This window comes from Streptomyces sp. NPDC051219 (assembly GCF_040682335.1).
In the GTDB taxonomy this organism is placed as follows: Bacteria; Actinomycetota; Actinomycetes; order Streptomycetales; family Streptomycetaceae; genus Streptomyces.
On sequence record NZ_JBFBAS010000002.1, the window covers coordinates 225,118 to 280,976 of the forward strand.

General features: G+C 71.5%; 50 protein-coding genes and 3 pseudogenes (2 of these 53 only partly in view). 20 read left to right on the plus strand and 33 right to left on the minus strand.

Translation table 11 applies throughout. The annotated features are described in order from the left end of the window. A protein-coding gene (gene pyk / locus AB0M62_RS03770; RefSeq protein WP_366072468.1) for a pyruvate kinase crosses the window boundary here: on the minus strand, positions 1-276 show its start. The gene continues 1,158 nt to the left of window position 1, outside the view; the window shows 276 of its 1,434 coding nt (coding positions 1-276); its start codon is at positions 274-276; its stop codon lies beyond the left edge, outside the window. Positions 277-422: 146 nt separating this feature from the next. Further along, positions 423-1,139: an SIMPL domain-containing protein gene (locus tag AB0M62_RS03775; protein WP_366072469.1), complete on the minus strand. Its 717-nt coding sequence runs from the start codon at positions 1,137-1,139 to the stop codon at positions 423-425. Between the two features lie 181 nt (positions 1,140-1,320). Here AB0M62_RS03775 and AB0M62_RS03780 point away from each other — a divergent pair, with 181 nt between their 5' ends. Continuing rightward, positions 1,321-3,120 carry a 5'-nucleotidase C-terminal domain-containing protein gene (locus tag AB0M62_RS03780; RefSeq protein ID WP_366072470.1) on the plus strand — a complete coding sequence of 600 codons (1,800 nt, stop codon included), beginning with the start codon at positions 1,321-1,323 and terminating at the stop codon, positions 3,118-3,120. 78 nt (positions 3,121-3,198) lie between these two features. On the opposite strand, the gene AB0M62_RS03785 is transcribed toward AB0M62_RS03780, so the two are convergent. The 5 genes and pseudogenes from AB0M62_RS03785 to AB0M62_RS03805 form a co-directional block, all read right to left on the minus strand. Then, positions 3,199-4,710, minus strand: coding sequence for a SidA/IucD/PvdA family monooxygenase (locus AB0M62_RS03785; protein WP_366072471.1), 1,512 nt, complete (start codon positions 4,708-4,710; stop codon positions 3,199-3,201). After that, complete coding sequence (locus AB0M62_RS03790; protein ID WP_366072472.1) at positions 4,707-6,152, minus strand: aminotransferase class I/II-fold pyridoxal phosphate-dependent enzyme; 1,446 nt, start codon at positions 6,150-6,152, stop codon at positions 4,707-4,709. The genes AB0M62_RS03785 and AB0M62_RS03790 overlap by 4 nt, the downstream gene beginning before the upstream one ends. A 465-nt stretch (positions 6,153-6,617) precedes the next feature. Next, the gene (gene pepN / locus AB0M62_RS03795; protein WP_366072473.1) at positions 6,618-9,131 is read right to left on the minus strand and encodes an aminopeptidase N; all 2,514 of its coding nucleotides are present in this window, start codon (positions 9,129-9,131) and stop codon (positions 6,618-6,620) included. A 49-nt stretch (positions 9,132-9,180) separates the two neighbouring features. Then, a complete protein-coding gene (locus AB0M62_RS03800) occupies positions 9,181-9,504 on the minus strand; it encodes a chorismate mutase (RefSeq protein ID WP_366072474.1) in 324 nt (107 codons plus the stop codon). Positions 9,505-9,515: 11 nt separating this feature from the next. Further along, positions 9,516-9,977, minus strand: a pseudogene (locus tag AB0M62_RS03805) (AraC family transcriptional regulator); the annotation flags it as partial. Between AB0M62_RS03805 and AB0M62_RS03810 the strand changes: the two are divergent. Further along, positions 9,975-10,301, plus strand: a pseudogene (locus AB0M62_RS03810) (beta-galactosidase); the annotation flags it as partial. The pseudogenes AB0M62_RS03805 and AB0M62_RS03810 sit on opposite strands and share 3 nt — an antisense overlap. Positions 10,302-10,473: 172 nt before the next feature. Here the strand turns inward: AB0M62_RS03810 and AB0M62_RS03815 are convergent. After that, entirely contained in the window at positions 10,474-11,250 is a 777-nt protein-coding gene (locus tag AB0M62_RS03815) for a serine protease (protein WP_366072475.1), read from the minus strand. Positions 11,251-11,446: 196 nt separating this feature from the next. On the opposite strand from AB0M62_RS03815, the gene AB0M62_RS03820 reads away from it, so the two are divergent. Further along, positions 11,447-12,337, plus strand: coding sequence for a hypothetical protein (locus tag AB0M62_RS03820; protein ID WP_366072476.1), 891 nt, complete (start codon positions 11,447-11,449; stop codon positions 12,335-12,337). Here the strand turns inward: AB0M62_RS03820 and AB0M62_RS03825 are convergent. Next, positions 12,334-12,489, minus strand: coding sequence for a hypothetical protein (locus tag AB0M62_RS03825; protein WP_366072477.1), 156 nt, complete (start codon positions 12,487-12,489; stop codon positions 12,334-12,336). The genes AB0M62_RS03820 and AB0M62_RS03825 overlap by 4 nt on opposite strands. Before the next feature lie 237 nt (positions 12,490-12,726). Between AB0M62_RS03825 and AB0M62_RS03830 the strand changes: the two genes are divergently transcribed. Next, positions 12,727-14,226, plus strand: coding sequence for an ankyrin repeat domain-containing protein (locus tag AB0M62_RS03830; protein ID WP_366072478.1), 1,500 nt, complete (start codon positions 12,727-12,729; stop codon positions 14,224-14,226). A gap of 193 nt (positions 14,227-14,419) precedes the next feature. On the opposite strand, the gene AB0M62_RS03835 is transcribed toward AB0M62_RS03830, so the two are convergent. Beyond that, entirely contained in the window at positions 14,420-15,337 is a 918-nt protein-coding gene (locus AB0M62_RS03835; protein WP_366072682.1) for an SDR family oxidoreductase, read from the minus strand. Between the two features lie 65 nt (positions 15,338-15,402). Then, complete coding sequence (locus tag AB0M62_RS03840) at positions 15,403-16,197, minus strand: SDR family oxidoreductase (protein ID WP_366072479.1); 795 nt, start codon at positions 16,195-16,197, stop codon at positions 15,403-15,405. Positions 16,198-16,286: 89 nt separating this feature from the next. Here AB0M62_RS03840 and AB0M62_RS03845 point away from each other — a divergent pair, with 89 nt between their 5' ends. Genes AB0M62_RS03845 through AB0M62_RS03860 form a run of 4 tightly spaced genes read left to right on the plus strand, consistent with a single transcriptional unit; the run spans position 16,287 to position 19,856 of the window. Then, complete coding sequence (locus AB0M62_RS03845) at positions 16,287-17,204, plus strand: enoyl-CoA hydratase family protein (protein ID WP_366072480.1); 918 nt, start codon at positions 16,287-16,289, stop codon at positions 17,202-17,204. Then, the gene (locus tag AB0M62_RS03850) at positions 17,201-18,052 is read left to right on the plus strand and encodes a CoA-transferase (protein WP_366072481.1); all 852 of its coding nucleotides are present in this window, start codon (positions 17,201-17,203) and stop codon (positions 18,050-18,052) included. Before AB0M62_RS03845 ends, AB0M62_RS03850 begins: the two co-directional genes overlap by 4 nt. Continuing rightward, positions 18,049-18,789 carry a CoA-transferase gene (locus AB0M62_RS03855; protein ID WP_366072482.1) on the plus strand — a complete coding sequence of 247 codons (741 nt, stop codon included), beginning with the start codon at positions 18,049-18,051 and terminating at the stop codon, positions 18,787-18,789. The genes AB0M62_RS03850 and AB0M62_RS03855 overlap by 4 nt, the downstream gene beginning before the upstream one ends. After that, the gene (locus AB0M62_RS03860; protein WP_366072483.1) at positions 18,789-19,856 is read left to right on the plus strand and encodes a nitronate monooxygenase; all 1,068 of its coding nucleotides are present in this window, start codon (positions 18,789-18,791) and stop codon (positions 19,854-19,856) included. Before AB0M62_RS03855 ends, AB0M62_RS03860 begins: the two co-directional genes overlap by 1 nt. A 143-nt stretch (positions 19,857-19,999) precedes the next feature. On the opposite strand, the gene AB0M62_RS03865 is transcribed toward AB0M62_RS03860, so the two are convergent. The 5 genes from AB0M62_RS03865 to AB0M62_RS03885 form a co-directional block, all read right to left on the minus strand. Then, positions 20,000-21,559: a DEAD/DEAH box helicase gene (locus tag AB0M62_RS03865; RefSeq protein WP_366072484.1), complete on the minus strand. Its 1,560-nt coding sequence runs from the start codon at positions 21,557-21,559 to the stop codon at positions 20,000-20,002. Positions 21,560-21,646: 87 nt separating this feature from the next. Further along, positions 21,647-21,850: a cold-shock protein gene (locus tag AB0M62_RS03870; RefSeq protein ID WP_037915390.1), complete on the minus strand. Its 204-nt coding sequence runs from the start codon at positions 21,848-21,850 to the stop codon at positions 21,647-21,649. A gap of 210 nt (positions 21,851-22,060) precedes the next feature. Then, entirely contained in the window at positions 22,061-23,218 is a 1,158-nt protein-coding gene (locus tag AB0M62_RS03875; RefSeq protein ID WP_366072485.1) for an acetyl-CoA C-acetyltransferase, read from the minus strand. 26 nt (positions 23,219-23,244) lie between these two features. Next, positions 23,245-23,859, minus strand: coding sequence for a TetR/AcrR family transcriptional regulator (locus tag AB0M62_RS03880; RefSeq protein ID WP_366072683.1), 615 nt, complete (start codon positions 23,857-23,859; stop codon positions 23,245-23,247). A 22-nt stretch (positions 23,860-23,881) separates the two neighbouring features. Further along, positions 23,882-24,667, minus strand: coding sequence for an SDR family oxidoreductase (locus AB0M62_RS03885; RefSeq protein ID WP_366072486.1), 786 nt, complete (start codon positions 24,665-24,667; stop codon positions 23,882-23,884). A 115-nt stretch (positions 24,668-24,782) separates the two neighbouring features. Here AB0M62_RS03885 and AB0M62_RS03890 point away from each other — a divergent pair, with 115 nt between their 5' ends. From AB0M62_RS03890 to AB0M62_RS03900, 3 genes are all read left to right on the plus strand, one after another. Further along, positions 24,783-25,928 carry an acyl-CoA dehydrogenase family protein gene (locus AB0M62_RS03890; protein ID WP_366072487.1) on the plus strand — a complete coding sequence of 382 codons (1,146 nt, stop codon included), beginning with the start codon at positions 24,783-24,785 and terminating at the stop codon, positions 25,926-25,928. Next, positions 25,928-26,899 carry an acyl-CoA dehydrogenase family protein gene (locus AB0M62_RS03895; protein WP_366072488.1) on the plus strand — a complete coding sequence of 324 codons (972 nt, stop codon included), beginning with the start codon at positions 25,928-25,930 and terminating at the stop codon, positions 26,897-26,899. The genes AB0M62_RS03890 and AB0M62_RS03895 overlap by 1 nt, the downstream gene beginning before the upstream one ends. A gap of 112 nt (positions 26,900-27,011) precedes the next feature. Beyond that, complete coding sequence (locus AB0M62_RS03900; RefSeq protein WP_366072489.1) at positions 27,012-27,299, plus strand: hypothetical protein; 288 nt, start codon at positions 27,012-27,014, stop codon at positions 27,297-27,299. 3 nt (positions 27,300-27,302) lie between these two features. On the opposite strand, the gene AB0M62_RS03905 is transcribed toward AB0M62_RS03900, so the two are convergent. Both AB0M62_RS03905 and AB0M62_RS03910 read right to left on the minus strand, forming a co-directional pair. After that, a complete protein-coding gene (locus tag AB0M62_RS03905) occupies positions 27,303-27,869 on the minus strand; it encodes a HutD family protein (protein ID WP_366072490.1) in 567 nt (188 codons plus the stop codon). Continuing rightward, a complete protein-coding gene (locus AB0M62_RS03910; protein WP_366072491.1) occupies positions 27,866-28,609 on the minus strand; it encodes a VWA domain-containing protein in 744 nt (247 codons plus the stop codon). The genes AB0M62_RS03905 and AB0M62_RS03910 overlap by 4 nt, the downstream gene beginning before the upstream one ends. 211 nt (positions 28,610-28,820) lie before the next feature. Between AB0M62_RS03910 and AB0M62_RS03915 the strand changes: the two genes are divergently transcribed. Next, complete coding sequence (locus AB0M62_RS03915) at positions 28,821-29,753, plus strand: rhomboid family intramembrane serine protease (protein WP_366072492.1); 933 nt, start codon at positions 28,821-28,823, stop codon at positions 29,751-29,753. A gap of 98 nt (positions 29,754-29,851) precedes the next feature. Here the strand turns inward: AB0M62_RS03915 and AB0M62_RS03920 are convergent, their stop codons facing one another. From AB0M62_RS03920 to AB0M62_RS03930, 3 genes are all read right to left on the minus strand, one after another. After that, positions 29,852-31,312, minus strand: coding sequence for a glutamate synthase subunit beta (locus AB0M62_RS03920; RefSeq protein ID WP_366072493.1), 1,461 nt, complete (start codon positions 31,310-31,312; stop codon positions 29,852-29,854). After that, complete coding sequence (gene gltB, locus AB0M62_RS03925) at positions 31,305-35,861, minus strand: glutamate synthase large subunit (protein ID WP_366072494.1); 4,557 nt, start codon at positions 35,859-35,861, stop codon at positions 31,305-31,307. Before gltB ends, AB0M62_RS03920 begins: the two co-directional genes overlap by 8 nt. 298 nt (positions 35,862-36,159) lie before the next feature. After that, a complete protein-coding gene (locus AB0M62_RS03930; RefSeq protein ID WP_366072495.1) occupies positions 36,160-36,891 on the minus strand; it encodes a VIT1/CCC1 transporter family protein in 732 nt (243 codons plus the stop codon). 259 nt (positions 36,892-37,150) lie between these two features. Between AB0M62_RS03930 and AB0M62_RS03935 the strand changes: the two genes are divergently transcribed. Genes AB0M62_RS03935 through AB0M62_RS03965 form a run of 7 tightly spaced genes read left to right on the plus strand, consistent with a single transcriptional unit; the run spans position 37,151 to position 45,432 of the window. Next, positions 37,151-38,176, plus strand: a complete 1,026-nt coding sequence (locus AB0M62_RS03935) for an ADP-ribosylglycohydrolase family protein (RefSeq protein ID WP_366072496.1) — start codon at positions 37,151-37,153, stop codon at positions 38,174-38,176. Beyond that, complete coding sequence (locus AB0M62_RS03940; RefSeq protein WP_366072498.1) at positions 38,173-39,675, plus strand: ADP-ribosylglycohydrolase family protein; 1,503 nt, start codon at positions 38,173-38,175, stop codon at positions 39,673-39,675. The genes AB0M62_RS03935 and AB0M62_RS03940 overlap by 4 nt, the downstream gene beginning before the upstream one ends. Positions 39,676-39,682: 7 nt before the next feature. Beyond that, on the plus strand, positions 39,683-40,825 hold the full coding sequence (locus AB0M62_RS03945) for an ADP-ribosylglycohydrolase family protein (RefSeq protein ID WP_366072499.1): 1,143 nt from the start codon (positions 39,683-39,685) through the stop codon (positions 40,823-40,825). Continuing rightward, positions 40,825-42,516, plus strand: coding sequence for an ADP-ribosylglycohydrolase family protein (locus tag AB0M62_RS03950; protein WP_366072684.1), 1,692 nt, complete (start codon positions 40,825-40,827; stop codon positions 42,514-42,516). Before AB0M62_RS03945 ends, AB0M62_RS03950 begins: the two co-directional genes overlap by 1 nt. Further along, positions 42,513-43,415: a ribokinase gene (gene rbsK / locus AB0M62_RS03955; protein ID WP_366072500.1), complete on the plus strand. Its 903-nt coding sequence runs from the start codon at positions 42,513-42,515 to the stop codon at positions 43,413-43,415. The genes AB0M62_RS03950 and rbsK overlap by 4 nt, the downstream gene beginning before the upstream one ends. After that, positions 43,412-44,605 carry a CoA transferase gene (locus tag AB0M62_RS03960; protein WP_366072501.1) on the plus strand — a complete coding sequence of 398 codons (1,194 nt, stop codon included), beginning with the start codon at positions 43,412-43,414 and terminating at the stop codon, positions 44,603-44,605. Before rbsK ends, AB0M62_RS03960 begins: the two co-directional genes overlap by 4 nt. Further along, positions 44,602-45,432: a CoA ester lyase gene (locus AB0M62_RS03965; RefSeq protein ID WP_366072502.1), complete on the plus strand. Its 831-nt coding sequence runs from the start codon at positions 44,602-44,604 to the stop codon at positions 45,430-45,432. The genes AB0M62_RS03960 and AB0M62_RS03965 overlap by 4 nt, the downstream gene beginning before the upstream one ends. 91 nt (positions 45,433-45,523) lie before the next feature. On the opposite strand, the gene lgt is transcribed toward AB0M62_RS03965, so the two are convergent. The 11 genes from lgt to hisI all read right to left on the minus strand — a co-directional run bounded on the left by lgt (position 45,524) and on the right by hisI (position 54,445). Then, on the minus strand, positions 45,524-46,513 hold the full coding sequence (gene lgt, locus AB0M62_RS03970) for a prolipoprotein diacylglyceryl transferase (RefSeq protein ID WP_366072503.1): 990 nt from the start codon (positions 46,511-46,513) through the stop codon (positions 45,524-45,526). A gap of 101 nt (positions 46,514-46,614) precedes the next feature. Continuing rightward, complete coding sequence (locus tag AB0M62_RS03975; RefSeq protein ID WP_366072504.1) at positions 46,615-47,394, minus strand: thioredoxin domain-containing protein; 780 nt, start codon at positions 47,392-47,394, stop codon at positions 46,615-46,617. Positions 47,395-47,468: 74 nt separating this feature from the next. After that, the gene (gene trpA / locus AB0M62_RS03980; protein ID WP_366072505.1) at positions 47,469-48,281 is read right to left on the minus strand and encodes a tryptophan synthase subunit alpha; all 813 of its coding nucleotides are present in this window, start codon (positions 48,279-48,281) and stop codon (positions 47,469-47,471) included. After that, positions 48,278-49,516 carry a tryptophan synthase subunit beta gene (trpB, locus tag AB0M62_RS03985; protein ID WP_366072506.1) on the minus strand — a complete coding sequence of 413 codons (1,239 nt, stop codon included), beginning with the start codon at positions 49,514-49,516 and terminating at the stop codon, positions 48,278-48,280. Before trpB ends, trpA begins: the two co-directional genes overlap by 4 nt. Before the next feature lie 264 nt (positions 49,517-49,780). Next, the gene (locus AB0M62_RS03990; protein ID WP_366072507.1) at positions 49,781-49,999 is read right to left on the minus strand and encodes a tryptophan synthase subunit(beta); all 219 of its coding nucleotides are present in this window, start codon (positions 49,997-49,999) and stop codon (positions 49,781-49,783) included. Positions 50,000-50,007: 8 nt separating this feature from the next. Further along, the gene (trpC, locus tag AB0M62_RS03995) at positions 50,008-50,817 is read right to left on the minus strand and encodes an indole-3-glycerol phosphate synthase TrpC (RefSeq protein ID WP_366072508.1); all 810 of its coding nucleotides are present in this window, start codon (positions 50,815-50,817) and stop codon (positions 50,008-50,010) included. A gap of 160 nt (positions 50,818-50,977) precedes the next feature. Continuing rightward, positions 50,978-51,358 (minus strand): DUF2752 domain-containing protein, encoded by a 381-nt coding sequence (locus AB0M62_RS04000; protein ID WP_366072685.1) that lies wholly within the window; start codon positions 51,356-51,358, stop codon positions 50,978-50,980. A 157-nt stretch (positions 51,359-51,515) separates the two neighbouring features. Then, positions 51,516-51,764: an HGxxPAAW family protein gene (locus tag AB0M62_RS04005; RefSeq protein ID WP_366072509.1), complete on the minus strand. Its 249-nt coding sequence runs from the start codon at positions 51,762-51,764 to the stop codon at positions 51,516-51,518. Positions 51,765-51,842: 78 nt separating this feature from the next. Continuing rightward, the gene (locus AB0M62_RS04010; RefSeq protein WP_366072511.1) at positions 51,843-52,547 is read right to left on the minus strand and encodes a TIGR02234 family membrane protein; all 705 of its coding nucleotides are present in this window, start codon (positions 52,545-52,547) and stop codon (positions 51,843-51,845) included. Positions 52,548-52,561: 14 nt separating this feature from the next. After that, positions 52,562-54,049 (minus strand): anthranilate synthase component I, encoded by a 1,488-nt coding sequence (locus AB0M62_RS04015; protein WP_366072513.1) that lies wholly within the window; start codon positions 54,047-54,049, stop codon positions 52,562-52,564. 15 nt (positions 54,050-54,064) lie between these two features. Then, entirely contained in the window at positions 54,065-54,445 is a 381-nt protein-coding gene (hisI, locus tag AB0M62_RS04020) for a phosphoribosyl-AMP cyclohydrolase (protein ID WP_366072514.1), read from the minus strand. 125 nt (positions 54,446-54,570) lie between these two features. Between hisI and AB0M62_RS04025 the strand changes: the two genes are divergently transcribed. Beyond that, positions 54,571-55,209, plus strand: coding sequence for a TIGR03085 family metal-binding protein (locus AB0M62_RS04025; RefSeq protein ID WP_366072515.1), 639 nt, complete (start codon positions 54,571-54,573; stop codon positions 55,207-55,209). Between the two features lie 51 nt (positions 55,210-55,260). On the opposite strand, the pseudogene AB0M62_RS04030 reads toward AB0M62_RS04025, so the two are convergent. Continuing rightward, positions 55,261-55,859 (minus strand): annotated as a pseudogene (locus AB0M62_RS04030) (hypothetical protein) (it continues 326 nt past the right edge of the window).

Below are 55,859 nucleotides of genomic sequence, written 5' to 3' on the forward strand. Positions count from 1 at the left end.
GATGGTGAAGTCGTCGCCGCGTTCAAGGAGTACGGGGCCTTCGCTGAAGCGTCCGAGGCGGATCTTCGGGCCTTGAAGGTCGGCGAGGACGCCGACGCTGTGGCCGGTTTCGTCGGAGGCTTTGCGTACGTGCTGGTAGCGCTCCTCGTGCTCGGCGTAGGTGCCGTGGCTGAGGTTGAAGCGGGCGACGTCCATTCCGGCTTCGACCAGTGTCTTGATCTGGTCGTATGTGTCGGTGGCGGGGCCCAGGGTACAAACGATCTTTGCTCGGCGCATGATTCGAGCGTAGGCCTTACCGGTCGGTAGTGAATCGGTCGCACATGACTACTCAACAACCTTTACGTGAAAGGTTATTGACAAGTGTTGAATTGTGCGCGGGGGCGCTCGGATGAGCAATTCAAGCGTCCGGGCGGATGTAAGGACTAAAGCTGGGGCGGGGTCATGGTGAAGCGTGCGTTCACCTGGGCGTAGACCGTCTGACGCTGCGGTTCCAGGTCGAGGGCCGGGGCTGCGGCGTCTTCCGTCGCGCCGCCGTACGCGGCCGAGCGCATCATTCCGGCGGGCGCCGCCATCGCCATGGGGACGGCGTTCTCCGCGCCCAGGTCGGCGAGCTCGACCAGGGCCGTGAGCCGTGAGCCGAGGGCTTCGGCGTATTCGCGGGCGCGCTGCACGGCTTCGCGTACGGCTTGGCGGCGGGCTTCTCCGTGTGCGGGTGAGTCGGGGCGCAGTGCCCACCAGGGGCCGTCGATGCGGGTGAGTTCGAGGTCGGCGATGCGGGTGGTGAGTTCGCCGAGGGCGGTGAAGTCGTTCAGTTCGGCGCTGATGTGGACTCTGCCGTGGTAGGCGCGGATGCGCTCGCCGCGGCCGTGCCTGGTGAGTTCTGGGCTGATGGAGAATGCGCCGGTTTCGAGTTTTTCGACGGCGTCTCCGTAGGACTTGATGAGGTCGAGGACGGCTGCGTTGCGGCGGGTGAGGTCGTCGAGTGCGGTGCGCCTGTCGGTGCCGCGTGCGCTGACGCTGATTCCGATGCGGGCGATTTCGGGGTCGACTTCGATGCGGGCCTCGCCGCGGACGGCGACTCGCGGGACTTCTGGGGTGCCGTAGGGGGCGGCGGGCCGGGGCGTGGCGTCGTCGGTCATGGTGGGCTCCTCGGGGGGCTCGGGGTGGGGGCCCGGGGTGGGGGCTCTGGGTGGTACGAACCACTGTGGCATCTGGGTCGGACAACGGGTGGTCATCAGATCGAAACCCGCCAGGGGTGTTGCGCGTGTGGCTGCTGGGCCAGAATCTACGCGCGTTGTGCAACCTCAACAGGGAGATCAAATGCCGCTCGACAGAAGGACGTTCCTGGGCACATCGGCCGCGACCGGGGCCGGAGTCGCGCTGGCGGGGGCCGCCTCCGTTCCCGCCCAGGCCGAGGGCCGGGGGGCCGGACGTCCGCCGAAGCGGTACTCGTTCACCGTCATGGGCACCACCGACCTGCACGGCAACGTCTTCAACTGGGACTACTTCACGGACAAGGAGTTCGACGACAAGGCCCACAACGACGTCGGTCTCGCGAAGATTTCCACACTGGTCGAGCAGGTCCGCAAGGAGAAGGGCCGCGGCAACACGCTGCTTATCGACGCGGGTGACACGATCCAGGGCACGCAGCTGTCGTACTACTACGCCAAGATCGACCCGATCACCGCCCGGCGCGGGCCGGTGCACCCGATGGCTCAGGCCATGAACGCCATCGGATACGACGCGGCGGCGCTCGGCAACCACGAGTTCAACTACGGCATACCGGTGCTGCGCAAGTTCGAGGAGCAGTGCGACTTCCCGCTGCTGGGTGCCAACGCGCTGGATGCGAAGACGCTGCGGCCGGCGTTCCCGCCGTACAGCATCCACCGGCTTCGTACGCCTTGCGGCCGTGATGTGAAGGTCGCGGTCCTGGGTCTCACCAATCCGGGTATCGCGATCTGGGACAAGGCCAACGTCCAGGGGAAGATGACGTTCCCGGGTCTGGAGGAGCAGGCGGCGAAGTACGTACCGCGGCTGCGGTCCATGGGCGCGGATGTCGTCATCGTGTCCGCGCATTCGGGTTCCAGCGGTACGTCCTCTTACGGCGACCAGCTGCCGCACATCGAGAACGCGGCCGGTCTGGTGGCGGAACAGGTGCCCGGGATCGACGCGATCCTGGTCGGGCACGCGCACACGGAGATTCCGGAGTACCGGGTCGCGAACAGGGAGACGGGCCAGGAGGTCGTCCTGTCCGAGCCGCTCAAGTGGGGGCAGCGGCTGACCCTGTTCGACTTCGATCTGGTCTGGTCGAAGGGGCGCTGGACGGTCGAGAAGGTGGCGGCGCAGGTCCTGAACTCCAATCTGGTGGAGGAGGACCCGAAGATCGCGGGGCTGCTCGGGGACGAGCACAGGAAGGTGGTGGCGTACGTCAACCAGGTCATCGGCACGTCGACGGCCGCGATGGCCACGGCTGAGGGGCCGTACAAGGACGTCCCCATCATCGACCTCATCAACCACGTCCAGGCGGAGACGGTGAAGGCGGCGCTGGCGGGTAGTGCGTACGCGGCGCTGCCCGTTCTCTCGCAGGCGTCCTGTTTCTCCCGTACGGCCGCGATTCCGGCCGGTCAGGTGACGATCAGGGATGCGGCGGGGCTGTATCCGTTCGAGAACACGCTGGAGGCGCGGGTGCTGACCGGTGCCCAGCTGAAGGATTATCTGGAGTACTCCGCGAAGTACTACGTGCAGAGCGCGGCGGGGGCGCCGGTGGATCCGGCGAAGCTGACGAACGCCGACAACACTCCTGACTACAACTATGACGCGGTGTCCGGCCTGAGGTACGACATCGACATCGCGAAGCCGGCCGGTTCCCGCATCACCGGGCTGTCCTTCGCGGGCAGCCCGATCGACCCGGCGGCGCAGTTCGTGCTGGCGGTGAACAACTACCGGGCGAGCGGCGGCGGGAATTTCCCGCACGTTCCGCAGGCGAAGCAGGTGTGGGCGGACTCGGACGAGATCCGCAACACGATCATCACGTGGGTGCAGGCCAAGGGCACGGTGGATCCGGCGCGGTTCGCGTCGGTGGACTGGAGGCTGACGCGGGAGGGTACGCCGGTCTTCTAGGCCCGGTGTTCTGGGCCCGGACTTCTGGTCGGGCTTGCGGGCTGGGGTCTGCGAGCTGGGGTCCGGTCAGGAGATCGGTCAGGTGTGTTCGACCAAGGGGAGCAGGCCCTCCGGCGCAGGCGCCGGGCGGGTCTGTTCCCGTTCCAGGCCGAAGCTGGTGAAGGCGGTACGCTGCGGGAGCGGGTAGGGGTTCTTGCCCGTCAGGGAGTTGAGGATGGCGGCGCTGCGCCAGGCGGCGAGGCCGAGGTCGGGTGCGCCGATGCCGTGGGTGTGGCGTTCGGCGTTCTGTACGTACACCGAGCCGGTGACGGACGGGTCGAGCACCATGCGGTACTCGTCGTCGATGCGGGGGCGTCCGGCGGAGTCCTGGCGGATGTACGGGTCGAGGCCGGCGAGGAGTGGGCCGAGGGGGCGTTCGCGGTATCCGGTGGCGAGGACGACGGCGTCGGTGGTGAGGCGGGAGCGGGTGCCCTGCTGGAGGTGTTCCAGGTGGAGTTCGACCTTGGTGGTGGCGACCCGGCCGGCTGTACGGACGCTGACTCCGGGGGTGAGGACGGCGTCGGGCCAGCCGCCGTGCATGGTGCGCCGGTAGAGCTCGTCGTGGATGGCGGCGATGGTGTCGGCGTCGATGCCTTTGTGGAGCTGCCACTGCTGCGGGACGAGCCGGTCGCGTACGGGCTCGGGCAGGGAGTGGAAGTAGCGCGTGTAGTCGGGCGTGAAGTGCTCCAGGCCGAGCTTTGAGTACTCCATGGGTGCGAAGGCCTCGGTACGGGCCAGCCAGGTGAGCTTCTCGGCTCCGGCGGGGCGGGCGCGCAGCAGGTCGAGGAAGACCTCGGCTCCGGACTGGCCGGAGCCGATGACGGTGATGTGGTCGGCGCTCAGGATCCGCTGCCGGTGGTGGAGGTAGTCGGCGGAGTGGATGACGGGCACGGCGGGTGCTTCGGCGAGGAGCCGGAGGGGTTCGGGGATGTACGGGGCGGTGCCGACGCCCAGGACGACGTTGCGGGTGTAGGAGCGGCCGAGTGCCTCGGCGTCGCCGCCGGGGTCGATCTGGGTGAAGTCGACTTCGAACAGGTCACGTTCGGGGTTCCACCGGACGGCGTCGACCTGGTGGCCGAAGTGCAGGTCCGGCAGGTTCTCGCTGACCCAGCGGCAGTACGCGTCGTACTCGCTGCGCTGGATGTGGAAGCGCTCCGCGAAGTAGAAGGGGAAGAGCCGGTCGCGGCTGCGCAGGTAGTTGAGGAACGACCAGGGGCTGGCCGGGTCGGCGAGGGTCACCAGGTCGGCGAGGAAGGGGACTTGGAGGGTGGCTCCCTCGAGGAGCAGGCCGGGGTGCCAGTGGAAGGCGGGGCGCTGGTCGTAGAAGGCGGTGGCGAGGGGGTTGCCGGGTACGCCGTGGGCCAGGGCGGCGAGCGAGAGGTTGAACGGGCCGATACCGACGCCGACGAGGTCGTGGGGCTCGTCGAGTCCTTGGTGCCGGTCGTGCTGGTGGTATGGGAGGTGCTGGTGGTGCGCGGGGTTCTCGTGGTGGTGCGGTGGGTGCTCGTCGTGCGGCGGGTTGGCGGGTGTGTGGGGTGTCGGGGCGGTCATCGGCGGGTGCTGCCTTCCAGGAGTTCGAGCAGTGTTTCGAGGTCGCTGCGGGTGGTGTGCGGGTTGAGGAGGGTGGCTTTGAGCCACAGCCGGCCGTCGGCGCGGGCCCGGCCGAGGACGGCGCGTCCCTCGGTGAGGAGGGTGCGGCGCAGTTCGGCGAGGCAGTCGTCGGTCGCGTCCGTGGGGCGGAACAGCACGGTGCTGATGGTGGGCCGGTCGTAGAGCTCGAAGCCGGGGTGGGCGTCGACGAGGTCGGCGAGGTGGCCTGCGGCGGCGCAGGTGCGGTCGAGGAGTTCGCCGAGTCCGCTGCGGCCGAGGGCTTTGAGGGTGGCGGCGGCCTTGAGGATGTCGGGGCGCCGCGTGGTGCGCAGGGACCGGCCGAGGAGGTCGGGAAGGCCCGCTTCGGTGTCGTCGTCGGGGTTGAGGTACTCGGCCCGGTGCGCGAGCGGGGCGAGGGCTGTGGTGTCCGGTACGGCGAGGAGACCGGCGGCGACCGGCTGCCAGCCGAGTTTGTGCAGGTCGAGGGTGACGGACTGGGCGCGGTCGAGTCCGCGGAGCTTGTCGCGGTGCGTGTTGCTGAAGAGGAGCGGTCCGCCGTAGGCGGCGTCGATGTGCAGTTCTGCGCCGTGGGCGGCGCAGAGGTCTGCGATCTCCGGCAGTGGGTCGATCAGACCGGTGTCGGTGGTGCCGGCGGTGGCGGTGACGAGGAGGGGACCGTGGCCATGGAGGTCGTTGAGTGCCTCGTCGAGGGCGGCGAGGTCGATGACTCCGGCAGGTGCGGGGACGGTGACCGGGTCGGGGAGGCCGAGGAGCCACGCGGCGCGCGGGATCGAGTGGTGGGCGTTGGCGCCGTACAGGACCCGGACGGATCCGTGGCGTTCGCGGGCCAGGAGGAGGGCGAGCTGATTGGACTCGGTGCCGCCGGTGGTGACGAGGGCGTCGGGTGCGGGCCCGTGGGGGTGGACTTCCGCTGCGAGGGCGCGGGTGAGGAGGGCTTCCAGTTCGGATGCGGCGGGGGCCTGGTCCCAGGAGTCCATGGAGGGGTTGAGGGCGGAGGCGGCGAGGTCGGCGGCTGTGGCGAGGGCGAGGGGTGGGCAGTGCAGGTGGGCCACGCACAGCGGCTCGGCGGGGTCGGCGGCGCCTTCGGTGAAGGTGCGGACGAGAGTGCGCAGGGCCGTTTCCGCGCCCACGCCGGTGTCGGGCAGTACGGGCTCGACGGCGTTGCGGACGCGTGCGGCGACGGCTTCGGGCCCGCCGGTGGGCATGGGGCCGCCACGGGCGGCGGCGCCCTCGCTCAGGGCGTCGAGCACGACGGCGAGCAGCGGCCGCAGCGCGGCGGATCCGTCCGCGCCTCCGGCGAGCGGAGGGAGGGGGGTGGTGCCGGTGCGGGCGTCTGTGGCTGGGCCGGTGGCTGTGCCGGGGCCGGTGGGCGGCGTACGCATGTGGCGGTCCTCCGGGTGCGCGGGGGCGGACACACCAGCGTGTACAGGGATCAGCGGGCGCATCCGCAGAGCTCAACGATCTCAACCCGAAAGTGGTACTGCGGTGCGCGGAGGGGTGGCTGGGGGTGGGTGGCTGGTACGGACATGGCGGCCGGGGCCGGGCCGCGCCGGGGCCGGGCCGGGCCCACCCCGAACCTGCCGCGCCCCGCAACCATCCACCGGCCCGGCGGCCACTACGCCGACCCCGGCCGCCCGAGACCGTACGTGCCCGGCTCCGCTCCCCGGGGCCGCCCGACGTACATCCGCGCCAGCGGGACGCGGCTTCCTGTGAAGGGTGTCCGAAGGCCATCGGGCAGCGACGCGACCGCAGAGAGCGCCCATTACAGGAAGACACGGCCCGCCAAACTCTCAAACCGGGCGGCCCCGGGTTACCCGAACTACCAACCCCCGGTGGAGGCGCCCCCCTCAGCGCCTCCGCTCAGTCCCCCGTACCTCCAGCGCCCGCCGCAGGTCGTCCAGTTGGTCCGCCAGCTTGCGGCGCAGCGCCGGGATCATCTCCGTGGTCCGCAGGCACTCCTCGCCCAGGCGCAGGGACTCCGTGTCCGCCGCGTGCAGCGGGAACGCGTAGCGGCCCGCCGCTTCCGCGATCGCCGGGCCTCTGCGGGCGGCCAGGGCGACGGCGGCCGGGTAGTACTGCGGTACGTACTCCCGTACGAGGTCGGCCTGTTCGGGTTGCCAGAAGCCCTGGGCCGTGGCCGAGAACAGGTAGTTGGACAGGCTGTCCGAGGCGAACATCCGCTCCCAGGCCTCACGTTTGGCCGTCGCGTCCGGCAGTGCCGCACGGCAGCGTGCCGCGCCTTCCTGGCCGGTCGCGGTGGGGTCCTGGTCCAGCTCCGCGGCGATCGCCGTCTCGTCCGCCGCGCCGAGTACCGCGAGCCGGTGCAGGATCCGCCAGCGCAGTTCGGGGTCGAGTTCCGGCCCGCCGGGGACGCTGCCCGATGTCAGCCAGTCCTGGATGCCGTCGGGCTGGGTCGCGCTGCCGATGAAGTGGCGTACGGCTGTGAGCCTGAGTCCGGCTCCGTCCCCGCCCTCCGTGCGCCGGATCAGGTCGCGGCAGATGGCGGTGAGGGTGGCGAGGGCGGCGGGCCGCGACACGTGCGGCAGGTAGCGGTCGGCGATCTGGGTGCTCGCGAAGGCGAGCACGCCCTGGACGATCGCCAGGTCGGATTCGTGGGGCAGATGGGCGCGGGCTGCCTCCAGGTAAGCGGTGGGTGGCAGTTCGCCGTCGCGGACCATGTCCCGGGCCGCGTTCCAGATGACGGCGCGGGCCAGCGGGTCGGGCAGGCCCGACAGGGAACGTACTGCCGTGTCCCAGGAGGCGGGGTCGAGGCGCACCTTGGCGTAGGTGAGGTCGCCGTCGTTGAGGAGCACCAGGTCCGGCCGGCGGCCGGGCCGTGTGGTGGCGACGTCCGCGTCGGACTGCGGGACGTCGAGTTCGAAGCGTTCGCGCAGTACGAGGCGTCCGGGTTCGGCGGGTGCCTTGTCGTATGTGCCGACGGCGATGCGGTGGGGGCGGCCGCCGTCGTGGTCGACGGCGAGGGTCCAGGTTCCGTCAGCCGTGGAGATCGTCGGGGTGAGGGTGTCGACGCCGCTGGTGCGCAGCCATCGCTGTGCCCACGCGTGCACGTCGCGGTCGGTCGTGTGTGCGAGGGATTCGATGAAGTCCGCCAGGGTGGCGTTTGCGAACTTGTGCCGGGCGAAGTGGGTGTTGATTCCGGCGAGGAAGTCCTTTTCGCCAAGCCAGGCCACGATTTGGCGCAGTGCGGAGGCGCCTTTGGCGTAGGAGATGCCGTCGAAGTTCAGCATGGCTGACGCGGTGTCGGGGACGGCGGCCGGGTCGGGGGCCACGGGGTGGGTGGTGGGCCGTTGGTCGGCGTCGTACCCCCAGGACTTGCGGACGATCCCGAAATCCACCCAGGTGCCGGTGAAGCGGGTGGCTTCGGTGAGGGTCTGGTAGCCCATGTACTCGGCGAAGGACTCGTTGAGCCAGATGTCGTCCCACCAGCGGAGGGTGACGAGGTCTCCGAACCACATGTGGGCCATCTCGTGGGCGATGACCATGGCGCGGGTCTGGCGCTCGGTGTCGGTGACGGCGGAGCGGTAGATGAACTCGTCCCGGAAGGTGACGAGTCCGGGGTTCTCCATGGCGCCCGCGTTGAATTCGGGGACGAAGGCCTGGTCGTAGGAGTCGAAGGGGTAGGGCTCCTCGAACTTCTCGTGGTAGCGGTCGAAGCACTGCCGTGTGATGTCCAGGATTTCGTCGGCGTCGGCGTCGAGGTACGGCGCGAGGGAGCGGCGGCAGTGGATGCCGAAGGGGAGTCCGGCGTGTTGGGTGCGTACGGAGTGCCAGGGGCCGGCGGCGACGGCGACGAGGTAGGTGGAGATGCGCGGGGTCGGGGCGACGGTCCAGCGGCCGTGTCCCTGGTGCTCGGTGATGCCGTTGCCGAGGACGGTCCAGCCGTCGGGGGCGGTGACGTTCAGTTCGAAGACGGCTTTGAGGTCGGGCTGGTCGAAGGCGGCGAAGACGCGTTGTACGTCGTCCATGAAGAGCTGGGTGTAGAGGTAGGTCTCGCCGTCGGTGGGGTCGGTGAAGCGGTGCATGCCCTCGCCGGTGCGCGAGTACCGCATGGACGCGTCTGTGCGCAGCTCGTGCCGGCCGGCGGCGAGGCCGGTGAGGGGGAGCCTGTTCCCGTCGAGCGTCTCGGGGTCGAGGGGCTGTCCGTCGAGGGTGGCAGAGCGCAGTACGGCCGGCTTGAGCTCGACGAAGGTGTCCCCGGCCGTCCGCGAGGTGAACTGGATGACGGTCAGGGAGTCGAAGGTGTCCTCGCCGCCGGTCGTCAGATCGAGGCTGATCGTGTACCGGTGGATGTCGAGGAGCTGGGCTCGGGTCTGCGCTTCGCCGCGCGTCAGTACGGACATGGGGGACATGCTGCCCGATGCGGTGGGGGTGGCACAGGGGGTGGTGTGCTCAGCTGCCGTTCGCCGTCGGTTTGGAGGCGATCGTCTCGTGGTGGCGGATCACCTCGGCGATGATGAAGTTCAGGAGCTTTTCGGCGAAGGCGGGGTCGAGCTTGGCGTTCTCGGCGAGCTGGCGCAGGCGGGCGATCTGGCTGGCCTCGCGGTCGGGGTCCGCGGGCGGCAGGTGGTGTTCGGCCTTGAGGTGGCCGACCTGCTGGGTGCATTTGAAGCGCTCGGCGAGCATGTGGACCACGGCGGCGTCGATGTTGTCGATGCTGTCGCGCAGCCGGGACAGTTCCGCGCGTACGGTCTCGTCGATGTTGCTGGAGGTCATGGTCCTTGAGCTTACGGGGCGGGTGGGGGGCCGGAGGATGCGATGGCCGGTGGGTGGCGGGGGTCGGGGATCTGCTGGCTCCAGCCGCCTGGTAATGCCCGGCCCTGCTGTTCGCGGAAGCGGACCGGTGCGGTGCCGACACGGCGGGTGAACAGGCGGGAGAAGTAGGCGGGGTCGTCGTAGCCGACGCGGCGGGCGACGGCCGCGACGGGCAGTTCGGTGGCGGCGAGGAGTTCCTTCGCGCGGCCGAGGCGGATGCCGAGGAGGTAGTCCTTGGGGCTGCAGCCCGCGCTGCGGCGGACGGCGGTGCGCAGTTCGGCGGGGGTCATGCCGTGACGGGTGGCGTGTTCGGCGACGGACAGGGGCTGGAACGCGTCGCGGGCGAGGGCTTGGAGGACGGGGTCGCCGTCGGCGTTGGTGTCGGCGCGGGCGCGGCGCAGGGCGACGAGGAGTTCGTGGACGGCGGCGCCGGTGTACGGGCCCAGGGCCTGCGGCTGGACGCCTTCGAGGACGCCGGGGCGGTGGCGGCGCTGGCCTTCCGAGAGCCGGCGGAGGGCGGGGCGACGGGCCTGTACCGGGGCCGGTTCGATGTGTCCGGCGCCGGGGACGCGTCGCTCCGGCTGCCGGGCTGGGTGCGGGGCTTCGTCTGGGTGAACGGCCTCTGCCTGGGCCGGTACTGGGCGGCGGGCCCTCAGGAGTCGCTGTACGTGCCGGGGCCGGTGCTGCGTGAGGGCGGCAACGAGGTGTGGGTGCTGGAGCTGGACCGTGCGGGCGGGCGTTTCGCGGAGTTCGGCTGAGCGGGCGGGCCCACGGCCGCGGCGGCCGGTGGGCTCGGCGCCTGTGGCCCGGCGCATGCGGGCTCGGCGGCCTGGGAACTGCGCGGCCGCGGGCACGGCGCCCGCCCCGTCCGCCCGCCCCGTCCGTCCGGCCGGTGGTGCCCGAGCCGGAGGAGCGGGGCGGGCGGCGTGCTCAGAGCCCTGCCGCTGCCGACTTGATCTGGGCGGCGAAGGTGGACACCTCGGTGTAGACACCGGGGTAGCCGGCGCGCGCACAGCCCTCGCCCCAGCTGGTGATGCCTACCTGGACCCAGGCGCCGGCGTTGTCCTTGCGGAACATCGGACCGCCGGAGTCGCCCTGGCAGGTGTCGACGCCGCCCTGGGCCATGTACCCGGCGCAGATCTCCTCGCCGGCGACGAGGCTGCTGCCGTACGCCTGCTGACAGGTGGCGTCGGAGACGAAGGGGACGTTGGCCTTACGCAGGTAGCGCTGCTGGCCGCCGCCCTCGGTGGCGGCGCCCCAGCCGGCGACGGTGAAGGTGCCGCTGTTGTACTGCGTGGTCTCGGCGATCTTCAGGGTCGGGAGGTTGATCGGCTTGGAGAGCTTGATCAGCGCCCAGTCCTTGCCGGTGCCGTTGTAGCCGGGGGCCTGGAGGACCTTGGTCGACTTCACCTTGATGGCGCTGGAGCTCTGGAGGTCCACGACGCCCGCGGTGGCGGTGATGGAGGTGTTGTTCCCGGAGCCGTTCACACAGTGCGCGGCGGTGAGCACGATGGTCTGGGTGTACAGCGCGCCGCCACAGCCCATGGAGAGCCGGACCATGAAGGGGAATTCGCCCTGGACGGCGCGGACTCCGCCCACCACGGGCGGCGGCGCGGCGGACGCGGAGGTGGGCTGGAGGCTGATGGCCGCGAGTCCGACGGCGACGACAGCGGCGGATCTCTTGAGCAGGCTGATGAGTTTCTTCAACGGACTGCCTTTCGTGGGGGGTTGGACAATCGTGGCGAGTTCATGCCAAGTCAGTGGGCATGACCCCGCCAAGACGCTGTTGGATTATGGGGAGTCGCTCAGCCGTGCGACAAGGGACCCTTTCCAGCCACAACCGCCCACGCCCCGGTGACCGCTTACAGTGGAAGCCGGTTCACCTTCATCCGGAGGTACGGACGTGGCGAACGGCAGCGAGGTCGTACACGGCTATCCGCACCTCACCACCGTGCGGGCGGCCATCACCGCGCTCTACAGGCGGCTCTCCTACGACGGCATCCGCGGCTACGCGCCGAGCTTCGCCCCCGTCGACGCGGCCTTCTCCGACCAGGACGACCTGCACCTCGGTGCCCAGCGGGTCGCCCACGCGATGGTCCAGCACCTGCACCTGCCCGACGCCCGCATGATCGTCAGCTTCCGCGAGATGGAACACGCGGCGAGCGTCGAACTCGCGGCGGGGCCGGAGTACTTCATCGAGCTCAACGATCGCTTCAGGACCCACCGTCAGGACATCGGCGCCGCCCTGGCCCACGAGATCACCCACATCCTGCTGCACCGGCTCGGCCTCGAATTCCCCGGCACCCGCGACAACGAGATCCTCACGGACACGGCCTCCGCCTACCTCGGCGCGGGCTGGCTGCTGCTCGACGCCTACCGCGAGGACGCCAGTTCGAGCCAGAAGCTCGGCTATCTGACCCCGGAGGAGTTCGGCTACGTCCTGGCCAAGCGGGCGCTCCTCTTCGACGAGGACCCCGCCGTGCGGTTCACCAGCCCGCAGGCGTACACGGCCTACACCAAGGGCCTGGCGCAGGCCCGCGGCGACGAGCAGCAGCCTCCGCTGACGGCAGCGGGCTGGTCGGGCCGCCGCCGGTACGCGAAGGACCGCCGGTACGCGGTCGACCACGCGGGGCCGGCACCCGCCGGCTCCCCGTACAGCTTCGACGGCGGCCCCGGGGCGCTCCGGGTCGCCTTCGACTGCCCCACCTGCCGCCAGCGCATCCGCGTCCCGGTCCGCGGCCGCGTACGGGCCCGGTGCGGCCTGTGCCGAACGGTCCTGGAGTGCGACACCTAGGAAGTGTCCGCGCCGCACGATGATCCGGCGGAAGCGGGGCCGGGCACCCCGCGGGCGTCCTCGCCCCGTGCCGCCGCGTTGCGCACCCGCTTCGTCCTGCCGCGCACGGCGAGAACGGTCACGATGAGTTCGACGGCCACCGATGCGGCCATGGCGCGGTCCGGGTCGGCCAGGACGCTCGCGGAGAGCCAGTCGTTCGGATGCCGGCACGGTCGTCAGCGCCTGCCGGTAGACCGCGGGGCGGTCGTGGCCCTCGGGATGGAGCGCTGCCGTCGCCTCGACGGCCCGGACACGCGGCGGAGGGTGGTTCTGCATCTGGTGAGCCTTCCCCTCCGGACCTCGGACGAAATGATTTTGCAGTCGGGCACCGCTCGGGTGATGGTCGGAGTATGGACATAGAGCCGGCAGCAGGCCACGGGGACCTCTTCGAGGCCGTGGTCAGTGGTGAGGACGACACTGTGGTGCGGCTGCTTCGATCGGGCATCCCGGCCGAGGCGACCGACGAGGAAGGACAGACCGCCCTCTATCTGGCCGCTGTCCAGGACCAGCCCGGCATCGCCCGGCTGCTGCTCGCCGCCGGTGCCGATCCGAACCGGTCCTCCGGCCAGGACTCCGTGGACCTGCCGCTGTGCGGCGCCGCGTGTGGGGGGCACGCCGAGGTCGCACGGGCCCTGCTGGCCGCCGGCGCGCAGCCGGACCGCCGGGAGGAGTTCGGGTACACGGCGATGACGTGGGCCGTGCAGCAGGGCCACACCGACACGGTGGAGACGCTGCTCGCGTACGGGGCGAGCCCGGACCTGGCCGGCCCTCACGGGGAACCGCCGCTGGTGCTCGCCGCGCGGCGCGGGGCCGCAGGCACCGTACGGACGCTGCTGGAACACGGCGCGGCGGCGAAGAACGAGGCGCTGGGCGAAGCCCGGCGGTGGCTCGGGCTGGATGTGGAGCAGGAGCTGCGGCGCAGGCTTACGAGCGCGTACGAGGGCGAGTTCGACACGGTGACGCGCCGGGTCGAGGAGGACGGCGGCGTGACGGTCGTCGTCGAGCTGCTGGGAGACAACGCCCCGCGGGCGGGCGACGAACAGCAGACCGGGCATGCCGCGATCGCCACGCTGCTGGAGGCGGAACTCGGCATCCAGACGCCTTTCGCCGAGCTGGCGGAGCGGGCCCTGCGGTGCGGGGATCCGGACAACGACGACTGGATCGAGGCGATGCACGTCCTGCACCGGCGCGGCGACGAGGAGACCTTCCAGGCCGCGTCCGCGTGGTGCGCGAGCGGCGAGCCCATGCGGCAGGCGTTCGCCGCGGATGTACTGGGCCGGCTCGGCTTCCAGGGCGGGGAGAAGCCGTTCGCGGCGCGCTCGCTGCCTGTACTGCGTGAGCTTTCCCGGGAGGCGGCGGACCCGGAGCTGATCCAGTCCGCCGTACTGGCGCTGGGGCATCAGGGCGATCCGGCCGCTCTGCCGGAGATCCTGCGCCATGCGGGGCATCCGGACCCCGAGGTCCGGTACCGGGTGGCGCTCGCTTTGGGCGGGTTGGTGCCGGGCGACCACGAAGAGGCGATCGGGCTGCTGGTCACGCTGAGCGGCGACACCGACGACCGGGTGCGGGACTGGGCGACGATGGCGCTGGCGGGTGTGGACGCCGACACTCCGACGGTGCGGGAGGCGTTGGCGGCCCGGCTGGACGACGACGACGCGGACGCCGCGGCGGAGGCGGCGCGCGGACTGGCGATGCGTCAGGATCCGCGGGCCACCGGGGCGTTGGTCCGGATCCTTGCCGACGAGGATCCGGACGGCTACGCGTACTCGACTGCCGCGCAGGCCGTGGAGTACGTCGTGGACGAGGGCGACAGGATGCGGCTGGAGCGGACGGCGCCCCGCTGCCGCTGACACGCTCGGCGACTTGCTCGAGGAGAGCGCAGTCACCTCGCCGCTGCGCCCTTGGACGTTGGCCGGCCCGACCCGCCGAACTCCCCGACCCACGAACCCCCCGACCCGCCGAACTCACAACCGGGCGGCCCCGCCTCCCCCGGACAAAGCACCCCGGACAACGCACCCCGGCCACCGTCACCCCCGCGCCCCCTCACCCCCGGCCCACACCCCTCACCCCGTACACCGGCTGCGCCGGCTCCGCCCGCGCCAGTAGTTTTGCCGCCGTCTCCCCCGCCTCCGCCGGGGTCCAGCGCGCGCCATTGTCCGCCGTCGGGCCGGGGCGCCAGCCCTCCATCACCGTGATGCGTCCGCCCTCGGCCTCGAAGACCCGGCCGGTCACCCCGGCGCTCGCCGCCGAACCGAGCCAGACCACCAGCGGCGAGACGTTCTCCGGCGCCATCGCGTCGAACTCGCCCTCCCCCGGCGCCGCCATCGCCTCGGCGAACGTCTGCTCCGTCATCCGGGTGCGCGCTGCCGGAGCGATCGCGTTGACCTGCACCCCGTATCGCCCCATCTCCGCCGCCGCCACCAGCGTCAGCCCGACGATGCCGGCCTTGGCCGCCGAGTAGTTGCCCTGCCCGAGGCTGCCCAACAGCCCCGCTCCGGAGCTGGTGTTGACGACCCGAGCGGGCACCTTCCGGCCCGCTCCGGCCTCCGCACGCCAGTGCGCAGCGGCGTACTTGAGCGGCAGGAAATGCCCCTTGAGGTGCACCCTCATCACCGCGTCCCAGTCGTCCTCGTCCAGGTTCACCAGCATCCGGTCGCGCAGGAACCCCGCGTTGTTGACCAGAGTGTCCAGCCGCCCGAACGCGTCCACCGTGGTCGCGACGAGTGATGCCGCGCCCTCACTCGTCGCGATGTCACCGCCGTGCGCGACCGCCCGGCCTCCCCTCGCCACGATCTCGTCCACGACCTGCTGCGCCGGGCCGGCCGACACGCCCGCCCCGTCCAGCTCCACTCCCAGGTCGTTGACGACCACGCGGGCTCCCTCCGCCGCGAAGGCCAGCGCGTGGGCGCGCCCCAGCCCACGTCCCGCACCGGTCACGATCACCACGCGTCCCGCGCACAGACCCGGCCCAGACCCAGCACCCCGCCCGGCACCTCGCCCTGCGCCCCGTCCGCCAACTCGTCCGGTCATCCCTCAAGCTCCCTTCTTGACACTGAGTTGACACTGGCGGCATCCAGAAACGCGGGCCGTTCCCCGCCCCCGTGCACGAGCAGCGAGGCCCCGCTCACGTATGCGGCCCGGTCCGAGGCGAGGAAGACGGCAGCGTCGCCGATCTCGTACGGTTCCGCCAGCCGGCCGGCCGGGACCGTTCGTCCGACGGCGTCCACCCCCGCCCGGTCCCCGTAGTGCACGTGCGACAACTCGGTGCGCACCATCCCGAGAACCAGCGTGTTCACCCGCACCTCGGGCGCCCATTCCACGGCCATCGAACGGGCGAGGCTGTCCAGCCCCGCCTTGGCCGCTCCGTATGCGGCTGTCCCGGGCGAGGGGCGCGACCCGCTGACGCTGCCGATCATCACGATCGAGCCGCGCGTCCGCTTCAGATGCCCGTACGCCGCGAGGGAGGCGGTCATCGGCGCCACCAGGTTGAGTTCCACCACCCGCCCGTGCCGTTCGGCGTCGCCCTCTCCCAGCTTCCGGTAGGGCGTCCCGCCCGCGTTGTTCACCAGTACGTCGAGCCGGCCGTGGCGGGCCGCGAGCCCGGCGAAGAAGTCCTCGACCGCAGCGGCGTTCCGCAGGTCGACGGGGGCGAACTCGGCCTTGCGGCCGTCCGCCTCGACGACTCCCTCCGGCGGCCTGCGCGCGCAGACCACCACGTCCGCACCCGCCTGCAGGAACGCCCGCGCGATCCCCGCGCCGACGCCCCGCGTGCCGCCCGTGACGACCGCGACCCGGCCGGCCAGATCCACAGTGATGCTCAACCCGCACCTCCCGCAGCGCGCGATCCGCTGCTACCTTCCCCACCTAACGCACCTAACAAATGTTTGGTGGAAAGGTAGCTGATCCTCTGATGGGTGTCTCCACCTCGAGCCCGGACAAGGGCATTCGCGTCGTCACGGTCGACTTCCCGCCCGTCAACGCTCTCCCGGTGCAGGGCTGGTACGACCTCGCCGGCGCCCTCCGAACGACGGGACGCGACCCCGACGTCCGCTGCGTCGTACTCGCCGCATCGGGCCGCGGCTTCAACGCCGGCGTCGACATCAAGGAGCTGCAACGTGACACCGGCGGCCACCGTGCTCTGATCGGTGTCAACCGCGCTTGCGCCGAAGCCTTCGCCGCGGTGTACGAGTGCGAGGTTCCCGTCGTCGCGGCCGTCAACGGCTTCTGCCTCGGCGGCGGCATCGGCCTGGCCGGTAACGCCGACGCGATCGTCGCCTCCGACGACGCCACTTTCGGACTGCCCGAACTCGACCGCGGCGCACTCGGCGCCGCCACCCACCTCGCCCGCCTCGTCCCGCAGCACCTGATGCGCACGCTGTACTACACCTCGCGCACCGCCACCGCCGCCGATCTGCACGCGTACGGCTCGGTCTGGAGCGTCGTCCCCCGCAACGAACTCCTCGACGCCGCCCTGGAGCTGGCCCGCGAGATCGCGCAGAAGGACGGCTGCCTGATCCGGCTGGCCAAGGCCGCCATCAACGGAATCGACCCCGTGGACGTGCGCCGCAGCTACCGCTTCGAGCAGGGCTTCACCTTCGAGGCCAACCTCAGCGGAGTCGCCGACCGCGTCCGCAACGGCTTCGGCACCGGTTCCGGAACAGGCGCAGGCGCAGGCGCCAGCACCGAGACCAGGACCAGCACCGGCACCGGCACCGGCACCGGCACCGGCACCGACCGCAGTACGGCCGGCACTCGAGCCGCCACAGCGGAGAACCGAGCCGCCACGGCGGCCGGCAGCACCGAAGGCGAGCAGGAGGGCTCTCGATGAGCGACAAGACGATGACTCCCGACGAGGTCGTCTCCCGGCTCCGCAGCGGCATGACGATCGGCATCGGCGGCTGGGGCTCGCGCCGCAAGCCCATGGCCCTGGTACGGGCACTGCTCCGCTCCGAGATCACCGATCTCACCGTCTTGTCCTACGGAGGCCCCGACGTGGGTCTGCTCGCCGCCGCCGGCCGGATCCGCAAGCTGGTCGCGGCCTTCACCACCCTCGACTCGATCCCCCTGGAGCCCCACTTCCGCGCCGCCCGGCAGAACGGTGCCTTCGAGTTCACCGAGATCGACGAGGCGATGTTCATGTGGGGCCTTACCGCGGCTGCCAACCGGCTGTCCTTCCTCCCGGTCCGCGCCGGGCTCGGCTCCGACGTCATGCGTGTCAATCCCTCCCTCCGCACGGTGAAGTCCCCCTACGAGGACGGCGAGGAGTTCGTCGCCGTACCCGCCCTGCGCATGGACGCCGCCCTGGTCCACATGAACCGCGCCGACCGGCTCGGCAATGGCCAGTATCTGGGCCCGGACCCGTACTTCGACGACCTGTTCTGCGAGGCGGCCGACTCGGCGTACGTCTCCTGCGAGCAGCTCGTCGAGACGGCCGGTCTCACCAAGGACGCGGCTCCGCAGACGCTCCTCCTCAAGCGCCACTCGGTCACCGGCGTGGTGGAGACCCCGAACGGCGCCCACTTCACCTCTTGTGCCCCGGACCACGACCGCGACGAGGCCTTCCAGCGGTTGTACGCGACCACTCCCTGGCCGGAGTTCGCCGATCGCTTTCTGTCCGGCGACGAGAAGTCGTACCAGTCCGCCGTACAGGCCTGGCACAAGGAGCGGAAACGATGACCAAGAGCCCCCCGACCCGCGCCGAGCACTGCGTCATCGCGTGCGCCGAGGCCTGGCGCGACGACGGCGAGGTGCTGGCCGGCCCCATGGGTACGATCCCGTCGATCGGCGCCCGGCTGGCCCGGCTCACCTTCGCCCCCGATCTGCTCCTGACCAACGGCGAGGCGCTGCTCATCGGCGCCGACGGCGTGACGGAGGGCTGGCTGCCGTACCGGGCGCACCTCACCATGGTCACCGGCGGCAAACGCCACGTGATGATGGGCGCAAGCCAGATCGACCGCTTCGGCAACCAGAACATCTCCTGCATCGGCGACTGGGAGCAGCCCGCCCGCCAGCTGCTCGGCGTCCGCGGGGCACCCGTCAACACGCTCAACAACCCGACCAGTTACTGGGTCCCCAAGCACTCCAGCCGGGTCTTCGTCGCCCGCGTGGACATGGTCTGCGGCGTGGGTTACGACAGCGCCGCCGCGGCCGGCGCCTCCGCGACCCGCTTCCACCGCATTCCGCGCGTGGTCAGCAACCTCGGTGTCTTCGACTTCGCGACAGCGGACCGGTCGATGCGGCTGGTTTCCCTCCACCCCGGTGTCACCGTCGCCGAGGTCCGGGAGGCAACCGGCTTCCCGCTCGCGGTGCCCGACGACGTCCCGTACACGCGTGAGCCGACAGCGGCCGAACTCCGGTTGATCCGTGAGGAGCTGGACCCGCACAGCACGCGCGAGCGTGAGGTCCCGGCGTGATGGAGACGGCACTCACGAAGCTCACCGGAGTACGGCACCCGGTCGTCCAGACCGGCATGGGCTGGGTCGCCGGCCCCCGGCTCGTCTCGGCCTCGGCCAATGCCGGCGCGCTGGGCATCCTCGCCTCCGCGACGATGACCCCGGAGCAGCTGAAGTCGGCCGTGCGGGAGGTCAAGTCCCGTACGGACGCCCCTTTCGGGGTCAATCTGCGCGCCGACGCCGGCGATGCGCGCGACCGGGTACGGGTCCTCATCGACGAGGGAGTGAAGGTCGCCTCGTTCGCCCTCGCGCCGTCCAGGGACCTCTTCGCGGAGCTCAAGGACGCCGGTGTCGTGGTCATCCCCTCCGTCGGCGCCCGCCGGCACGCCGAGAAGGTCGCCGCATGGGGCGCTGACGCCGTCCTCGTGCAGGGTGGTGAGGGCGGTGGTCACACCGGCCAGGTCGCCACCACCGTCCTCCTCCCCGAGGTCGTCGACGCGGTCGGCATCCCGGTCATCGCGGCCGGCGGCTTCTACGACGGCCGCGGCCTGGTCGCGGCCCTCGCCTACGGCGCGGCGGGCATCGCCATGGGCACCCGCTTCCTCCTCACGTCCGACTCGACCGTGCCGGAAGCGGTGAAGGCCAGATACCTCGCGGCGAGCGTCAAGGACGTCACGGTCACCACGGCCGTCGACGGCCTCCCGCACCGCATGCTCCGTACCGACCTGGTCGGCTCCCTCGAGAAGGCGGGCCGTACGAAGGCCCTTGCCCGAGCGGTGCGCCATGCCGCCGGGTTCAGGAAGATCTCCGGGCTGAGCTGGGCACGGATGATCCGGGACGGCCTCGCGACGAAGCACGGCAAGGACCTCACCTGGAGCCAGGTCCTGCTGGCCGCCAACACTCCGATGCTCCTCAGAGCGGCCATGGTCGAAGGCCGTACCGACCTCGGTGTCATGGCGTCCGGCCAGGTGGCCGGGTTGATCGGGGACCTGCCCTCGTGCGAGGAGCTGATCACCCGTGTCATGGCGGAAGCGCACTCGGCGCTCGAAGAACTGCGCGCGCTTCGCACCCTGCCGACACCAGGGTGAATGCCTTGAACGCCCTGAGTGCCCTTGCCCGTCCCTGCAGTTGCCCGCGTCGGAAACGGCAGGCCTGCATCAGAAACGGCCCGGGCCCGGGCCTTCGCACGCCGGCGAGGCTCCGGGCCCGGCCGTTGGGCCGACCCGAGGGGTCAGGCGGCCGCGCGGCGACCGCCGCCGGTGCCGCCGCCCTGAGCGCCACGGCCCGTGCGGCCGCGCCCGCCGCGGCTGCGGCTGCCCGGACGCGAGGAACGGCCGCCGTTGCCACTCCCGCTCGCACCCCCACTGCCATTGCCGCCGCCACTGCCATTGCCACCGCCACCGCCGCCGGAGCGGCGCTGCGGCTGTACGGCGGGCTGCGGGACCTCGATGGTGACCGCCACGCCGGAGGGCTCGCGGGCACCGGTGAGGCGGGACAGCTCCGCGTCGCTGGACTTGATGCGGGCGGCCGTCTGCGGGCTGATGCCCGCGTCGGACAGCAGCCGGCTCATCTCCCGCTTCTGCTCGGGGAGCACCAGGGTGACGACGCTGCCGGACTCGCCGGCCCGGGCGGTGCGGCCGCCGCGGTGCAGGTAGTCCTTGTGGTCGGTCGGCGGGTCGACGTTCACGACGAGGTCGAGGTCGTCGATGTGGATGCCACGGGCCGCCACATTGGTCGCCACCAGGGCGGTGACGTGCCCGTTCTTGAACTGGTCGAGCGTGCGGTTGCGCTGCGGCTGCGAACGGCCGCCGTGCAGGCCGGCCGCACGTACGCCGCTGGCCAGCAGCCGCTTGACGAGCCGGTCCACGGACCGCTTGGTGTCCAGGAACATGATCACGCGGCCGTCGCGGGCGGCGATGCGGGTGGTGACGGCCTTCTTGTCGGTCTCGTCCGCCACGTACAGCAGGTGGTGATCCATGGTGGTCACCGCGCCGGCCGACGGGTCGACCGAGTGCACCACGGGGTCGGTGAGGAACATCCGTACGAGACGGTCGATGTTCCGGTCCAGGGTCGCCGAGAAGAGCATCGTCTGCCCACCCGGCGCCACCTGCTTGAGCAGGGCCGTGACTTGCGGCATGAAGCCCATGTCGGCCATCTGGTCGGCCTCGTCCAGCACGGTGATCCGTACCTGGTCGAGCTGGGCGTCGCCCCGCTCGATGAGGTCCTTGAGGCGGCCGGGCGTGGCGACGAGCACCTCGGCGCCACGGCGGAGCGTGCCGGCCTGGCGGCCGATCGACATACCGCCGACGACCGTCGCCAGCCGCAGGTTCACGGCGGTGGCGTACGGGGTGAGGGCGTCGGTGACCTGCTGCGCCAGCTCACGCGTGGGTACGAGCACGAGGGCGAGCGGGGCACGCGGCTCGGCACGCCGGCCGGCGGTACGGCCCAGCAGCGCGAGGCCGAAGGCGAGCGTCTTGCCGGAGCCGGTACGCCCGCGGCCGAGGAGGTCGCGCCCCGCGAGGGAGTTCGGCAGGGTCGCGGCCTGGATCGGGAACGGCTCGGTCACACCTTGTGCGACGAGCGTCTTGAGCAGGGCGGCGGGCATGTCCAGCTCGTCGAATGCCTGGACCGCGGGCAGCGCGGGGGTGGTGCTTTCCGGCAGCGTGAATTCACCCTGCGGGGGCGTGACCCTGCGGGCGGGACCCTTGCCTGAGGACTTGGCAGGGGCCTGGCCGCGCGAATTCGACGGGCGCTTGCGGGCGGGACGGGCCGGGCGTTCGGAGCGAGTCATACAGAAAATGCCTTCCTGGGGACAGCACAAGCCGGGACCCGCACCTCGACGGTGCGGGCCCCGGCCAGGAGCAATGCGTCCGGGCGATTAGGCCGGGACGATGTTCTCCGCCTGCGGGCCCTTCTGGCCCTGCGTGACGTCGAAGGAAACCTTCTGGCCCTCCTGGAGCTCACGGAAGCCCTGGGTGGCGATGTTGGAGTAGTGGGCGAAGACGTCGGCGCCGCCGCCGTCCTGCTCGATGAAGCCGAAGCCCTTTTCCGCGTTGAACCACTTCACGGTGCCAGTAGCCATTTTTATTCTCCTAAATAGGGGCAGAGCCGGAAATCCGCGATGTTACGGATTCCTCGTCGCCGCAATGTCCCCATCCGGAGATGCCGGAAAAACAATAATGCGCCTGAGGAACATTCCCGTCAGGCGCACATAAAGTTCATGGGTACCAAAACTGCAACGCTTTGAACTCTAGCATGCGCCGCCCGGGCTGTGCGGTAGCCGTCGCGCAGGTCACAGCCGTTCGACGATCGTCACGTTCGCCTGTCCGCCGCCCTCGCACATGGTCTGCAGGCCGTACCGGCCGCCCGTGCGCTCCAGCTCGTGCAGCAGCGTGGTCATGAGTTTGACCCCGGTGGCGCCCAGCGGGTGGCCGAGGGCGATCGCGCCTCCGTTGACGTTGACCTTTTCCGGGTCGGCGCCGGTCTCCTTCAGCCAGGCCAGGACCACCGGGGCGAACGCCTCGTTGATCTCGACGAGGTCGATGTCGTCGATCGACATGCCGGCCTTCTTCAGCGCGTGCGCCGTCGCCGGTATCGGCGCGGACAGCATCCGGATCGGGTCCTCACCGCGCACCGACAGATGGTGGATACGGGCGCGCGGGGTCAGCCCGTACTCGGCGACGGCCCGCTCGCTCGCGAGCAGCATCGCCGAGGCGCCGTCGGAGACCTGTGAGGAGCAGGCGGCGGTGATGCGGCCGCCCTCGACGACCGGCTTGAGGGCCGCCATCTTCTCCAGGGACGTGTCGCGGCGCGGTCCCTCGTCCACGGTGGCCTCTCCGTAGGGGACGAGCTCCCGGTCGAAGCGGCCCTCGTCGATCGCGCGCAGAGCGCGCCGGTGCGAGCGGAGGGCGAATGCCTCCATGTCCGGGCGCGATATCCCCCATTTCCCGGCGATCAGTTCGGCGCCGTGGAACTGGTTGACCGGCCGGTCGCCGTAGCGGGCCCGCCAGCCCTCGCTGCCCGCGAAGGGGCCTTCGGCGAGCCCGAGCGGCTCGGCGGCCTGCCGGGAGGCGAAGGCGATCGGAATCAGGCTCATGTTCTGGACGCCACCCGCGACCACCAGGTCCTGGGTACCGGACAGCACTGCCTGCGCGGCGAAGTGCACGGCCTGCTGCGAGGAGCCGCACTGCCGGTCGATGGTGACGCCGGGCACCTCTTCGGGCAGCCCGGCGGCCAGCCACGCCGTGCGGGCGATGTCGCCGGCCTGTGGGCCGACCGTGTCCAGACACCCGAAGACGACGTCGTCGACGACGGCCGGGTCGATGCCGGAGTGGGCAACCAGCGCCTTGAGGATGTGCGCGCCGAGATCGGCGGGGTGGACGGCGGAGAGCCCGCCCCTCTTCCGGCCGACCGGAGTGCGTACCGCTTCGACGATGTAGGCCTCGGCCATGGCTGCTGCTCCTTGGTGGGGTCGGTTCAGGTGCGAACGGCGATGCCGTCCAGCACCATCGACAGGTACTGGCGGGCGATCTCGTCGGGACTGTGCCCGCCGCCGGGCCGGTACCAGGACGCGGCGACCCAGACGGTGTCGCGCACGAAGCGGTAGGTGAGGCGGATGTCGAGGTCTGCACGGAATGCCTTGGCGGCGACGCCGCGCTCCAGCGTCCCCAGCCACGCCTTCTCGAACTTCTGCTGCGAGTCGGAGAGGTAGTGGAAGCGGGGCTGGGCGGAGAGGTGCCTGGACTCCTTCTGGTAGATGGCGACGGCGGCGCGGTGCCGGTCGATCTCCCGGAAGGACTCGGTGACGAGGGCTTCGATGGTCTCTCGCGGCCCGAGACCGGCGGCGAGGACGGCGTCGTACCCGTCCCAGAGCTCGGTGAGGAACGCGGAGAGGATCTCGTCGAGCATCGATTCCTTGGAATCGAAGTGGTAGTAGAGGCTGCCCGCGAGCATGCCCGCCTCGTCGGCGATCTTGCGGACGGTGGTGGCGTTGTAGCCCTGTGCGGCGAAGACCTCGGCGGCGGTGTCGAGGAGTTCGCGACGCCGCTCGGGCGAGGCGGTCACCTGGGTCTTTTTCTTGTTGTTCGGCACATCGCCATTGTCGTCCAGCGGGCTACGCATGCTGGCTGCTGACGGAGACCGTCTCGCCCGTCATGTAGGAGGAGTAGCCGCTGGCGAGGAAGACGATGACGTTGGCGACCTCCCAGGGTTCGGCGTACCGCCCGAAGGCCTCACGCGCCGTCAGCTCTTCGAGCAGCTCGGGCGTGGTGACCTTGGCCAGGTGCGGGTGCATCGCGAGGCTCGGCGCGACGGCGTTGACGCGGACGCCGTACTCGGCGGCCTCGACCGCCGCGCACCGGGTGAGCGCCATGACGCCGGCCTTGGCGGCGGCGTAGTGGGCCTGGCCGGCCTGCGCGCGCCAGCCGATGACGGAGGCGTTGTTGACGATGACGCCTCCCGTGCCCTTCGCCTTCAGGGAGCGAAGCGCGGCGCGGGTGCAGCGGAAGGTGCCGTTCAGTGTCACGTCGAGGACGTTCGACCACTGCTCGTCGGTCATGTCGACGAGCGTCGCGGTGCCGCCCAGGCCTGCGTTGTTGACGACGATGTCCAGTGCGCCGTGCCTTGCCCCGGCGAGCGCGAGGAGGGCCTGGACCTGGGCCTCGTCGGTGACGTCGCAGGGCAGGGAGGTGACGCGCTCGGCACCGAACTCCTCGGCGAGGGCGGCCTCGGTCTCCTTGAGCCGGCGGGCGTGGGCGTCACCGACGACGATGCTCGCGCCCTCTTCGAGGAACCTGCGGGCGATCGCGCCGCCGATGCCTGCCCCGGCGGCGGCGGTGATGACGGCGGTACGGCCTGCCAGCAGACCGTGGCCCGGTATGTACTGCGGGGCGCCGCCCATACGCGTATCTCCTTGGCTTCCTTCGGGAGCCCGATGGCCGTACGTTACCTACCAAACAGTTGTTAGGGAAGGATGTGCGGATGCCCGCGCCGGTGATGAGGGAGGCGAGTGCCTGATGGACCTGCGGCACACCGCCGAGGAGGAGGCCTTCCGGGCCGAGGCGCGGCAATGGCTCACGGCCCGCGTTCCCGCCGACCCGCTGCCCTCGCTGGAGACCGAAGAGGGCTTCGCGGCCCACCGGGAGTGGGAGGCGCGTCTCCATGCCGACCGCTGGTCGGTCGTCTCCTGGCCCGAGGAGTACGGCGGCCGGGGGGCCGGCATCATGCAGTGGCTGGTCTTCGAGGAGGAGTACTACGCGGCGGGAGCGCCCGGCCGGGTCTCCCAGAACGGCATCAACCTGCTGGCGCCCACACTGTTCGACCACGGCACGGACGAACAGCGCGCCCGCGTCCTGCCGGCCATGGCGAGCGGCGAGGTGATCTGGGCGCAGGCCTGGTCCGAGCCGGAGTCGGGCTCCGATCTCGCCTCGCTCAGGTCGACGGCGGTACGCACCGGGGGCGGCTGGCTGCTGAACGGGCAGAAGACCTGGTCCTCACGGGCCGCCTTCGCCGACCGGGCCTTCGGCATCTTCCGCTCGGATCCTGGTGCCACAAAGCCCCACCACGGGCTGACGTACCTGATGTTCGACCTGTCGGCGCCCGGCGTGACCGTACGTCCGATCGGCCGGCTCGACGGAAAGCCGGCCTTCGCCGAGCTGTTCCTGGACCGGGTCTTCGTCCCGGACGAGGACGTCATCGGGCAGCCCGGCCAGGGCTGGCAGGTCGCCATGTCCACCGCAGGCAACGAGCGCGGGCTCACGCTCCGCTCCCCCGGCCGTTTTCTGGCCGCGGCCGACCGGCTCGTACAGCTGTGGCGTACGGACGGGGATCCGGCCGACACGGCGATGCGGGACAGGATCGCCGACGCCGTCATCGGGGCGCGCGCCTATCAGCTCTTCACCTACGCCAACGCCTCACGCTTCGCGGCGGGCGACGCGATCGGCGCCGAGTCCAGCCTCAACAAGGTGTTCTGGTCGGAGTACGACATCGCGCTGCACGAAGCAGCGCTCGATCTCCTGGGCCCTGACGGCGAGCTGGCGGACGGCGAGTGGTCCGAGTCGTACGTCTTCTCCCTCGCCGGTCCCATCTACGCCGGTACGAACGAGATCCAGCGCGACATCATCGCCGAGCGGCTGCTCGGCCTGCCGAAGGGCCGCCGCTGATGCGCTTCCTCCTCGACGACGAGCAGCGGGACTTCGCCCGCTCGCTGGACGCGATGCTCACGGCCGCGGACACCGCGTCCGCCGCACGGGCCTGGGGTGCCGGGGACCACGGGCCGGGACGGGCACTGTGGTCCCGGCTGGCCGATGCCGGGCTGTTCGCGCTGGCGGTGCCCGAGGCGCACGACGGTCTGGGGCCCCGGCCGGTGGAACTCGCCGTGGCGTTTGTCCAGCTGGGACGGTTCGCCGTGCCGGGGCCGGTGGTCGAGACGGCTGCGACCGCGGTCCTGTTGAGCTCCCTGGTGGAGGAGTGCCCGGCGGCGAAGGAGTGGCTGCCCCGGCTCGCCTCCGGCCGGGCATCGGCGACCCTTCGCCCGGACGGGGGGCGCTACGTGCTGGACGCCGACGCGGTCGACGCCGTCTTCGTCATGAGCGGCGACGAGCTGCGGCTGGCTCCCGGGTACGGGCCGCCGCGGCCGTCGGCCGACCCGGCGCGGCGGCTGTTCCGCCCGGCCGCGGGAGGGGAGCTGCTGGCGAGCGGTCCGGCGGTACGGGAGGCGGCCGGTCGCGCCGAGAACTGGGCGGCCCTGCTGACTGCGGCTCAGGCGATGGGGGTGGGTGACGCCCTTCTCTCCCGGACCGTTGCCTACGCCGGGGAGCGGACCCAGTTCGGCGCGCCGATCGGCTCGTTCCAGGCGGTCAAGCACCGGCTCGCGGACAGCCTGATCGCCTTGGAGTTCGCCCGGCCGCTGTTGTGGGCGGCGGCGCTGTCGCTGGACCCCGTCGAGACGGCGGCGGCGAAGGTGACGGCGGGCGAGGCCGCGTACACGGCCGCCCGGACGGCCCTGCAGCTGCATGGCGCGGTCGGCTACACCGAGGAGCTTGAACTCTCGCTGTGGCTGCGGAAGGCGCGGCCACTGCGCGATGCCTGGGGGACGCCGGCGGTGTGCCGGGCGCGGGTGCTGGCCGGCTGACGCCGGCTTCGGATGCCGTTCCGCGGCGGACGTGGTGTGCTGGCTCCGGGGGTACAGGCCGCCGCCCTGGCGTCGGGGGAGGAACGGACCCGTCACATGGAGGTAGACAACGATGGCCGTGTTCATCCAGGCCGAGCTGCGGGGCGTCACCGCTGACCAGTACGACGCCCTGACCGCCAAGCTCCAGGCGCTGCCCGGCGACGTGTTCGAGGGATGTCTGGCCCACGTCGCCGTACAGACGGAGTCCGGTTTCGAAGTCTTCGATCTGTGGGAGTCCGAGGCGGCGATGGAGAAGTTCGCGCAGGCCATGATGCCTGTTGCCGCCGAGGCCGGAATCAGCGAGCGGGGCGGGAGGCCCAAGATCATGCAGGTGCACAGCTACTGGGTGCCCGGCACGTAGCTCTCAGTCGCTGCGGAGTGTGACGACCGCCGCGCAACCCTCCGTTCGCAGTACGCCGGGCGACTCCCCGGTCGCCAGCACCGCGTCGTACCGCCCGAGCCCGGTGGCCGAAGCGCCTTCGAGGACCGCGGTCCCCTCCAGGACGACGGCCAGGACCGTCCCTCCGGGCGGGACGGTCAGGCGCAGCCGGCCCCGCACCACTGAGGTCTCCGTCTGCGCCCGGCCTCGGCGGTACATGACGTTGAAGTTCGCGACGGGCCCGCCGAGGAGCCGGCACTCGGTCGGCTCGTCGCCCGTGAAGTCCTGTGGCGTGCAGAGCTTGTCCACCCGTCGGCGCTCGCCGCCCACCGTGAGGTCCATGCCCGCGCCCTCGACCATGGTCAGGGTCCGCTCGACGCCGGGGAAGGCGGAGAACGGCCCGTCGACGCCGACCTCCGCGAGGCTCACCCGCCAGGCGAAGTCGTCCATGCCGGCGTCCTCGGGCCAGGCCGCGATGCCGCGGGTGACGCCTCCGCCGTTCTTCCAGGGCACGGCCGTCCGGCCGGCGGCCCGCAGTACGCGTACGGTCAACGGACGACGCCCTGTGCGGTCGCCGCGGCCAGCCAGGCGGGGAACTCGGCGACCAGCCGGTCGTACAGCTCGGCGTCGGAAACCTTGCGCGGGTCGGAGCCGGCGTGGAAGAAACCGGAGTTGTCCACCGGGCGCTTGGCGGGAACGGCGAGTTCGTCGAGCTTGCGCAGGAAGTCGAACTGCGAGCTGCGCGTGTTGCCGAAGCCGACGAACTGCCAGAAGAGCGGCAGCCGAGCGGCCTTGCAGAGATAGCGTTCCGCGGCGTGCTTGCTGATGGGGCCGCCGTCGGTCTGGAAGACGACCAGCGCGGGCGCGGTCGAGCCGCTGTCCAGGTAGTGGTCGATGACCGCGTCCATGGCCAGGTGGTAGCTGGTCCTGCCCATGTGCCCGAGCCCTGCGACGATCTCGGCGACCCTGCCCTGATGGCTCGTCAGCGAGATGTCGGCGACCGCGTCGACGTCGGTGGAGAAGAAGACGACGGGCACACGGCCGTCGTCGTCGAGGTTGGCCGAGAGGCCGAGCACCCGGTCGGCCAGTTCCTGCACGCTTCCGTCGGCGTAGTACGGCTTCATCGATCCGGAGTAATCGAGGACCAGGTAGACCGCTGCGCGAAGGCCGGCCAGGCCGTGCTTCTCGAGAGACATCCCCGCGCTCTTGTAGAGGCTGACCAGCGCGGGCGCGCTCTCCTCCACCTTGCGGAGGCTGATGGCCGGGCCTGCTGTCGTGGTCACGTCGGCCATGCTGGTCTCCGTATCGTGCGGGTGACTGGGAGTCGAGGTTACGTCAGCAGGGCCGCAGCGGCTGGACGACCGGGACCAGGGCTCGACCGGCTTTGCCCGCAAGGATTTCTGCCGGGGCGCACCTGTCCGCCCGGCCGGCTGACGGTATTCGATACCTTGTTCGCCGCCGACCCCACCGGCTCACTGTCCGCACGCCCCTAAGGAGCCGGCCATGGAGGCCGACGTCACCACCTGTTATCGGCACCCCAAGGTCGAGACATATGTGCGCTGCACCCGCTGCGACCGTTACATATGCCCCGACTGCATGCGCGAGGCGGCCGTGGGCCACCAGTGCGTGGAGTGCGTGAAGGAGGGTCACCGGAGCATCCGGCAGGCCCGCACGGTCTTCGGCGGCAAGGTCGCGGGCTCCGCCGTGCCGGTCGTGACGTACGTGCTTATCGCGCTGAACGTCCTCGCGTATCTCGGTGAGCTGGTGCGCCCCGAGATCGTCGACCGGTTCGGGATGCTCGGTCAGGGACTGATCGGGCCCGACGGCGCGTACTACCTGTACGAGAACACGCACTTCGCCGGGTTCGAGGCGGTGGGAGTCGCGGAGGGCGAGTGGTACCGACTCGTCACCGCGGCATTCCTGCACCTGCCGCCCGGGGGCGGAACGTTCGGGATCCTGCACATCGTGCTCAACATGTACGGGCTGTGGAACCTGGGGCGGGTCGTGGAGGACCAGCTCGGCCGCGTCCGGTACCTCGCCCTCTATCTGCTCTCCGCCCTGGGTGGCTCGGTCCTGGTGTTCCTGATCTCACCGCAGGACAACGCGGTGGGGGCGTCCGGCGCGATCTTCGGCCTGGCGGCCTCGTTCTACGTCATCAGCCGCCGGCTGAACCGCGACATGCACGGGGTGAACCGCTTCCTCGCCGGCTTCCTGATCTGGATGGTGATCTCGGCCGGGTTCACCTCGTGGGAAGGCCACCTGGGCGGGCTCCTGTCGGGAGCCTGCGTCACGGCGGCGCTGGCGTACGCGCCCGCGAAGCACCGGACGGTGGTCCAGGCGGCCGCCACCGTGGGCGTACTGATTCTGCTGGTCGCGTTGGCGGTCCTGAAGTCCTCGGAGCTGACAGGACAGCACTCGTCTCCGACGATGCCGTAAGACATGCCGCGGCGCCTGCCCAGTTCCGGTCGGGGAGGGGCAGACGCCGCGGTCAGTTCCGTACGACGCTGTACGGGACGTTTTTTCGGACGGGCCGGTCAGACGAGCAGCGCCCGGTCCGTCGGCTTGACCGGAGCGGGAAGTTCACTCGTTCCGGTGAGGAAGCGGTCGACTCCGCGGGCCGCCGAACGGCCCTCGGCGATCGCCCACACGATCAGCGACTGGCCACGGCCGGCGTCGCCCGCGGCGTACACGCCAGGTACGTTCGTGGCGTAGTCCGCGTCGCGCGCGATGTTGCCGCGCTCGTCGAGCTCCAGGCCGAACTGCTGCACCAGGCCGTTCTCCTGGTCCGTGCCGGTGAAGCCCATGGCCAGGGTGACGAGCTGAGCGGGGATCCTCCGCTCGGTGCCCGGCTTCTGGGTGAGCTTGCCGTCCACGAACTCGACCTCGACGAGGTGCAGGAACTGGACGTTCCCGTCCTCGTCGCCCTCGAAGTGGGTGGTGGAGACGGAGTAGACCCGCTCGCCGCCCTCCTCGTGCGCCGAGGTGACCTTGTACAGCATCGGGAAGGTCGGCCACGGCTGGCCCGCGTTCCGCTCCTCGCCCGGCTTCGGCATGATCTCGAGCTGCGTGACGGACGCCGCACCCTGGCGGTGGGCCGTGCCGACGCAGTCGGCGCCCGTGTCGCCGCCGCCGATGACGACGACGTGCTTGCCTTCGGCGGTGATCGGCGGCGCGACGAAGTCGCCCTCCTGCACCTTGTTGGCGAGCGGCAGGTACTCCATGGCGAAGTGGATGCCGTTCAGCTCCCGCCCGGGGACCGGCAGGTCGCGCGAGACGGTGGCGCCGGCGGCGATCACCACGGCGTCGTACCGCCTGCGCAGCTTCGCCGCGTCGATGTCGCGGCCGATCTCGATCTCGGTGCGGAACTTGGTGCCCTCCGCTCGCATCTGCTCGATGCGGCGGTTGATGTGCACCTTCTCCATCTTGAACTCGGGAATGCCGTACCGGAGCAGACCGCCGATGCGGTCGGCCCGCTCGTACACCGCGACCGTGTGACCCGCCCGGGTCAGCTGCTGGGCGGCGGCCAGGCCCGCCGGGCCCGAGCCGATGACCGCGACCGTCTTGCCGGACAGCCGCTCCGGCGGCTGCGGTGTGACGTCGCCGCTGTCCCACGCCTTGTCGATGATCGAGACTTCGACGTTCTTGATGGTGACGGCCGGCTGGTTGATGCCGAGGACACACGCCGACTCGCACGGAGCCGGGCACAGGCGGCCGGTGAACTCCGGGAAGTTGTTCGTCGCGTGCAGGCGCTCGCTCGCGGCGGCCCAGTCTTCGCGGTAGGCGTAGTCGTTCCACTCGGGGATGAGGTTCCCCAGCGGACAGCCGTTGTGGCAGAAGGGGATGCCGCAGTCCATGCAGCGCCCGGCCTGCTTGCTGATGATCGGCAGCAGCGAACCGGGAACGTAGACCTCGTTCCAGTCCTTCACGCGCTCCGCGACGGGGCGGGTCTTGGCGACCTCGCGTCCCGTGGTGAGAAAGCCCTTAGGGTCAGCCATTGATCGCCGCCTCCATCATCTTCTCGGTGGTCTCGGACTCGGAGAGTCCGGCCAGCTCAGCGGCGTCCTTGGCGGCGAGCACTGCCTTGTACGTGGTCGGAATGATCTTGCTGAAGCGGGCCACGGCGGTGTCCCACTCCACGAGGAGCTTCCCGGCCACGGTCGAGCCGGTCTCCTCCTGGTGGCGGCGCACCACATCGTGCAGCCACTGCTTGTCGGCGTCGGACAGGGCCTCCACCGCCATCAGGTTCCCGGCGTTGACGTTGTCCTTGTCGAGGTCGATGACGTACGCGACACCGCCGGACATGCCGGCCGCGAAGTTGCGTCCGGTCTCGCCCAGCACCACCGCGTGGCCGCCGGTCATGTATTCGCAGCCGTGATCGCCCACGCCCTCCGAGACGACCGTGGCACCGGAGTTGCGGACGCAGAAGCGCTCGCCGGTCCGGCCGCGGAGGAAGATCTCGCCGCCGGTCGCGCCGTAGGCGATGGTGTTGCCCGCGATGGTCGAGAACTCGGCCAGGTGGTCGGCGCCACGGTCCGGGCGGACGATGACGCGGCCGCCCGAGAGGCCCTTGCCGACGTAGTCGTTGGCGTCGCCCTCCAGGCGCAGCGTCACACCACGCGGCACGAAGGCGCCGAAGGACTGGCCGGCCGAGCCGGTGAAGGTGATGTCGATGGTGTCGTCGGGCAGGCCCGCGCCGCCGAACTTCTTGGTGACCTCGTGGCCGAGCATGGTGCCGACGGTCCGGTTGATGTTGCGGATCGCGACCTGTGCGCGGACCGGCTGGGCGTCCTCGGCGGACGAGGCACTCAGCGCATCGGCGGCGAGCTTGATCAGCTCATTGTCGAGGGCCTTCTCCAGACCGTGGTCCTGCTCGATCAGCGCGTGGCGTACGGCGCCGTCCGGCAGCTCGGGGACGTGGAACAGCGGAGCCAGATTGAGGCCCTGCGCCTTCCAGCGGTCCACGGCCCGCTCGGTGTCGAGCAGCTCGGCGTGTCCGACGGCTTCCTCGATCGTACGGAAGCCCAGCTCCGCGAGGAGCTCGCGCACCTCCTCCGCGATGAACTCGAAGAAGTTGACGACGAACTCGGCCTTGCCGGAGAACCGTTCGCGCAGCACGGGGTTCTGCGTGGCGATGCCGACGGGGCAGGTGTCCAGGTGGCAGACGCGCATCATGACGCAGCCGGAGACGACGAGCGGCGCGGTCGCGAAACCGAACTCCTCGGCGCCCAGCAGGGCGGCGATGATCACGTCGCGGCCGGTCTTGAGCTGGCCGTCGGTCTGGACGACGATCCGGTCGCGCAGGCCGTTGAGCAGCAGCGTCTGCTGGGTCTCGGCCAGGCCGAGCTCCCAGGGGCCGCCCGCGTGCTTCAGCGAGGTGAGCGGCGAGGCGCCCGTACCCCCGTCGTGGCCCGAGATCAGGACGACGTCCGCGTGCGCCTTGGAGACGCCCGCGGCGACCGTGCCGACACCGACCTCCGACACCAGCTTCACGTGGATCCGCGCGGCCGGGTTGGCGTTCTTGAGGTCGTGGATCAGCTGAGCCAGGTCCTCGATGGAGTAGATGTCGTGGTGCGGCGGCGGGGAGATCAGACCGACACCCGGGGTGGAGTGCCGGGTCTTGGCGATCCACGGGTACACCTTGGGGCCGGGCAGCTGGCCGCCCTCGCCGGGCTTGGCGCCCTGCGCCATCTTGATCTGGATGTCGTCCGCGTTGACCAGGTATTCGCTGGTCACACCGAAGCGGCCGGAGGCGACCTGCTTGATGCCGGACCGGCGCGCCGGGTCGTACAGGCGGTCCGGGTCCTCGCCGCCCTCACCGGTGTTGGACTTGCCGCCCAGCTGGTTCATGGCGATGGCGAGCGTCTCGTGCGCCTCGCGGGAGATCGAACCGTACGACATGGCGCCGGTGGAGAAGCGCTTGACGATCTCGGAGACCGGCTCGACCTCGTCGATCGAGATGGCTTCCCGGTCCGGCTTGAAGCCGAACAGGCCGCGGAGCGTCATCAGGCGCTCGGACTGCTCGTTCACCCGCTCCGTGTACTTCTTGAAGATGTCGTACCGGCGGTTGCGCGTGGCGTGCTGGAGACGGAAGACCGTCTCGGGGTCGAACAGGTGCGGCTCGCCCTCGCGACGCCACTGGTACTCGCCGCCGATCTCCAGCGCGCGGTGCGCGGAGGGGACACCGGAGGCCGGGTACGCCTTGGCGTGCCGGGCGGCGACCTCCTTGGCGACGACGTCCAGACCGGCGCCGCCGATCTTGGTGGCGGTGCCGTTGAAGTACGTCTCGACGAACGACTCGTCCAGGCCGACGGCCTCGAAGACCTGCGCGCCGCGGTAGGAGGCGACGGTCGAGATGCCCATCTTGGACATGACCTTCAGGACGCCCTTGCCGAGGGCGTAGATCAGGTTGCGGATGGCCTGCTCGGGCTCCATGCCGGGCAGGAAGGTACCGGCGCGGACCAGGTCCTCGACCGACTCCATCGCCAGGTACGGGTTGACGGCGGCGGCGCCGTAGCCGATGAGCAGCGCGACGTGGTGCACCTCGCGGACGTCGCCGGCCTCGACCAGCAGGCCCACCTGAGTGCGCTGCTTGGTGCGGATGAGGTGGTGGTGCACGGCGGAGGTGAGCAGCAGCGACGGGATCGGCGCGTGCTCGGCGTCCGAGTGACGGTCCGAGAGGACGATCAGCCGGGCGCCGTCCTCGATTGCGGCGTCGGCCTCGGCGCAGATCTCGCTGAGGCGGGCGGCCAGGGCTGCGCCGCCGCCGCTGACGCGGTAGAGACCGGAGAGCGTCGCGGCGGTCATGCCCGGCATGTCGCCGTCGGCGTTGATGTGTACGAGCTTGGCCAGCTCGTCGTTGTCGATCACCGGGAAGGGCAGCGTGACGCTGCGGCAGGACGCCGCGGTCGGCTCCAGCAGGTTGCCTGCCGGGCCGAGCGAGGAGTGCAGCGAGGTGACGAGCTCCTCGCGGATGGCGTCCAGCGGCGGGTTGGTGACCTGAGCGAACAGCTGGGTGAAGTAGTCGAAGAGCAGCCGGGGGCGCTCGGACAGGGCCGCGATCGGAGAGTCCGTACCCATGGAGCCGAGCGGCTCGCCGCCGGTCTTGGCCATCGGCGCGAGGATGACCTTCAGCTCCTCCTCGGTGTAGCCGAAGGTCTGCTGGCGGCGGGTGACCGAGGCGTGGGTGTGCACGATGTGCTCGCGCTCGGGGAGGTCCTCGAGCTGGATCTCGCCGGCCTCGAGCCATTCCTGGTACGGGTGCTCCGCGGCCAGGGCGGCCTTGATCTCGTCGTCCTCGATGATCCGCTTCTCGGCGGTGTCGACGAGGAACATCCTGCCCGGCTGCAGCCTGCCCTTGCGGACGACCTTGGCGGGGTCGATGTCGAGGACGCCGACCTCGGAGGAGAGCACGACGAGACCGTCGTCGGTGACCCAGTAGCGGCCGGGGCGCAGACCGTTGCGGTCGAGGACCGCGCCGACCTGGGTGCCGTCGGTGAAGGTGACACAGGCCGGGCCGTCCCAGGGCTCCATCATCGTGGAGTGGTACTGGTAGAAGGCGCGGCGGGCCGGGTCCATGGAGGTGTGGTTCTCCCACGCCTCGGGGATCATCATCAGCACGCTGTGCGGGAGGGACCGGCCGCCGAGGTGCAGCAGCTCCAGGACCTCGTCGAAGGACGCCGAGTCGGACGCGTCCGGCGTACAGACGGGGAAGATCCGCTCGAGCTTCTCCGCGCCGAAGAGGTCGGAGGCGAGCTGGGACTCGCGGGCGCCCATCCAGTTGCGGTTGCCCTTGACCGTGTTGATCTCGCCGTTGTGCGCGACGAAACGGTACGGGTGGGCGAGCGGCCAGCTCGGGAAGGTGTTGGTCGAGAACCGCGAGTGCACGAGCGCGATGGCCGTGGCGAAGCGGCGGTCCGACAGGTCGGGGAAGAAGGGCTCGAGCTGGCCGGTGGTCAGCATGCCCTTGTACACGACCGTCCGGGCCGAGAGCGACGGGAAGTAGACCCCGGCCTCGCGCTCGGCGCGCTTGCGCAGCACGAACGCCTTGCGGTCCAGGTCCAGGCCGCTCGTCCCGTTGGAGACGAAGAGCTGCGAGAACGCCGGCATGGTGGCGCGGGCGCCGTTGCCGAGCAGGTCCGGGGTGACCGGCACCTCACGCCAGCCGAGGACGGTGAGGCCCTCTTCGGCGGCGATGGCCTCGATCTGCGCGACGACCTGTGCGGAGTCGTCGGCGGGCATGAAGGCTATACCGACCGCGTAGGCGCCGGGCTCGGGCAGCTCGAACTCGGTGACCTCACGCAGGAACGCGTCCGGGACCTGGAGAAGGATTCCTGCGCCGTCGCCCGAGTCGGGCTCGGAGCCGGTGGCGCCACGGTGCTCGAGGTTCCGCAGTACGGTCAGCGCCTGCTCGACCAGTGCGTGACTGGGGACACCAGTCAGGGTGGCCACGAACCCGACGCCACAGGCGTCGTGCTCGTTGCGAGGGTCGTACATCCCCTGCTTGGCGGGGCGACCGTCCATGGGCGACCAGGCGTCGGAACGCATCGGCACTCCCGTCGTCGTCGTGGCATATGCAGTTGCCGAGGGACGACGTTGGCCCTCTGCGAAATTTCGTGCAGGTTACATGATGGGGTGCTTCTCGAGAAGCGGATAGCTCATTCCAGCATGCGGACACCGCACTGAGCGGTGAAGGGGGCCGAAGCGGACAGATCATCGACGATCAGCGACCCGTGGCCCATAGCGAAATCGGCTTCATTGCCGCAGCGCTTCCGACCTATGCCCGGTGGTCAGGGTGTCGAAACCGCGTGGAAACAACTACTTATGCGGAACCCTGCATAGAGTCTTAGCCTAGTGCCGTACCGAACAGAGTGCCCAGGACGTACGTCACACCGGCTGCCGCCCCGCCGAGCGCCAGCTGCCGCAGTCCGCTGAACCACCACGACCGTGCCGTGACCCTCGCCACGACCGCCCCGCAGCCGAACAGGCCGAGCAGCGCCAGCGTCACCGCGGGCCACAGGGCGCTCGCCCCCAGGAGGTACGGCAGCACGGGCAGCAGGGCGCCCAGCGCGAAGGAACCGAACGACGACACCGCGGCCACGGTCGGCGACGGCAGATCGCCCGGATCGATTCCCAGCTCCTCTCGCGCGTGGATCTCGAGAGCCTGCTCCGGATCCTTCGACAGCTGCCTGGCCACCTCGCGGGCCAGGTCCGGCTCGACTCCGCGCGACTCGTAGAGTGCGGCCAGTTCCTGCATCTCGTCCTTGGGGTGCTTGCGCAACTCCCGCCGCTCGACGTCCAGTTCCGCCTCGACCAGCTCGCGCTGGGAGGCCACGGAGGTGTACTCGCCGGCCGCCATGGAGAATGCGCCCGCGGCCAGCCCGGCGAGCCCCGTGATCACGATCGCCTGCTGGGACACCGAACCGCCGGCCACACCCGTCATCAGCGCCAGGTTGGAGACCAGGCCGTCCATCGCGCCGAACACTGCGGGACGCAGCCAGCCACCGCTCACATCACGGTGCGTGTGGTTGTCGCGGTGCGCTTCGTGCAGTGCTGCTTCGGTGTCGATTATGGCCATCGCTCGCAGTGCTCCCTTCCCCGGAGTCGCGGCCGAACGGCCCCGTCACTCCCCCTCATGCGTCGAAAGTACGCACGAATCAGGGCCCTCGCCAGCAAGGAAGGCCGTACTTACCGGGCTTCCGACGGCGGCCGACGGGCGCTCGGCGGGCGCTCGGAGGGGCGGGGCGACCGGGTGACACGGGTGTTTCGCGGCGCTCGGCGGGCCCCCGGCGTGGCACGTATCCACAAAGGTGTCCGCAGACGGCGAGAGGCACGCCATGGCGTTGATTGCATGCAATCCCCAAGTCCTCCTCGAACGCGCCAGGGGCGCCTTGCTCGGGCTCGCCGTCGGTGACGCACTGGGCGCTCCCGCGGAGAACATGAAGCCGTCGGAGATCCGGCGCCGCTGGGGCCGGATCGAAGGCTTCGTCGCGGCCGATCCGGCGGGCACGGACGACACGGAGTACGCGATCTTCTCCGGGCTGCTGCTCGCGCGGCACGGCTCGGCGCTCACCGTCGCCCATGTGGAGACGGCCTGGCACCACTGGATCGCCGACCTCGACGAAGGGCCCTTCCGCGGTGCGGGCTTCAGCGAGCGCGGCACGCTGGAGAATCTGCGCCGGGGGCTGGCCGCCCCCATCTCGGCCCAGCACCGCCACGCCTGGAGCGACGGCCTCGCGATGCGCGCCGCTCCCTTCGGCGTCTTCGCGGCGGGCCGCCCGGCCGAGGCGGCGCGGCTGGTCGCCGTCGACGGGTGCGTCAGCCACGACGGCGAGGGCATCTACGGCGGCCAGGCGGTTGCGGCGGGTGTCGCGGCGGCCATGGCGGGCGGTAACACGTCGTCCGTGATCGCCGCCGCGCTGTCCGTCGTCCCCGAGGACTCCTGGACGGCACGCTCGCTGCGGCGCGCGGTGGCAGCCGCCCAGCGGGACGGTCTCCGGCCGGGCACCGACCCCCTGGCCGTCGAGCGCGCGGTCCGCTCTGCTGTGGTCATCGGCGGCTATCCCTGGACGGACCTCGCCCCCGAGGCGGTCGGCCTGGCCTTCGGCGCTTTCGCCGCGGCCCGCGGAGATTTCCCCACGTCGGTTCTGACCGCCGTCAACATGGGCCGTGACGCGGACACGACGGCCGCTGTGGCGGGAGCTCTGGCAGGCGCGATGTCGGGGGAGGCATCGATCCCGGCGGACTGGGGCTCGGCCATCGGCCCGGTGCGGGGCAGCTGCCTCCCCTCCATGCGGGGCTACCACGTTCTCGACATCGCGGAATTGCTCACCCCGGACGTCGACATCGAGGTGATGCCGTGACCACGAACGAAACCGCCCGCCCTCCGGCGGACCCCTGCACCTCCTCCACCCCGGCAGCCGGGGCCGCACCCCCGGCACCTGGGAGCGCCGGCACCCCCACCGCCACGAGCACGCGCAGCGCGCCACAGGGGCCGGTGGGCCTGGCCCCCGGTCCGGGCGGGGGCGGGGCAGGAGAAGACGCCGCCGCCCCGCCCCGGCCGGGCGGCGAGCCCGCGGTCGAGCCGGGCGGGGTCGCGGTGATGCCTGATGAGGCCGTACCTCACGACGCCGACCGCGCGGCTCCGCCCCACGGGTCAGGCGTCGTGGCGTACAGGGCGCGGCCCGGAACCATCGGGGCGTACGTCGGGGAGGTGGCACCCTACCGGCCGGGGGCCATCGAGCCGTACCGGCCCCGCCGCATCGAGGGGCTTCTGCTCGGCCTCGCGGCGGGCGACGCCGCCGGCTGGCCCGCCGCCCGGCACCGCGCCGCACGCATGCCCGAGTGGACGCGCCGGCTCACCCGCGAGCTCGACACCTTCGCCGAGCAGAACGCCACCACCACCCTCCCCGTCCCCATCGCCCTCAACCAGCCGCCGGAGCCGCTCCGCCTCGGCCCCTCCGACGACGCCGAATGGGCCGCCTTCACCGCCGAAACCGTCCTCACCGCCGCCGGCGCGCTGCTCAGCGACCTCGGCCGGTCGCGGCGGATGCGCGCGGCCATCGACCTCGCGTGGAACGCCCTGGCCGGCGAGGTCGCCGCCGCGGCCGAGCGCGCGCCCGAAGTCGAGTCGGCGGTCCTTCCGCTGCGCGCCCGGATCTCCGTCCGCGCGGGTCTGGGCAACCTGGCCAAAGGCCTCCGCCCGCCCGCGACCGGCCACGACAACCCGCACTACTTCGACGACGCCGCCTGCGTACGGGCTGTCGTACTCGCCGTGGTCCACCCCGGCGACCCGTCCGCCGCGGCCGGGCTGGCCGACTTCGACGCGCGGTACACCCAGGACGGCGACGGCGTGCACGGCGCCCGGGCGATGGCCGCGGCCGTCGCCGCCGCGCTCGGCGGCGCGGACGTCGACACCGCCGTGGAAGCCGCCCTCGCCCAGCTTCCGGGGTCGACAGAGATCGGTCGCAACGCCCGGCACGCGGTGAAGCTCGCCCGCACCACGGACGGCGCCTTCGCGCTCGTACCGCTGCTGGAGCACCAGATCGTCGACCACGTGTACAGCTACGGCATCGCCGCCGCCGAAACCGTCCCCGTGGCCCTCGCCCTCGCGACCGCCGCCGGCGGCCGGGTCACCGAGGCCGTGCCCGCCGCGGCCTGCCTTTCCCGGGTCGCGGACTCCGCCCCCGCCCTGGCCGGAGCCCTGACCGGGGCGATCGGCGGCGGCGAGTCACTGCCCGCCACCTGGCGGGAGGCCTGCCGGACGCTCTCGGGGTGCGCTCTCCCCCGCTTCGCCGGAACCGATCTCGTGGAACTCGCCGAACTTCTGGTGCACACGGAACTGACCACACCGGAGGGATGATTCGGACATGACGCTCACATTGGAGGACAGGACGGCGGGCTGCCTCGTCGGCGCCGCGGTCGGTGACGCACTCGGCGGCCCCGTCGAGGGCTGGACCCCGGAACAGATCGCCGAGCGGCACGGCGGACTGGTCCGCGGCATTGTCGGGCCGTTCCACGAGGACTGGCGTACGGCCCGCCCGATCGCCCCGTTCCACAAGGGCGACGGGCATGTCACCGACGACACCCTGATGACGCACGCTCTCGTCCGCGTGTACGCGGTCGTCCGCGACCACCTCGACGCCTACGCGATCGCCGACCACCTGGTCCCGGATCTCATGTCGGCCCCGCGCTGGATTCCCGAACTGGAGGCGGAAGCACTCCCCCTCCAGCGCATCTTCCTGGCCGAGAAGTGGATCGTGGCCCGGCTGCACTACGGCCATGTGGACCCTCGCGAGGCGGGTACCGGCAACATCGTCAACTGCGGGGCGGCGATGTACATGGCACCGGTCGGCGTGGTCAACGCGGGCAATCCGGCGGGCGCGTACGCCGAGGCCCTGGATGTCGCGGGCGCGCACCAGTCCTCGTACGGCCGCGAGGCCGCGGGCGTGTTCGCGGCGACGGTCGCCGCGGCGTTCCTGCCTGGCGCGACGCCCACCACAGTGATCGACCGAGCGCTCGCCCTGGCGAAGGACGGCACCCGGTCCGCGATCGAGGCGGTCTGCGAAGTGGCGGCCCGGCACATGGACTTCGAGTCCGCCCTCACCCCGCTCCGGGAAGCCGTGGCGCCCTTCGACACGGTCGGACCCGACTACCGGGCCCCGTCCCTCGCCGCCCGCCGGCCGTCCCGGCTGCACTCCATCGAGGAACTCCCCATCGCCCTGGGCATGCTGCTGATCGGTGACGGCGACTACCGGCACACCGTCCTCGGCTCGGTGAACTACGGCCGCGACTGCGACTCGATCGCCACCATGGCCGGCGCGATCGCGGGAGCCCTGCGCGGCGAGGGCATCATTCCGCGCGACTGGTCGAAGGAGGTGTCGGAGGCGAGCCGCCTGGACCTGCACGAGCCGGCGACGGCACTCGCCGTAGTCGCCCGGGAGGTCTTCGCCCGCGACGTACAGGGCCGGCGCGCCCATGAGTCCGCCTTCGGCGCGATTGCGGGTACGTGATGCAGCCGCGCACGCCCGCCCCCGGAACCCCTTCCGCCCCCTTCCCCTACGCAGGGGCGCACCCGAGGGGCCGGGCACCGCTCGGGGGGCCCAGCGAGTTCGACGCGCTCAGGCTCACGTGGGTCCAGCCCGAGGACCTGGTCGGCCACGAGCTGCGTCAGGCGGCGGAGGACGGCCGCGACGCCGAGGGGGTACGGCGGCGCTGGCTGGCGGCCGGCGGCCGGACCGCCCCCGAGCGCGCGGGCGCGTCCCCCGCCGCCGTGGACCCCCGCCTGCGCGAGCTGGCCGTACGGCTACTGGACGAACTCGCAATCCTCCCCTCCCCGCTGGCAGCCAACGAACCAGGCGACCTCTCAGGGATCCGGGCAGCCTGCCCGGAGTGGCCCACGACCATTTCGCGCGAGTCCCCGTCGCGCGAGCCTCTGTCACGCGGAGCCATGTCGCCGTGGCCCACGGGAGCAAACCTCGCGACGGCGTGGCCGCAAGGCGGCGGCGCGGCGGAAGTGCGCCGCCGCGCGCCCTGGGCCGGGGTTTCGGGGCCCGCAGCCCGGGGTGCCACGCCCAGCACCGGCACATGGCCGACCGCACTTTGGAGGAAGAACCGTGCCGGCGCGACCGGGGCGGGAAGTTCCGCCCTCCTCCCGCGCCTGCACGCCGCCTGGCTGGGACGGGCCGTCGGCTGCCTGCTCGGGAAGCCCGTCGAGAAGCTGCCCCTGCCCGCCATTCGCGCGCTCGCCCGGGCCACCGGCAACTGGCCCCTGCGGACCTGGTTCACGGGCCGCGGGCTGCCCGCGGACCTCGCGGCCCGCCACCCGTGGAACCGCCGCAGCGCCCCGACCTCCCTCGCCGAGAACATCAACGGCATGCCCGAGGACGACGACCTCAACTACCCGCTCCTCAACCTGCTCCTGCTCCAGCGGTACGGCCGGGACTTCAGTACCACCGACGTCGCCCGGCTCTGGCTGGACGAGCTTCCGGCCGGGCGGACCTTCACCGCCGAGCGCGTCGCGTACCGCAATCTCCTCGACGGCATCGAGCCACCGCACACCGCCACCCATCGCAACCCGTTCCGCGAGTGGATCGGCGCCCAGATCCGGGCCGACGTGCACGGCTGGACACACCCCGGCGACCCGGCCGCCGCGGCCGGGCAGGCGTACCGGGACGCCACCCTCACGCACACCGCGAACGGCGTGTACGGCGCGATGTTCGTGGCAGCCGCCCTCGCGGAGGCGGCCGGCGGGACCACCGACGTCCACACCTGCCTGCGCACCGGACTGTCCGTCGTCCCTCCGGACTCCCGCCTGGCGCATGCGGTCCGGTTCGGTATCGACGCCGCCCAAAGCGGGACCGGCGATTTCGACCAGGTGGTGGACGAGCTCCACGCCGCCTACGGCCAGCACCACTGGGTACACGTCCTTCCCAACGCCGCCCTCCTCGCAGCCGCCCTCACCCACGCGGACGGCGACTTCACCGGCTCCGTCTGCCGTGCGGTGTCCGGCGGCTGGGACACCGACTCCAACGGCGCCACCGCCGGATCCCTCGCCGGACTCATCGCGGGCAGTCCCGCCGCGATCCCGCCCCGCTGGACGGCTCCCCTGCGGAACCGCCTCGCCACCTCGGTCGCGGCCCTGGACGGCATCGGCTTCGACACCCTGGCAGCACTCACCGCACAGGAGGCAGTCCACCCATGACCACCATCGCCGTGCTGGGCAGCACGAACATGGACCTCGTCGCGTACGTGGCGAAGGCCCCGCGGCGCGGGGAGACCGTCACGGGACGTGAGTTCCGTACGGTCCCCGGCGGCAAGGGCGCGAACCAGGCGGTCGCCGCCGCGCGCGCCGGCGGCACGGTGGCGATGATCGGCGCGGTGGGCGCCGACGAGTTCGGCGTACGGCTGCGCGCCACCCTGGCCGCCTCCGGGGTCGACACCGACGGGCTGCGCACCGTCGAGGGCGCGAGCGGCACCGCGCACATCGTGGTGGACGACGAGGGTGGCAACTCGATCGTCGTGGTGCCGGGCGCGAACGGCACGGTGACCGGGCTCGAACCGGGCGACGAGGACCGTATCGCCGCCGCCGAAGCCCTGCTCCTCCAGCTCGAACTCCCCATGTCCGGTGTGCTCGCCGGTGCGCGCGCGGCTCGCGTCCACGGCGTACGGACGGTCCTCACCCCTGCCCCCGCTCAACCGCTGCCGGCCGAACTCCTCGCCGTGACCGACCTGTTGGTTCCCAACGAGCACGAGGCCGCCGCACTCACCGGGCTCACCGAGCCGCACGAGGCGGCCGAGGCCCTGCTGCGCCAGGTACCGGAGGTGGTGATCACCCTGGGCGCGGCGGGCAGTCTGTACGCGGCCCGCGGCGCCGGCGGACCGGTCACCGTGCCGGCCCCGGAGGTACGGGCCGTGGACACGACGGCGGCGGGCGACACCTTCGTCGGGGCGCTCACCGTGGCCGTGGGTGAGGGCAGGCCGATGCCCGAGGCCCTGGCCTGGGCGTCGGCCGCCGCCGCTCTCTCCGTCCAGCGGCCCGGCGCCTCCGCGTCGATGCCGGCGCGCAACGAGATCGACGCCCAGTCGGAAGGCACCGCATGACGGCCCCCGCCCCGCTCGCGGGCCTTCGCGTACTGGACCTCGCCACCCTCTTCGCGGGCCCGCTCGCCGCCACGATGCTCGGGGACTTCGGTGCCGAGGTCATCAAGGTCGAGCATCCGCACCGGCCGGATCCCTCCCGCGGCCACGGTCCGGCCAAGGACGGCGTGGGGCTGTGGTGGAAACTGCTGGGCCGCAACAAACGCACCATGACACTGGACCTGTCCACACCGGGGGGCCGGGAGGTCCTGCTCGCCCTCGCCGCGGAATCCGATGTGATCATCGAGAACTTCCGGCCCGGCACCCTGGAGAAGTGGAATCTCGGCTGGAGCGAGCTGAGCGCCGCGAACCCGCGCCTGGTACTGGCCCGCGTCACCGGCTTCGGCCAGTTCGGCCCGTACTCCCATCGCCCCGGATTCGGCACCCTGGCCGAGGCGATGAGCGGCTTCGCCGTGATCACCGGCGAGCCCGACGGGCCGCCCACCCTCCCGCCGTTCGGTCTGGCCGACTCGATCGCCGCTCTCTCGACCGCGTACGCCGTGATGACCGCGCTCGCCGGACGGGACGTCACGGGGCGCGGCCAGGTTGTCGACATGGCGATCATCGAGCCGATCCTCATGGCCATCGGCCCGCATCCGATCTGGTACGACCAGCTCGGTTACGTACAGCCGCGCACCGGCAACCGCTCCGCCAACAACGCGCCGCGCAACACCTACCGCGCCGCCGACGGCAGCTGGCTCGCGGTCTCCACCTCGGCGCAGTCCGTCGCCGAACGGGTCCTGCACCTGGTCGGCCGCCCCGAGCTGATCGACGAGCCCTGGTTCGCGACGGGGACCGGCCGGGCCGCTCACGCGGAGGTGCTCGACGAGGCGGTCGGCGGCTGGATCGCCGCGCACGACCGCGACGAGGTCATCACCGCCTTCGAAAAGGCGGAGGCCGCGGTCGCTCCGGTCTACGACGTCCGCGATGTGCTGACCGACCCGCAGTACCAGGCACTCGGCACGATCACGGAGGTCGAGGACGAGGAACTCGGGCCTCTTCGGATGCAGAACGTCCTGTTCCGCCTCTCCGAGACGCCGGGCTCCATCCGCTGGGCGGGCCGCCCGCACGGCGCGGACACGGAGGAGATCCTGACCGGACTCGGGCTGTCCACGCAGGAGATCTCCCGCCTCCGGGAGGGCGGCGCGCTGTGACGGACGCCTACCTGACCTGGCTGTACGCCCCCGGGGACCGCCCTCACGTGGTGGCCAAGGCTCTCGCCTCCGGAGCCGACGTCGTGCTGGTCGACCTGGAGGACGCGGTCGCGCCCGGCCGCAAGGAGTGGGCCCGCTCGGCCACCACCGAATTGCTCGCCGCCCCCCAGCGGGTCCCCGTGCACGTCCGCGTCAACGCCCTCGACAGCCCCCTCGGCGTCGCGGACATCGCCGCCCTGGCCGGGCTCCCGGGTCTCGGAGGCCTGCGCCTGCCGAAGATCACGCACCCCTCGGAGGTCCTCCGCGTCGTCGGCCTGACCGGTCCGGACCGGCGCAAAGGGCCGCCGCTCTACGCGCTGCTCGAGTCCGCGCTGGGCGTCGAGCGCGCCTTCGGCATCGCCGCCGCCCACCCCGCCCTGCGCGGTATCGCGCTCGGCGAGTCCGATCTGAGGGCCGACCTCGGCGTCGCGGACGAGGGGCTCGACTGGGCGCGGGCCCGGACCGTGGTGGCCGCCCGGGCGGCAGGTCTGTCACCGCCCGCGCAGTCGGTCTTCCCCGACGTACGTGACGTCGACGGCCTGGCGCGCTCCTGCGCGCACGGCCGGGCACTGGGGTTCCTGGGGCGGACTGCGATCCATCCGCGCCAGCTTCCGGTGATCGAGCGGGCGTATCTGCCCACGTGCGAGGAGTTGGCGGCGGCCGAGGACATCGTGAAGGCGGCCGCCACGGACGGCGGGGCGCTGGCCCTGCCCGACGGCCGTTTCGTGGACGCGGCGGTGGTGGCCGGGGCGCGCCGCACCCTGGCCCTGGCCCAGCGCCCGAGGTAGAAAAACCCCGACGTACGTGAGGGGCCGCGGCACCGGGTCGTCGATGCCGCGGCCCCTCACGTACGTCGTCGGGCTGCCTCGTCGGGCCGCCTCAGGACTTCTTCGCGGCCTCCGTGCCGTCGGCGGTGTTCACGTCACCGTCCGGCCTGCCGTCGGCCGACGGGGAGCCCTCGAGCTCCTCCCGGCCCTCGGCCGCATCAGAAGCATCGGGGGCGTCGGCTGCGGAACCGGCCTTGCTGCCCGCCTTGCTCCTGTCGCGGTCTCCGGACGGGTCCGGCTCCACGATCTCCTCGCGTCCCGGCCGCAGCCGGGCCGAGAAGACCAGGTAGACCACGGCGAGCACGAAGACGACGATCGAGGTCCAGACGTTGAGCCGCAGCCCCAGCACATGGTGTGCCTCGTCCACGCGCATGTACTCGATCCAGCCCCGGCCCACGCAGTACGCGGCGACGTACAGCGCGAACGCCCGGCCGTGTCCGAGCTTGAAGCGGCGGTCGGCCCAGATGACCAGCAGCGCGACGCCGATGCACCACAGCGACTCGTACAGGAACGTCGGGTGGTAGGTCCCGGCGACCCGGTTGTCCCCCTCGCTGATCTTCAGCGCCCACGGCAGGTCGGTGGCCCGCCCGTAGAGCTCCTGGTTGAACCAGTTGCCCCAGCGGCCGATGGCCTGTGCGAGGGCGATACCGGGAGCGAGCGCATCGGCCCAGGCAGGCAGCGGGATACCGCGCCGGCGGCAGCCGATCCAGGCGCCGAGCGCGCCGAGCGCGATCGCACCCCAGATACCGAGGCCGCCCTCCCAGATCTTGAAGGCGTCGACCCAGTTCTGGCCCTCGCTGAAGTACAGCTGGTAGTCGGTGACGACGTGATAGAGCCGCCCGCCGACAAGGCCGAAGGGCACCGCCCAGACGGCGATGTCGGCAACGGTGCCGGGGCGGCCACCGCGCGCGATCCAGCGCTTGTTGCCGAGCCAGACAGCGACGAAGACGCCGATGATGATGCAGAACGCGTAGCCGCGCAGCGGGATCGGTCCGAGATGGATCACGCCGGTCGACGGGCTGGGGATATAAGCAAGGTCCATGGCAGGTCCGACGCTACCGTGCCGGGCGGGACCCAGGGCAACCCACCCGGCAACGTCTCCATAACTCCATGCCGCTGAACAACTCCAGGGCGCGCTGAGCGTCAGCCCTTCGCCGCCTCCTCGACCTTCTGCTTCAGCTTCTCCGGCGTCAGCGGGTTCTGCTGGTCGGCGTAGATGTTCTCCCCGTTGAGCAGGACCGTCGGGGTGCCGCCGAAGCCGCCGGCCTGGAACGCCTCGTTGGATTTGGCGACCCAGCTGTTGTGCGTGCCATTGTTGACGCACTGCTTGAACTCGGCTGTGGCGAGTCCGGGGACTTTGCCCGCGAGCTCGATCAGGTGGTCGTTGTCGGCGAAGGCGTCGTCCGGCTCGGGCGGCTGGTTCTGGAAGAGGACGTCGTGGTACTCGGTGAACTTTCCGGCGTCCTGCGCACAGGCCGCCGCGTTCGCGGAGCGCAGCGACCCGCTGCCCCCCATGTTCCCGTCGATGAGGGTCACGAGGTGGTACTCGGCCTTGAGCTGTCCCTTGTCCGAGAGCTCGTGGATCGTGCTCCGGTAGTTGTCCTCGAAGGATTTGCACGCCGGGCAGCGGAAGTCCTCCCAGATGACGAGAGTGGACTTGGCACTGTCCTGCCCCACGGGAATCGCGAGAGCGTCCTTCCCCGTCGCGCCGCTCGGCGCGACGACAGGACCCGCGGTGTCCTCGTCGCCGTCGCCGGCGTTGGCGGCGATCAGGCCCACCACCGCGGCCAGGCCGAGTACGCCGACGACGGCGGCGGACACGATCAGCGTTCGCCGGCGCCTGTCGCGCGCCTTCTGCCGCTCGCGGTCCTCGATGAGTCGCTCACGGGCAGCTCGTTTTCCATCACGGTTGTTCTCGCTCACGTTCCGCAAACGAACCGGGGAGGCACTCGCGTGCCTCCCCGCCCCATATCCACCCGTACGAGCGACGCGAGGCGTCAGCGGCGACGTACGCCTGCCGCGAGCTCGCCCGCCAGCGCCTGCACGTCAGCCAGGCCCGCCGCCAGGTCCGGAGCGTCCAGCAGCCGCTTGACGAAGGCCGATCCGACGATCACACCGTCCGCGAATCCGGCGACCTCACGGGCCTGCTCGGCGTTCGACACGCCCAGCCCGACGCACACCGGCAGGTCCGTCGTCGCGCGCGTGCGCCGCACCAGGTCCTGCGCCTCCGCGCCGACCGACTCGCGGGTGCCCGTGACGCCCATCAGCGAGGCCGCGTACACAAAGCCGGAACCGGCGGCCGTAATGGTGGCCAGCCGTTCGTCCTTGCTGCTCGGCGCCACCACGAACACCGTCGCGAGACCGTGCTTCTCAGCGTGCCGGCGCCACACCGCGGACTCCTGGACGGGCAGGTCGGGCAGGATGCACCCGGCGCCTCCGGCCCGCGCGAGCTCCGCGGTGAAACGCTCGATGCCGTAGCGGTCGATCGGGTTCCAGTACGTCATGACGAGCACGGGCGCACCGGTCGCCTCGTGCGCTTCGCGCACGGTCCGCATCACGTCGGCGATCTTCACACCGCCGCGCAGCGCGATGTCGTCGGCGGTCTGGATGACCGGTCCGTCGAGGACGGGGTCGCTGTGCGGCAGCCCGACCTCCACCACATCGGCGCCACCCGCGACGACCGCCTTCACGGCCGCGATGCCACCGTCCACCGTGGGGAATCCGGCCGGCAGATAGGCGACGAGCGCCGCCCGGTCCTCCGCCTTCGCCTTGGCCAGGACCTGTCCCAACAGCTCTACGTTGCCGCTCACTTGGCCCCCTTCTGGTCGTAGAGCCCGAAGTAGCGGGCCGCGGTGTCCATGTCCTTGTCGCCACGGCCGGACAGGTTGACGATCAGCAACCCGTCCTTGCCCAGCTCCTTGCCCAGCTGCAGAGCGCCGGCCAGCGCGTGCGCGCTCTCGATGGCCGGGATGATCCCCTCGGTCCTGGACAGCAGCCGCAGGGCCTGCATGGCCTCGTCGTCGGTCACCGCGCGGTACTCGCCGCGCCCGGTGTCCTTCAGATACGCGTGCTCGGGCCCGATGCCCGGGTAGTCGAGACCGGCCGAGATCGAGTACGGCTCGGTGATCTGGCCTTCCTCGTCCTGGAGCACGTACGAGCGCGAGCCGTGCAGAATCCCGGGCTCACCGGCGCTCAGCGTGGCCGCGTGTTCGCCGGTCTCGATCCCGTGGCCCGCGGGCTCGAAGCCCACCAGCCGCACACCGGCGTCCGGAAGGAACGCGTGGAACAGTCCGATCGCATTGGACCCCCCGCCCACACAGGCCGCCACGGCGTCCGGCAGGCGGCCGGCGCGCTCCAGGATCTGCCTCCGCGCCTCCACCCCGATGACGCGGTGGAAGTCCCGCACCATGGCCGGGAACGGGTGTGGCCCCGCCACCGTCCCGAAGAGGTAGTGGGTCCGGTCCACATTGGCGACCCAGTCCCGGAACGCCTCGTTGATGGCGTCCTTCAGCGTCCTGCTGCCGGACTTCACCGCGACGACCTCGGCCCCCAGCATGCGCATCCGCGCCACGTTCAGCGCCTGGCGCTCGGTGTCGATCTCGCCCATGTAGATGGTGCACTCGAGCCCGAACAGAGCACACGCGGTCGCCGTGGCGACACCGTGCTGCCCGGCACCGGTCTCCGCGATGACGCGGGTCTTGCCCATGCGCCTGGTGAGCAGCGCCTGCCCGAGCACATTGTTGATCTTGTGTGAACCGGTGTGGTTCAGGTCTTCCCGCTTGAGGAACACCCGCGCCCCGCCCGCATGCTCCGCGAACCGCGGCACCTCGGTCAGCGCGCTCGGCCGCCCGGTGTAGTTGACGAGCAGATCGTCGAGCTCGGCCGCGAAAGCCGGATCGGCCTTCGCCTTGTCGTACTCGACGGCGACCTCGTCGACCGCGGCGACGAGCGCCTCGGGGATGAACTTGCCACCGAAGTCGCCGAAGTAGCCCTCGGCGCTGGGGACTTGACCGTCCGGATCCGGAATGAAGAAGTCAGAAGACATCCGACATACTCCTCAGAGAGGGCTTTTCGCCCATATATGTCTCAACGGGTGGAATTCACCGTATGCGCCTTGTGCCCGCGAAACCCGCACCCGGCAATGCCGGGGAGGGACGGGGCGCAGCGGCCTGTTTCTGGACGTGAAGCGTCGCAACTCGCGCGCAGCGCGGTGACCACGCGGCGGAGCCGCAGATCGATCGCAACGCAGTTCAGATGCAGGCCGCGGAGGCCCGGCACCGCACGCACCGCGCACGGAAGCCGCACCCCGCTAAAGCGCCGCTCCGTGGCGCCATCGCATGCCGTTGACCTGCCCCGGCTCCGAACCGATCACATACCGCACCCGCCGCCCGTGCACCCGTCGCGCCGGGGCCCGGCAGCCGCGTGGGCGGCAGCCGCGCGCCAGCGGCGCGTGCGGCAGGCGCGCCTGCACGCCGGACGGGCGCGGGCGGACGCCGGGCCGGGCGACGGGGCGGCGGACGGCGGTCATGGGTGCGGTCAGCTCCGTCCGTGCCGCAGCGCCGGGTGGGCGCCCGCCGCAACGAGGTCGGCGACCGCGGACTTCGGGTCGCGACCGGTGACCAGGGACTCGCCGACGAGCACCGCGTCGGCGCCCTCGTTGGCATAGGCGATCAGGTCGTGGGGGCCTCGGACGCCCGACTCGGCGATCTTGACGATGCCGGCCGGGATCTCGGGGGCCACCCGGGCGAAGGTCGAACGGTCGACCTTCAGCGTCTTCAGATCCCGCGCGTTGACACCGATGATCTTCGCGCCGGCTTCGACCGCACGCTCGGCCTCCTCCTCGTCGTGCACCTCGACGAGCGGGGTGAGGCCGATCGACTCGGCCCGCTCGATCAGGGAGACCAGAGCCTCCTGCTGGAGCGCGGCGACGATCAACAGGATGACGTCGGCGCCGTACGCCCGCGCCTCCCAGAGCTGATAGGCCGTGACGATGAAGTCCTTGCGGAGCACCGGGATGTCGACCCGGGCCCGTACGGCCTCGAGGTCGGCGAGCGAACCGCCGAAGCGGCGCTCCTCGGTCAGTACGGAGATGATGGCCGCGCCGCCCGCCTCGTAGTCGGCGGCGAGCCCGGCCGGGTCGGCGATCGCGGCGAGCGCGCCCTTCGACGGGCTGGAGCGCTTGACCTCGCAGATCACCTTGACTCCGTCGCCTCGGAGTGCGGCGACCCCGTCCTTGGCCTGGGGCGCCTTGGCGGCGCGCTCCTTGAGCTCGTCGAGGCTCACACGCGACTGCCGCTCTGCGAGGTCGGCGCGGACACCTTCGATGATCTCGTCGAGCACACTCACGCGAGCGGCCCCCTTCCGGGACGGTGACACGGGACGGTGACAGTGGTCTGGCTGGTTCACGGCGTAACGGGATCAGCACTCCCGATGGTATCCGCAGGAAGGCGTAGGCCCTGCATCCGGTTGACGGCATCCCACGTCCTGGACGGCCGGAATGCCGCATTCAGGGCGCCAGAACCGCCCCGAACGGCAGGTTCCGGGCCACCGTGAAGGCGAGGACGACCGCTCCGACGCCCCACCAGTGGACGGGGCTCAGCGCGATCACGGCCGGCCGGGACCGCACCGCCCGCACCAGCCAGACGGCGATCACCACGGCGAAGATCCCGTACCCGAGAACGGCAAGCGCGTTGGCGCCGAAGGCGGCGGCCAGGTCGCCGTGCGCGAAGGCGTGGGCACTGCGCAGTCCACCGCAGCCGGGGCAGAAGATCCCGGTGACCTTCAGCAGCGGGCACACCGGGTAGTGGCCGGGCTCATTGGGGTCGACCGCGCCGACGTACGCGAAGGCGGCGACAACGGCGGCCAGGGTGCCCACGGGCGCCGCCAGGCGGCGGGCGAGCCGCCGGCGGGCGGGAGCGGCCGGACCAGGGGTCGGCGCCGGAGCGGGGGCTGCGGTAGGGGAGGAGGCGTCCACCCGGCGATTGTCCCCGGTCACGAAGGAAGGCGCAGCCCCGGTGGGGCCGCGCCTCGCGTCGTGAGCGGGCTCAGCTGCTCTGGAGCTGCGCCTCGGCACGTGCCTGCACGGGGGCAGGAACCGCCTGCTGCTTCTGTCCGAGACCGGCGGCCTTCATCGCCATCCCGACCACACCGCCGAGCGCGACGACAACCAGGCCGGCCCAGAACCCGAGGGGGTTGGCCAGCACCATGAAGGCACCCGAGATGCAGAAACCGATGAAGGAGATGGTGACACCGGTCCAGGCGGCCGGGGTGTGTCCGTGGCTGCTGCCCGCCATGAGTTTGCTCCTTGTTGCTTTCGTTGCGCTGTCGCTGGCTATTGTCCCGCACTCAACGGGGTGAATGGGGCCGGGGTGTCAGGAGTCACGTGTCGGGTCCTCGCCCCGGTCGAGCGCCCTCCACAGTTCCTCGGGGCGCTCGGGGTCCACCGCGGTGCGCGCCTTGCGTGCCCGGGGGCTGCCGTCGCGCTCGTACCGGCCCGACATCGCGGGCCAGTTCCCGCCGTACCGAAGGGCCAGCAGCCCGGCGAGCAGGATCAGCAGGCCGCCGGCCGCCGAGACGAACGGCCAGGCAGTGTGGCTGAGGGCGTCCACCGTGGCCGCGGAGTCGGCGGCGGTCCGCGCCGCCTCCTCGTTGAGCGCGTCACTGTCCGAGGCGCCCAGGAAGGCCGCCAGCGCGGCCCCGGCGCCGCTCAGCGCGAGCAGCCCGGCCACCAGCGCCCGGGTCGCCCGGCGGACGGCGAAAACCGCGACCAGGGCAGCCAGACCCACGATGGCGAGCGCGGCCGGGACGCCGGTGACGGCACGGCCGTCGACGTCCAGCGGCAGCGTTCCACCGCCGACGGCGGCCGTCCCCTCGGCCCAGGTCTGTCCCGAGGCGAGCAGCACCACGGCCGCGCCCACCGCACCGAGCAGCAGGGCCGCGCCGACGCTGCGGCGGCTGCTCCGGGCGGCCGGCACGGCTCCGGATCCGTCGCCGGAACCGGCTGCGCCGGGCGCGGCGGCCGCATCGGCTTCGTTGTCACTGGGCGTGGGGTGGGGTACGGCACTCACGTACCCCACTATCCCCTACCGCGTCACGCGTCGTGGAGGCGGTTCGCGGTGCCCACCGCCCGCAGCACGGCCGCCGCCTTGTTCCGGCACTCCGTGTCCTCGGCGACGGGGTCGGAGTCCGCGACGACGCCCGCTCCCGCCTGGACGTACGCGGTCCCGTCGCGCAGCAGCGCGGTGCGGATGGCGATGGCCGTGTCGGAGTCCCCGGCGAAGTCGAGGTACCCGACGCAGCCGCCGTACAGGCCCCGCCGGGTGGGCTCGAGCTCGTCGATGATCTGCATGGCGCGCGGCTTGGGGGCGCCGGACAGGGTCCCGGCCGGGAAACAGGCGGTGAGCACGTCGAAGGCCGTGCGGCCGGCGGCGACCCTGCCGGTCACGGTGGAGACGATGTGCATCACATGCGAGTAGCGCTCGATCGACATGAAGTCCACGACCTCGACGCTGCCGGGCTCGCAGACCCGCCCCAGGTCGTTGCGGCCGAGGTCGACGAGCATCAGGTGCTCGGCCCGCTCCTTGGGGTCGGCGAGCAGCTCGTCGGCGAGGGCCTGGTCCTCCTGCGGGGTGGCGCCACGGTGCCGGGTGCCCGCGATCGGGTGCACCATGGCCCGCCCGTCCTCGACCTTGACCAGCGCCTCGGGGCTGGACCCGACGACGTCGAAGCCGTCGAAGCGGAAGAGGTACATGTACGGGGAGGGGTTGGTGGCCCGCAGTACCCGGTAGACGTCCAGCGCACTCGCACGGCACGGCGTCTCGAAACGCTGGGACGGTACGACCTGGAAGGCCTCGCCCGCGCGGATGCGCTCCTTGATGTCGTCGACGGCGAGCTGGTACGCCTCGCCGCCCCACAGCGCGGAGGACTCGGGCAGTTCGGACGGCGGCAGCGCCGCGGGCACGCTGTGCACGGAGCGGGCGAGGTCGGCCTCCATCGCGTCCAGGCGGGCGACCGCGTCCGCGTGGGCCTCGTCGATGCCGGTCTCGAGGTCGTTGTGGTTGATCGCGTTGGCGATCAGAAGGACGGTTCCGTCCCAGTGGTCCAGCACCGCCAGGTCCGAAGTGAGCAGCATGGTCAGCTCGGGCAGCTTCAGGTCGTCCTGCGCGTGGTCGCCGATCCTCTCCAGGCGGCGCACGATGTCGTACCCGAGATAGCCGACCATCCCGCCGGTGAACGGCGGCAGTCCGCCCGCGAGGTCCCGCGGAGTGTGCAGGGTCTCGACGGTCGCCCGCAGGGCCTCCAGCGGATCCCCGCCGACGGGGACGCCGACCGGCGGGGTGCCGATCCAGTGCGCCTCGCCGTCGCGTGCGGTGAGGGTGGCGGCGCTGCGTACGCCGATGAAGGAGTACCGGGACCAGGAGCGGCCGTTCTCCGCGGACTCGAGCAGGAAGGTGCCCTCGCGCTCGGCGGCGAGTTTGCGGTACAGCCCCACCGGGGTGTCCCCGTCCGCGAGCAGCCTGCGGCTGACAGGAATGACGCGGCGGTCGGCGGCCAGCTTGCGGAACGTCTCGAGATCCATGGCGGCTGAGCCTACCTACTGTTCAAGCGGGAGTTGGGCGGCATCGAAACACGTGCGGTCGCCGGTGTGGCAGGCGGCGCCGACCTGGTCGACCTTCACCAGAACGGTGTCGCCGTCACAGTCCAGGGCAACGGACTTGACGTGCTGGACGTGCCCGGAGGTGTCGCCCTTCACCCAGTACTCCTGACGGCTGCGGCTCCAGTACGTGCAGCGGCCGGTGGTGAGGGTGCGGTGCAGTGCCTCGTCGTCCATCCAGCCGAGCATGAGCACCTCGCCGGTGTCGTACTGCTGGGCGATGGCGGGGACGAGGCCGTCGGCGCCGCGTTTGAGGCGGGCGGCGACGGCGGGGTCCAGGCCGCTGCGCGGGGCCGGAGTCTGGGGCGTCGTGCTGGTCATACGGCCATTCTGCCGTGCCGGCGCGGCCGGGCGGGCTGTCCGGCAGGTGGGCGGGGCGCGTCCCGGGGGGCCACGCCCGGGCCGTGCCATGGCAGCGGTGCTCATACGGTCGTACGCTGACGGTCATGTCGACCCATGCGAAGCGTGAACGACTCCTTTTCGCCGATCTGTTGGAAGCGGCGGGGCCCGATGCCCCGACCCTGTGCGAGGGCTGGAAGACCCACGACCTCGCCGCGCACGAGGTGGTGCGCGAGCGCCGCCCCGACGCGGCGGGCGGGTTGCTTCTGGGCGTACTGAAGCCCCGCCTGGAGCGGGTGCAGGCCGAGTACGCGGCGAAGCCGTACGAAGAGCTGATCCAGCTGATCCGCACCGGGCCGCCGCGGATGTCGCCGTACGCCCTCAAGCAGATCGACGAGGCGGCGAACGCGGTGGAGTTCTACGTGCACGCCGAGGACGTCCGGCGGGCCCAGCCGGACTGGACCCCGCGCGAGCTCGATCCGGTGTTCGCCGACGTCCTGTGGAAGCGCCTCGAGAAGGCGGCCCGGATTCTGGGCCGCAAGTCCCCGGTCGGGCTGGTGCTGCGCCGCCCGGACGGCCAGACGGCGGTGGCGCACCGCGGGACGCCGGTGGTGACGGTGACCGGGGAGCCGGGTGAGCTGACGATGTTCACCTTCGGCCGGCAGAACGCGGCGCGGGTGGAACTGGAGGGCGACAAGGACGCGATCGCCAAGCTCCACGAGGCGAGGCTCGGCCTGACGTCCTGACGGCAGCACGTCCGGCCTGCTCTACGCCGTCGGCACCCGCCCTCGGCACCCTTACGGCAGCTCGGCGCGGCGCAGCGCCGGTGTGCACAGGCCGATGACACCGCTCGCGGCACAGATGGCGGCGCTGGCGACGAACACGGGCTGCGGGCCCCACAGGCCGATGGCGGCACCTGTGAGCGGGAAGCTGAGCGGTGCGACGCCGAGGCTGAAGAGGTTGCAGACGGAGGTGACCCGGCCCAGATAGGCCGGGTCGGCGGTGGTCTGTACAAGTGCGTGGCACAGGGCGCCGCTGAGCCCCGCCAGCAGGCCGATGCCCAGGCCGACGGCCGCGGCGGCGGGCACGGTGGGGACGAAGGCGAGCGAGCCGATCGCCACCGCGCCCAGGGTCAGCGACCACCCCTGCACGAGGCCCGCGCGCGGCAGCCGTCCGCGTACGGCCAGCAGCAGTGAGGCGGCGCCGGCTCCGGCGCCGAAGCCGCCGACGGTCCAGCCCATGCCGGCCGCACCCCACCCGCGGTCCTCGGCGAGGAGGGTGAGCCCGACGTTGAGCGGCCCCACGAAGCCCAGGTCGCCGATGCCGATGACCAGGACCAGAGCGGCCAGGGTGCGGTGGCGGCGGATGTAGCGGAGCCCGTCGATCAGATCGCGCC

Coding starts and splice junctions, on each gene's coding strand:
- AB0M62_RS03870 (WP_037915390.1), bottom strand. CDS start 21,850: ATGGCTACTGGCACCGTGAAGTGGTTCAACGCGGAAAAGGGCTTCGGC.
- trpB (WP_366072506.1), bottom strand. CDS start 49,516: ATGTCTTCTGACTTCTTCATTCCGGATCCGGACGGTCAAGTCCCCAGC.
- AB0M62_RS03890 (WP_366072487.1), top strand. CDS start 24,783: ATGGACCTGCGGCACACCGCCGAGGAGGAGGCCTTCCGGGCCGAGGCG.
- AB0M62_RS03885 (WP_366072486.1), bottom strand. CDS start 24,667: ATGGGCGGCGCCCCGCAGTACATACCGGGCCACGGTCTGCTGGCAGGC.
- rbsK (WP_366072500.1), top strand. CDS start 42,513: ATGACCACCATCGCCGTGCTGGGCAGCACGAACATGGACCTCGTCGCG.
- AB0M62_RS03935 (WP_366072496.1), top strand. CDS start 37,151: ATGGCGTTGATTGCATGCAATCCCCAAGTCCTCCTCGAACGCGCCAGG.
- AB0M62_RS03945 (WP_366072499.1), top strand. CDS start 39,683: ATGACGCTCACATTGGAGGACAGGACGGCGGGCTGCCTCGTCGGCGCC.
- AB0M62_RS03895 (WP_366072488.1), top strand. CDS start 25,928: ATGCGCTTCCTCCTCGACGACGAGCAGCGGGACTTCGCCCGCTCGCTG.
- AB0M62_RS03930 (WP_366072495.1), bottom strand. CDS start 36,891: ATGGCCATAATCGACACCGAAGCAGCACTGCACGAAGCGCACCGCGAC.
- AB0M62_RS03800 (WP_366072474.1), bottom strand. CDS start 9,504: ATGACCTCCAGCAACATCGACGAGACCGTACGCGCGGAACTGTCCCGG.
- AB0M62_RS03780 (WP_366072470.1), top strand. CDS start 1,321: ATGCCGCTCGACAGAAGGACGTTCCTGGGCACATCGGCCGCGACCGGG.
- hisI (WP_366072514.1), bottom strand. CDS start 54,445: ATGACCAGCACGACGCCCCAGACTCCGGCCCCGCGCAGCGGCCTGGAC.
- AB0M62_RS03865 (WP_366072484.1), bottom strand. CDS start 21,559: ATGACTCGCTCCGAACGCCCGGCCCGTCCCGCCCGCAAGCGCCCGTCG.
- AB0M62_RS03910 (WP_366072491.1), bottom strand. CDS start 28,609: ATGGCCGACGTGACCACGACAGCAGGCCCGGCCATCAGCCTCCGCAAG.
- AB0M62_RS03830 (WP_366072478.1), top strand. CDS start 12,727: ATGGACATAGAGCCGGCAGCAGGCCACGGGGACCTCTTCGAGGCCGTG.
- AB0M62_RS03990 (WP_366072507.1), bottom strand. CDS start 49,999: ATGACCGCCGTCCGCCGCCCCGTCGCCCGGCCCGGCGTCCGCCCGCGC.
- AB0M62_RS03950 (WP_366072684.1), top strand. CDS start 40,825: ATGCAGCCGCGCACGCCCGCCCCCGGAACCCCTTCCGCCCCCTTCCCC.
- AB0M62_RS04005 (WP_366072509.1), bottom strand. CDS start 51,764: ATGGCGGGCAGCAGCCACGGACACACCCCGGCCGCCTGGACCGGTGTC.
- AB0M62_RS03915 (WP_366072492.1), top strand. CDS start 28,821: ATGGAGGCCGACGTCACCACCTGTTATCGGCACCCCAAGGTCGAGACA.
- AB0M62_RS03960 (WP_366072501.1), top strand. CDS start 43,412: ATGACGGCCCCCGCCCCGCTCGCGGGCCTTCGCGTACTGGACCTCGCC.
- lgt (WP_366072503.1), bottom strand. CDS start 46,513: ATGGACCTTGCTTATATCCCCAGCCCGTCGACCGGCGTGATCCATCTC.
- pepN (WP_366072473.1), bottom strand. CDS start 9,131: ATGTCCGTACTGACGCGCGGCGAAGCGCAGACCCGAGCCCAGCTCCTC.
- AB0M62_RS03920 (WP_366072493.1), bottom strand. CDS start 31,312: ATGGCTGACCCTAAGGGCTTTCTCACCACGGGACGCGAGGTCGCCAAG.
- AB0M62_RS03785 (WP_366072471.1), bottom strand. CDS start 4,710: ATGACCGCCCCGACACCCCACACACCCGCCAACCCGCCGCACGACGAG.
- AB0M62_RS03860 (WP_366072483.1), top strand. CDS start 18,789: ATGGAGACGGCACTCACGAAGCTCACCGGAGTACGGCACCCGGTCGTC.
- AB0M62_RS04015 (WP_366072513.1), bottom strand. CDS start 54,049: ATGGATCTCGAGACGTTCCGCAAGCTGGCCGCCGACCGCCGCGTCATT.
- AB0M62_RS03825 (WP_366072477.1), bottom strand. CDS start 12,489: ATGGCCGCATCGGTGGCCGTCGAACTCATCGTGACCGTTCTCGCCGTG.
- AB0M62_RS03775 (WP_366072469.1), bottom strand. CDS start 1,139: ATGACCGACGACGCCACGCCCCGGCCCGCCGCCCCCTACGGCACCCCA.
- AB0M62_RS03850 (WP_366072481.1), top strand. CDS start 17,201: ATGAGCGACAAGACGATGACTCCCGACGAGGTCGTCTCCCGGCTCCGC.
- AB0M62_RS03900 (WP_366072489.1), top strand. CDS start 27,012: ATGGCCGTGTTCATCCAGGCCGAGCTGCGGGGCGTCACCGCTGACCAG.
- AB0M62_RS03875 (WP_366072485.1), bottom strand. CDS start 23,218: ATGGCCGAGGCCTACATCGTCGAAGCGGTACGCACTCCGGTCGGCCGG.
- AB0M62_RS03790 (WP_366072472.1), bottom strand. CDS start 6,152: ATGCGTACGCCGCCCACCGGCCCCGGCACAGCCACCGGCCCAGCCACA.
- AB0M62_RS03845 (WP_366072480.1), top strand. CDS start 16,287: ATGGGTGTCTCCACCTCGAGCCCGGACAAGGGCATTCGCGTCGTCACG.
- AB0M62_RS03855 (WP_366072482.1), top strand. CDS start 18,049: ATGACCAAGAGCCCCCCGACCCGCGCCGAGCACTGCGTCATCGCGTGC.
- AB0M62_RS04025 (WP_366072515.1), top strand. CDS start 54,571: ATGTCGACCCATGCGAAGCGTGAACGACTCCTTTTCGCCGATCTGTTG.
- gltB (WP_366072494.1), bottom strand. CDS start 35,861: ATGCGTTCCGACGCCTGGTCGCCCATGGACGGTCGCCCCGCCAAGCAG.